Origin of the sequence: Mesorhizobium sp., assembly GCF_024509055.1 — a bacterium.
Lineage (GTDB): Bacteria > Pseudomonadota > Alphaproteobacteria > Rhizobiales > Rhizobiaceae > Mesorhizobium.
The window spans coordinates 1-56727 of the sequence record NZ_JANINM010000022.1; the positions used below are offsets into that span (position 1 = coordinate 1).

51 protein-coding genes (1 of these 51 only partly in view) are annotated in these 56727 nt (G+C 63.2%); 27 read left to right on the forward strand and 24 right to left on the reverse strand.

The window, feature by feature from the left end:
* Nucleotides 1-221 precede the first annotated feature (221 nt).
* Nucleotides 222-920, reverse strand: a complete 699-nt coding sequence (locus tag Q0L57_RS01255; protein ID WP_296736651.1) for a type 1 glutamine amidotransferase — start codon at nucleotides 918-920, stop codon at nucleotides 222-224.
* Nucleotides 921-1006: 86 nt separating this feature from the next.
* On the opposite strand from Q0L57_RS01255, the gene Q0L57_RS01260 reads away from it, so the two are divergent.
* From Q0L57_RS01260 to Q0L57_RS01275, 4 genes are all read left to right on the forward strand, one after another.
* The gene (locus Q0L57_RS01260; RefSeq protein ID WP_296736653.1) at nucleotides 1007-1654 is read left to right on the forward strand and encodes a hypothetical protein; all 648 of its coding nucleotides are present in this window, start codon (nucleotides 1007-1009) and stop codon (nucleotides 1652-1654) included.
* Nucleotides 1655-1685: 31 nt separating this feature from the next.
* A complete protein-coding gene (locus Q0L57_RS01265) occupies nucleotides 1686-2420 on the forward strand; it encodes a 16S rRNA (uracil(1498)-N(3))-methyltransferase (RefSeq protein ID WP_296736656.1) in 735 nt (244 codons plus the stop codon).
* Between the two features lie 101 nt (nucleotides 2421-2521).
* Nucleotides 2522-3895, forward strand: coding sequence for a glutamate--cysteine ligase (locus Q0L57_RS01270; RefSeq protein ID WP_296736657.1), 1374 nt, complete (start codon nucleotides 2522-2524; stop codon nucleotides 3893-3895).
* A 100-nt stretch (nucleotides 3896-3995) separates the two neighbouring features.
* Nucleotides 3996-4958, forward strand: a complete 963-nt coding sequence (locus Q0L57_RS01275) for a DUF937 domain-containing protein (protein WP_296736658.1) — start codon at nucleotides 3996-3998, stop codon at nucleotides 4956-4958.
* Between the two features lie 173 nt (nucleotides 4959-5131).
* On the opposite strand, the gene Q0L57_RS01280 is transcribed toward Q0L57_RS01275, so the two are convergent.
* A complete protein-coding gene (locus tag Q0L57_RS01280) occupies nucleotides 5132-5422 on the reverse strand; it encodes a DUF1127 domain-containing protein (RefSeq protein ID WP_296736661.1) in 291 nt (96 codons plus the stop codon).
* Nucleotides 5423-5602: 180 nt separating this feature from the next.
* On the opposite strand from Q0L57_RS01280, the gene Q0L57_RS01285 reads away from it, so the two are divergent.
* Nucleotides 5603-6559, forward strand: coding sequence for a LysR substrate-binding domain-containing protein (locus Q0L57_RS01285; RefSeq protein ID WP_296736664.1), 957 nt, complete (start codon nucleotides 5603-5605; stop codon nucleotides 6557-6559).
* A gap of 2 nt (nucleotides 6560-6561) precedes the next feature.
* Here the strand turns inward: Q0L57_RS01285 and Q0L57_RS01290 are convergent, their stop codons facing one another.
* Nucleotides 6562-8772, reverse strand: a complete 2211-nt coding sequence (locus Q0L57_RS01290) for an EAL domain-containing protein (protein WP_296736665.1) — start codon at nucleotides 8770-8772, stop codon at nucleotides 6562-6564.
* 122 nt (nucleotides 8773-8894) lie between these two features.
* Between Q0L57_RS01290 and xseA the strand changes: the two genes are divergently transcribed.
* Together xseA and Q0L57_RS01300 are read left to right on the forward strand one after the other, a co-directional pair.
* Complete coding sequence (xseA, locus tag Q0L57_RS01295; RefSeq protein WP_296736668.1) at nucleotides 8895-10460, forward strand: exodeoxyribonuclease VII large subunit; 1566 nt, start codon at nucleotides 8895-8897, stop codon at nucleotides 10458-10460.
* 7 nt (nucleotides 10461-10467) lie between these two features.
* The gene (locus Q0L57_RS01300) at nucleotides 10468-11586 is read left to right on the forward strand and encodes a P1 family peptidase (RefSeq protein WP_296736671.1); all 1119 of its coding nucleotides are present in this window, start codon (nucleotides 10468-10470) and stop codon (nucleotides 11584-11586) included.
* A gap of 39 nt (nucleotides 11587-11625) precedes the next feature.
* Here Q0L57_RS01300 and Q0L57_RS01305 read toward each other — a convergent pair whose 3' ends face one another.
* A complete protein-coding gene (locus tag Q0L57_RS01305) occupies nucleotides 11626-11880 on the reverse strand; it encodes a hypothetical protein (protein WP_296736675.1) in 255 nt (84 codons plus the stop codon).
* 575 nt (nucleotides 11881-12455) lie between these two features.
* On the opposite strand from Q0L57_RS01305, the gene Q0L57_RS01310 reads away from it, so the two are divergent.
* The 5 genes from Q0L57_RS01310 (at nucleotide 12456) to Q0L57_RS01330 (ending at nucleotide 19793) form a co-directional block, all read left to right on the forward strand.
* A complete protein-coding gene (locus Q0L57_RS01310; protein ID WP_296736676.1) occupies nucleotides 12456-13247 on the forward strand; it encodes an enoyl-CoA hydratase-related protein in 792 nt (263 codons plus the stop codon).
* Nucleotides 13248-13266: 19 nt separating this feature from the next.
* On the forward strand, nucleotides 13267-14781 hold the full coding sequence (locus tag Q0L57_RS01315) for a 3-hydroxyacyl-CoA dehydrogenase (protein WP_296736678.1): 1515 nt from the start codon (nucleotides 13267-13269) through the stop codon (nucleotides 14779-14781).
* 20 nt (nucleotides 14782-14801) lie between these two features.
* The gene (locus tag Q0L57_RS01320; RefSeq protein ID WP_296736680.1) at nucleotides 14802-16979 is read left to right on the forward strand and encodes a thiamine pyrophosphate-dependent enzyme; all 2178 of its coding nucleotides are present in this window, start codon (nucleotides 14802-14804) and stop codon (nucleotides 16977-16979) included.
* Between the two features lie 76 nt (nucleotides 16980-17055).
* Nucleotides 17056-18606 (forward strand): ABC transporter substrate-binding protein, encoded by a 1551-nt coding sequence (locus Q0L57_RS01325; protein ID WP_296736770.1) that lies wholly within the window; start codon nucleotides 17056-17058, stop codon nucleotides 18604-18606.
* A gap of 227 nt (nucleotides 18607-18833) precedes the next feature.
* Nucleotides 18834-19793 carry an aminotransferase class IV gene (locus Q0L57_RS01330; protein ID WP_296736682.1) on the forward strand — a complete coding sequence of 320 codons (960 nt, stop codon included), beginning with the start codon at nucleotides 18834-18836 and terminating at the stop codon, nucleotides 19791-19793.
* A 113-nt stretch (nucleotides 19794-19906) separates the two neighbouring features.
* Here Q0L57_RS01330 and Q0L57_RS01335 read toward each other — a convergent pair whose 3' ends face one another.
* Both Q0L57_RS01335 and Q0L57_RS01340 read right to left on the reverse strand, forming a co-directional pair.
* On the reverse strand, nucleotides 19907-20500 hold the full coding sequence (locus Q0L57_RS01335) for a malonic semialdehyde reductase (protein ID WP_296736684.1): 594 nt from the start codon (nucleotides 20498-20500) through the stop codon (nucleotides 19907-19909).
* Nucleotides 20501-20604: 104 nt separating this feature from the next.
* Complete coding sequence (locus tag Q0L57_RS01340) at nucleotides 20605-21888, reverse strand: aminotransferase class III-fold pyridoxal phosphate-dependent enzyme (RefSeq protein WP_296736686.1); 1284 nt, start codon at nucleotides 21886-21888, stop codon at nucleotides 20605-20607.
* 289 nt (nucleotides 21889-22177) lie between these two features.
* On the opposite strand from Q0L57_RS01340, the gene Q0L57_RS01345 reads away from it, so the two are divergent.
* The 4 genes from Q0L57_RS01345 to Q0L57_RS01360 all read left to right on the forward strand — a co-directional run bounded on the left by Q0L57_RS01345 (nucleotide 22178) and on the right by Q0L57_RS01360 (nucleotide 26162).
* The gene (locus Q0L57_RS01345) at nucleotides 22178-23233 is read left to right on the forward strand and encodes an ABC transporter substrate-binding protein (protein ID WP_296736689.1); all 1056 of its coding nucleotides are present in this window, start codon (nucleotides 22178-22180) and stop codon (nucleotides 23231-23233) included.
* A gap of 157 nt (nucleotides 23234-23390) precedes the next feature.
* Nucleotides 23391-24230, forward strand: a complete 840-nt coding sequence (locus tag Q0L57_RS01350) for an ABC transporter permease (protein WP_296736691.1) — start codon at nucleotides 23391-23393, stop codon at nucleotides 24228-24230.
* Entirely contained in the window at nucleotides 24227-25033 is an 807-nt protein-coding gene (locus Q0L57_RS01355; protein ID WP_296736694.1) for an ABC transporter permease, read from the forward strand. Before Q0L57_RS01350 ends, Q0L57_RS01355 begins: the two co-directional genes overlap by 4 nt.
* A gap of 10 nt (nucleotides 25034-25043) precedes the next feature.
* On the forward strand, nucleotides 25044-26162 hold the full coding sequence (locus tag Q0L57_RS01360; protein WP_296736697.1) for an ABC transporter ATP-binding protein: 1119 nt from the start codon (nucleotides 25044-25046) through the stop codon (nucleotides 26160-26162).
* A 64-nt stretch (nucleotides 26163-26226) separates the two neighbouring features.
* Here the strand turns inward: Q0L57_RS01360 and Q0L57_RS01365 are convergent, their stop codons facing one another.
* From Q0L57_RS01365 to Q0L57_RS01375, 3 genes are all read right to left on the reverse strand, one after another.
* Complete coding sequence (locus Q0L57_RS01365; RefSeq protein WP_296736699.1) at nucleotides 26227-26880, reverse strand: class II aldolase/adducin family protein; 654 nt, start codon at nucleotides 26878-26880, stop codon at nucleotides 26227-26229.
* The gene (gene otnK / locus Q0L57_RS01370; protein WP_296736702.1) at nucleotides 26877-28214 is read right to left on the reverse strand and encodes a 3-oxo-tetronate kinase; all 1338 of its coding nucleotides are present in this window, start codon (nucleotides 28212-28214) and stop codon (nucleotides 26877-26879) included. The genes Q0L57_RS01365 and otnK overlap by 4 nt, the downstream gene beginning before the upstream one ends.
* A gap of 62 nt (nucleotides 28215-28276) precedes the next feature.
* Nucleotides 28277-29077 carry a shikimate dehydrogenase gene (locus tag Q0L57_RS01375; protein ID WP_296736705.1) on the reverse strand — a complete coding sequence of 267 codons (801 nt, stop codon included), beginning with the start codon at nucleotides 29075-29077 and terminating at the stop codon, nucleotides 28277-28279.
* 272 nt (nucleotides 29078-29349) lie between these two features.
* Between Q0L57_RS01375 and Q0L57_RS01380 the strand changes: the two genes are divergently transcribed.
* Nucleotides 29350-30666, forward strand: a complete 1317-nt coding sequence (locus tag Q0L57_RS01380; RefSeq protein ID WP_296736707.1) for an LLM class flavin-dependent oxidoreductase — start codon at nucleotides 29350-29352, stop codon at nucleotides 30664-30666.
* Between the two features lie 82 nt (nucleotides 30667-30748).
* Here the strand turns inward: Q0L57_RS01380 and Q0L57_RS01385 are convergent, their stop codons facing one another.
* Together Q0L57_RS01385 and Q0L57_RS01390 are read right to left on the reverse strand one after the other, a co-directional pair.
* A complete protein-coding gene (locus Q0L57_RS01385) occupies nucleotides 30749-31459 on the reverse strand; it encodes a TetR/AcrR family transcriptional regulator (protein WP_296736710.1) in 711 nt (236 codons plus the stop codon).
* 161 nt (nucleotides 31460-31620) lie between these two features.
* Complete coding sequence (locus Q0L57_RS01390; protein ID WP_296736712.1) at nucleotides 31621-32589, reverse strand: LysR substrate-binding domain-containing protein; 969 nt, start codon at nucleotides 32587-32589, stop codon at nucleotides 31621-31623.
* A gap of 281 nt (nucleotides 32590-32870) precedes the next feature.
* Between Q0L57_RS01390 and Q0L57_RS01395 the strand changes: the two genes are divergently transcribed.
* The 3 genes from Q0L57_RS01395 (at nucleotide 32871) to Q0L57_RS01405 (ending at nucleotide 34643) form a co-directional block, all read left to right on the forward strand.
* The gene (locus tag Q0L57_RS01395; protein WP_296736715.1) at nucleotides 32871-33383 is read left to right on the forward strand and encodes a flavin reductase family protein; all 513 of its coding nucleotides are present in this window, start codon (nucleotides 32871-32873) and stop codon (nucleotides 33381-33383) included.
* 176 nt (nucleotides 33384-33559) lie between these two features.
* Nucleotides 33560-33904: a hypothetical protein gene (locus Q0L57_RS01400; RefSeq protein ID WP_296736717.1), complete on the forward strand. Its 345-nt coding sequence runs from the start codon at nucleotides 33560-33562 to the stop codon at nucleotides 33902-33904.
* Nucleotides 33905-33986: 82 nt separating this feature from the next.
* A complete protein-coding gene (locus Q0L57_RS01405; protein ID WP_296736718.1) occupies nucleotides 33987-34643 on the forward strand; it encodes a DsbA family protein in 657 nt (218 codons plus the stop codon).
* Between the two features lie 59 nt (nucleotides 34644-34702).
* Here Q0L57_RS01405 and Q0L57_RS01410 read toward each other — a convergent pair whose 3' ends face one another.
* The 8 genes from Q0L57_RS01410 to Q0L57_RS01445 all read right to left on the reverse strand — a co-directional run bounded on the left by Q0L57_RS01410 (nucleotide 34703) and on the right by Q0L57_RS01445 (nucleotide 43429).
* Nucleotides 34703-35680: a transketolase C-terminal domain-containing protein gene (locus tag Q0L57_RS01410; RefSeq protein WP_296736720.1), complete on the reverse strand. Its 978-nt coding sequence runs from the start codon at nucleotides 35678-35680 to the stop codon at nucleotides 34703-34705.
* Nucleotide 35681: 1 nt separating this feature from the next.
* A complete protein-coding gene (locus tag Q0L57_RS01415) occupies nucleotides 35682-36566 on the reverse strand; it encodes a transketolase (RefSeq protein WP_296736722.1) in 885 nt (294 codons plus the stop codon).
* 62 nt (nucleotides 36567-36628) lie between these two features.
* Nucleotides 36629-37936 carry an LLM class flavin-dependent oxidoreductase gene (locus Q0L57_RS01420; RefSeq protein ID WP_296736723.1) on the reverse strand — a complete coding sequence of 436 codons (1308 nt, stop codon included), beginning with the start codon at nucleotides 37934-37936 and terminating at the stop codon, nucleotides 36629-36631.
* Nucleotides 37937-38192: 256 nt separating this feature from the next.
* The gene (locus tag Q0L57_RS01425; protein WP_296736724.1) at nucleotides 38193-39446 is read right to left on the reverse strand and encodes a CaiB/BaiF CoA-transferase family protein; all 1254 of its coding nucleotides are present in this window, start codon (nucleotides 39444-39446) and stop codon (nucleotides 38193-38195) included.
* A 30-nt stretch (nucleotides 39447-39476) separates the two neighbouring features.
* Nucleotides 39477-40511, reverse strand: a complete 1035-nt coding sequence (locus Q0L57_RS01430; RefSeq protein ID WP_366940849.1) for an oligopeptide/dipeptide ABC transporter ATP-binding protein — start codon at nucleotides 40509-40511, stop codon at nucleotides 39477-39479.
* Complete coding sequence (locus Q0L57_RS01435; protein WP_296736725.1) at nucleotides 40504-41559, reverse strand: ABC transporter ATP-binding protein; 1056 nt, start codon at nucleotides 41557-41559, stop codon at nucleotides 40504-40506. The genes Q0L57_RS01430 and Q0L57_RS01435 overlap by 8 nt, the downstream gene beginning before the upstream one ends.
* Complete coding sequence (locus Q0L57_RS01440) at nucleotides 41556-42404, reverse strand: ABC transporter permease (RefSeq protein ID WP_296736726.1); 849 nt, start codon at nucleotides 42402-42404, stop codon at nucleotides 41556-41558. Before Q0L57_RS01440 ends, Q0L57_RS01435 begins: the two co-directional genes overlap by 4 nt.
* An 11-nt stretch (nucleotides 42405-42415) precedes the next feature.
* Nucleotides 42416-43429: an ABC transporter permease gene (locus Q0L57_RS01445; RefSeq protein ID WP_296736727.1), complete on the reverse strand. Its 1014-nt coding sequence runs from the start codon at nucleotides 43427-43429 to the stop codon at nucleotides 42416-42418.
* A 209-nt stretch (nucleotides 43430-43638) separates the two neighbouring features.
* On the opposite strand from Q0L57_RS01445, the gene Q0L57_RS01450 reads away from it, so the two are divergent.
* The 5 genes from Q0L57_RS01450 (at nucleotide 43639) to Q0L57_RS01470 (ending at nucleotide 49552) form a co-directional block, all read left to right on the forward strand.
* Entirely contained in the window at nucleotides 43639-44496 is an 858-nt protein-coding gene (locus Q0L57_RS01450) for an IclR family transcriptional regulator (RefSeq protein ID WP_296736728.1), read from the forward strand.
* A gap of 4 nt (nucleotides 44497-44500) precedes the next feature.
* Nucleotides 44501-45769: an acetoin dehydrogenase dihydrolipoyllysine-residue acetyltransferase subunit gene (locus Q0L57_RS01455; protein ID WP_296736729.1), complete on the forward strand. Its 1269-nt coding sequence runs from the start codon at nucleotides 44501-44503 to the stop codon at nucleotides 45767-45769.
* A 104-nt stretch (nucleotides 45770-45873) separates the two neighbouring features.
* Nucleotides 45874-47034, forward strand: a complete 1161-nt coding sequence (locus tag Q0L57_RS01460) for an acyl-CoA dehydrogenase family protein (RefSeq protein ID WP_296736730.1) — start codon at nucleotides 45874-45876, stop codon at nucleotides 47032-47034.
* A gap of 149 nt (nucleotides 47035-47183) precedes the next feature.
* Nucleotides 47184-48563, forward strand: a complete 1380-nt coding sequence (locus Q0L57_RS01465) for an aminotransferase (protein WP_296736731.1) — start codon at nucleotides 47184-47186, stop codon at nucleotides 48561-48563.
* Between the two features lie 86 nt (nucleotides 48564-48649).
* A complete protein-coding gene (locus tag Q0L57_RS01470; RefSeq protein ID WP_296736733.1) occupies nucleotides 48650-49552 on the forward strand; it encodes a DMT family transporter in 903 nt (300 codons plus the stop codon).
* A gap of 3 nt (nucleotides 49553-49555) precedes the next feature.
* On the opposite strand, the gene Q0L57_RS01475 is transcribed toward Q0L57_RS01470, so the two are convergent.
* The 5 genes from Q0L57_RS01475 to Q0L57_RS01495 form a co-directional block, all read right to left on the reverse strand.
* Nucleotides 49556-50824 carry a four-carbon acid sugar kinase family protein gene (locus Q0L57_RS01475; RefSeq protein WP_296736734.1) on the reverse strand — a complete coding sequence of 423 codons (1269 nt, stop codon included), beginning with the start codon at nucleotides 50822-50824 and terminating at the stop codon, nucleotides 49556-49558.
* A 118-nt stretch (nucleotides 50825-50942) separates the two neighbouring features.
* Nucleotides 50943-52391 (reverse strand): NAD-dependent succinate-semialdehyde dehydrogenase, encoded by a 1449-nt coding sequence (locus Q0L57_RS01480; RefSeq protein ID WP_296736737.1) that lies wholly within the window; start codon nucleotides 52389-52391, stop codon nucleotides 50943-50945.
* 282 nt (nucleotides 52392-52673) lie between these two features.
* Entirely contained in the window at nucleotides 52674-53759 is a 1086-nt protein-coding gene (locus Q0L57_RS01485; protein ID WP_296736776.1) for a PDR/VanB family oxidoreductase, read from the reverse strand.
* Complete coding sequence (locus Q0L57_RS01490; protein ID WP_296736739.1) at nucleotides 53642-54232, reverse strand: dimethylamine monooxygenase subunit DmmA family protein; 591 nt, start codon at nucleotides 54230-54232, stop codon at nucleotides 53642-53644. The genes Q0L57_RS01485 and Q0L57_RS01490 overlap by 118 nt, the downstream gene beginning before the upstream one ends.
* Nucleotides 54229-55311 (reverse strand): DUF3445 domain-containing protein, encoded by a 1083-nt coding sequence (locus Q0L57_RS01495; RefSeq protein ID WP_296736741.1) that lies wholly within the window; start codon nucleotides 55309-55311, stop codon nucleotides 54229-54231. Before Q0L57_RS01495 ends, Q0L57_RS01490 begins: the two co-directional genes overlap by 4 nt.
* A 238-nt stretch (nucleotides 55312-55549) precedes the next feature.
* Here Q0L57_RS01495 and Q0L57_RS01500 point away from each other — a divergent pair, with 238 nt between their 5' ends.
* Both Q0L57_RS01500 and Q0L57_RS01505 read left to right on the forward strand, forming a co-directional pair.
* Entirely contained in the window at nucleotides 55550-56260 is a 711-nt protein-coding gene (locus Q0L57_RS01500) for a LuxR C-terminal-related transcriptional regulator (RefSeq protein ID WP_296736743.1), read from the forward strand.
* Between the two features lie 150 nt (nucleotides 56261-56410).
* Nucleotides 56411-56727: the beginning of an amino acid deaminase gene (locus Q0L57_RS01505; protein ID WP_296736745.1), read on the forward strand. Its footprint extends 988 nt past the window's final position; 317 of the gene's 1305 nt are visible here — the first part of the coding sequence; its start codon is at nucleotides 56411-56413; the stop codon falls past the right edge of the window.

Here is a 56727-nt window from a genome sequence, read left to right on the forward strand (position 1 = left end):
TCAATGTTTCGACGATTTCGCGTAGCTAAGCAGATTCTGTATCGCCGGTGTGTCGCGCAGATCACACAAGAGGTTCATGGCGGTTGCACAAGCGATACGGAGCGCGCGCCTTCTAGGATGGCGCGCGGACACAAGCCAAGGATGAAGCGGGTTTTCCCCAAGCGTAACTGGCGGCCCGTGCCAATTATGCCACGCTTTCCAGCCGGCAGGACTCCGGGATTCTAGATCGTCGCCACCCAGGCGCGGGCAATGGCCAGGCCGGCGGCGTCGGCATCCGGCCCGTTGCGCGCTATCTCGTCATCGAGCTTGCCGGCCCAGTCTGGATGACGCTGCGCGATGAGCGACGCGAAGCAAGTGCTCCAATCGCGCGCCATGGGGCTGTCCACCTCGAAATGGAACTGGAAGCCATATGCGGCGCGGCCGAGCCGGAAGGCCTGGTTTTCGGCCACCGCGCTGCCGGCCAGCCGCACGGCGTTTTCCGGCAAGCCGAATGTGTCGTCATGCCATTCGAAGATCGGGAAGCTTTCGGGCAGCGCCGCCAATACCGGGTCCGACTTCGCGGCCGGCGTCAGCGACACCTGGTGCCAGCCGAATTCGGTTGCACCGCCGATCTGGTTCCTGCCGCCGAAGGCGCGCGCCAGAAGCTGGCTGCCGAGGCAGATGCCGAGGACGGAGCGATCCTTGTCGGCGAAATCGCGCGTCAGGTCGATCAACGCAGGAAAATAAGGGCAGATCTCGTCGTCGAGCGCATTCTGGGCGCCGCCAAGCACCACGATAGCATCGTGCTCGTTGCTGTCTTCGGGCAACGCTTCACCGCGATAGGGCTTGCGCAGGTCGATATCGGCGCCGGCTTCCGCCAGGGCCGCGCCGATCTGGCCCAGGCCCTCATTGTCGAAATTCTGGACGACCAAGACCCGCATCGAAAACCTGCTGACATGAAAACGTTGGGGTGAGCGATATCATGCGGCGCGTATTTCAGCCAAGATGCGCAGCCGGAGAGAGAACTATGCCACTGCAGAACCGGGTCGATCCGTTCGGCGCCATCCACGCGGTGCCGGATCGCGGCCTGTTCACCGGCAATCGCGGCATCATCCACGACCCTGAAACGAAGACGCTGTTGAAGAAGCGCTGGGCCTTGCCGGCCTGGATCATCTGCGCGTGCCAGTTCCGCGGCGTGCGCCGCGAGCCGATGGGCCGCAACCGTCCAGGTGGAAAGGCCGGTTGGACCGAGCTCTTCTTCCTCGACGAGGTGACGGCGCTGGCCGCCGGCCATCGCCCCTGCTTCTTCTGCCGACGGGAACGGGCAAGCGATTTCGTCAGCCGCTTCGGCGAAGCCTTCGGCATCGCCGAGCCGCGCGCACCGATGGTCGACAGACGGCTGCACAAGGAACGCCTCGCTTCGGGCGGGACGCCGCCGGCGGTCGCCGCGGACGAACTGGCATCCCTGCCGGATGGCGCCATGGTCGCCGATGGCGATGCCGCCTACGCGCTTCGAGGCAGGAAGGCCATGCGCTGGTCATTTGCGGGTTATGGCGATCGAACGGCGTTCGATAAGCTTGCCGGGCGTCCGATGCGGGTGCTCACGCCCGCCACCAGTATTTCGGTGCTGAGGCAAGGCTACGCGCCCGCCTGGCATCCCTCCGCCGATACTTGACGGCAACGCTGCCCTCGCCCATTGCTCGGCCATGCGCGCCAACTACAAAATGCAGCGGCTTTTCGTACCGGACGATCTCGGGCCAGGCCTCGAATTCGATGCCGGACAACAGCAAAGTCATTATCTGACGCATGTGCTGCGGCTCGGCGAAGGCGCCGAGGTTCTTCTCTTCAACGGCCGCGACGGCGAATGGTCGGCATCGATCGCCGCCAGGAGCAAGAAGGCGGTGCGCCTGAAGGTGCTTGCGCAGCAGCGACCGCAGCCGCCGTTGCCCGACCTCGTCTATTGCTTCGCTCCGCTCAAGCAGGGCCGGCTCGACTACCTGGTGCAGAAGGCGGTGGAGATGGGCGCCGGCACGCTTCAGCCGGTCATCACGCAACATACGCAGGTGGCCAAACCCGGCATCGAGAGGCTGCGCGCCAATGTCGTCGAAGCTGCCGAGCAGTGCGGCATCCTGGCGGTGCCCGAGGTTCGGGAGGCCGAAAAGCTCGAGCGGCTGCTTGGTGGCTGGGACAAGGAGCGACGGTTGATCTTCTGTGACGAGGATGCCTCGACCAACAACCCGCTACCGGCCTTGCAGGCGGTTAAGGAGAAAAAGCTCGCGCTGCTGGTCGGGCCGGAAGGCGGCTTTTCCGACGACGAGCGCAGGATGCTGAGAGCCCTGCCCTTCGTCACCGCCATCCCGCTTGGACCGCGCATCCTGCGTGCCGACACGGCCGCCGTCGCGGCGCTTGCAATGATGCAGGCATCGATCGGCGACTGGTGATCAAATCCTGTTGAGGCGTGGCTCAGGATTTTTTGCTTGATCGGCTCCTGACATTTCGTCCATCTAGCGCCGGCGGTCGTCTGGCCGCTGCGGAGGGCTACATGGCGCGCGACACAACCGATTTCCGGCCGATCGAAGGCGTCGACGAGCTTGTCGACTATCTGGCCGCCGGCAACAAGCCGCGCGACAAGTGGCGCATCGGCACCGAGCACGAAAAATTCCCCTTCTATGTCGACGGCAATGCGCCGGTGCCCTATGGCGGCGAGCGCGGCATCCGCGCGATCCTGGAAGGCATGCAGGAGAAGCTCGGCTGGGATCCGATCATGGATGCCGGCCGCATCATCGGCCTTGTCGAGCCGACCGGCCAGGGAGCGATCTCGCTGGAACCCGGCGGGCAATTCGAGCTTTCCGGCGCGCCGCTGGAGAGCATCCATCAGACCTGCCGCGAGGGCAACGCGCATCTGGCGCAGGTGCGCGAGATCGCCGAGCCGATGGGCATCCGCTTCCTCGGCCTCGGCGGCAGCCCGAAATGGTCGCTGGCCGAGACGCCTAAAATGCCGAAGTCGCGCTACGAGATCATGACGCGCTACATGCCGAAGGTCGGTACCAAGGGCCTCGACATGATGTACCGCACCTGTACGATCCAGGTGAATCTCGACTTCGAGAGCGAAGCCGACATGCGCCGCAAGATGCAGGTTTCGCTGAAGCTGCAGCCGCTGTCGACGGCGCTGTTCGCCAACTCGCCCTTCACCGAGAGCCGGCCGAACGGGCTGCAAAGCTGGCGCGGCGACATCTGGCGCGACACCGACAACCAGCGCTCCGGCATGCTCGAATTCTGCTTCTCGCCCGATTTCGGCTTTGCCGACTATGTCGAATGGGCGCTGGACGTGCCGATGTATTTCGTCATCCGCGACGGCCATTATCACGACATGACGCGTTATACGTTCCGCCAGTTCATGGCGGGAGCCGCGCGCAACGATGTGCCCGATGGCCTGCCGACAATGGGCGACTGGGCGAACCACCTGTCGACGCTGTTCCCCGACGTGCGGCTCAAGCGCTTCCTCGAAATGCGCGGCGCCGACGGTGGACCGTGGCGCCGAATCTGCGCGTTGCCGGCATTCTGGGTCGGGCTGCTCTATGACGAGCAGGCACTGGACGCGGCGGAGACGCTGACCTCGAGCTGGACCTACGAAGAAGCGCTGGCACAACGCAACGCAGTGCCGGAACAAGGCATTGCGGCGCCCTTCCGCAACACCACGCTGCGCGAGGTCGCCCGCGACGTGCTTGCCATCTCGCGCATGGGACTGAGGAACCGCGCCCGCAAGAACCGCGACGGCTATGACGAGACGTCGTTCCTCAACACGCTCGACGAGGTCGTGGCGCGCGGCACCACCAGCGCCGAGGAGATGCTTTCGGCCTACCACACGCGCTGGGGCGGCTCGATCGAGCCGGTATTCATGGAATATGCCTATTAACCGTTCAACCGCCGCCTGACAGTGGCGCCGGCAAATGGCGCTTCAATCGGTGATGGAAACGAACTAGATTCCTTCGCGAGGATATAGCGGAGGAGACCCCATGCCTTCCCTGTTCGACATGTTCGCGCAAGCCCAGAACGGCGCCGCCATGCAGGCGCTGGCCCAGCAATTCGGGCTTTCGATGCAACAGACACAAGCAGCAGTACAGGCGCTGCTGCCGGCGTTCTCGCAAGGGCTTCAGCGCAACACCGCCGATCCTTACGGGATGGGCGCCTTCATGACGGCTATGGCGAGCGGCCAGCACGCCAAATATTTCGAGGATACGACCCGGGCGTTCTCGCCCCAGGGCATCGACGAAGGCAATGGCATCCTCGGCTATCTGTTCGGCTCGAAGGATCTGTCGCGCGCCGTGGCTGCCCAAGCCGCGCAGGCGACGGGTCTCAGCCAGCAGATGTTGCAGCAGATGCTGCCGGCGATGGCTTCGATGATGATGGGCGGGCTGGCTCAACAGACCAACAATCAGATGCAGGCGGCCGGCGGTTTCGGCGGCGGCAATCCGCTCGGTCAGATCATCGAGCAGATGATGCGGCAGGCGGGCGGCGGGCAGGCGCAGCAACCGGCACCCAATCCCTATGGCGACAACCCGTTCGGCAAGATGTTGCAGGACATGTTCGGCGGTAGCGCACAACAGCCGCAACCCGCGCCCAACCCTTACGGAGACAACCCCCTCGGCAAGGTGCTGCAGGACATGTTTGGCGGCGGCGCGGCGCAGCAACCACAGAGTCAGCCGAGCCAGACGCGGAATCCTTATGGCGACAATCCTCTCGGCAAGATGTTCGAGGAGATGCTGCGCTTCGGCGGTGGCGGTTTCGGCATGCCGGGCGGCCAAGCGCCGCAGCAGCCTCAGGCGCCGCAGCCGCAGACCAATCCGAGCGGCCGGCCGAGAAATCCTTTCGACGACATCTTCGGCAAGATGTTCGAGACAGGCGCACAGCAGCGCGACGACTATCAGAAAGGCGTGGAGACGATCTTCGACCAGTTCAAGCGTGGCATGGACCGGTGATAGGTCGCCAACTGATATCCTGGATAGAAAAATGCCCGGTCCGCAAAGGGAACCGGGCAATGTGCAGGCTGGCCGGCGGGGAACCGGCAGGGAGTGGGAAGCCTGCATGAAGCTTGGTCGCGCCGAGCCCTGAAAAGGTTCACCGCGACCCGAAAGGCTAAAGCCCAGCCCGTTCAGGCCACCTTGCGGGCGATATCCTCGATCGTGTCGACACGGTCGCTGGCGATCGAGCGCAGCTTCGCCGTGGGGTCGCTGCCGAACGGCACGTCGATGGCGACGTGGAGGTCGGCGCGGGTCAGCCCGATATCGGCGAGCTCGGCGTCCGACATCTCGCCGAGGCGATAGAAGGCGCGTCGATTTTTCCAGGCGCGATAGCTGTTGGCGAGGACGTTGACCACACGCGTCGCGACGGCCGGACGCGTGGTGATGCGCGAGGTCTCGGAGGCGAATTCGATCGCGGTCATGTCAGTCTCTCCTTCGGAGTCGAGCGGACGAAACCGGACAACCGGCGCCTTGGGAGAAGCGTCGTTGCGGTCTCGATACACATGCCTTCATGTGGACAATGCCAATTTGCCATCACGTGATTGATTAATCCAACGAATGTTTCTAATCTTTAGCATCAACATCAATGATGGGTTGGACCGATGAAAGCGCCGCTCGATCTCGATCAGTTGCAGACCTTCATCTCGATCGCCGATACCGGCAGCTTCACCCGCGCGGCCGAGGAAGTGCACCGCACGCAGTCGGCGGTGTCGATGCAGATGCGCCGGCTGGAGGAGCGGATCGGCAAGCCGCTGTTCGAGAAGGACGGCCGCACCAACAAGCTGACCGAGGAAGGCGACAGGCTGCTTTCCTACGCAAGGCGGCTCATCTACCTCAACCGCGAGACTCTAGCCGCCTTCGATGACCAGCGGCTCGAAGGCACCATCCGCATCGGCACGCCGGACGACTACGCCGACCGCTTCCTGCCCGAGATCATGGCGCGCTTCTCGCGCTCCAACCCTCGGGTCGAACTGACCGTGGTGTGCGAGCCGACGCCGGGGCTGGTTGAGCACATCAAACGCGGCAATCTCGACCTCGCGCTGGTGACGCATAACGACACGCGCGGCCAGTCGGAGGTGGTGAGGCGTGAACCGCTGTTGTGGGTCACCTCGGCAAACCATGCCACGCATGAGCAGCAAATCCTGCCGATGGCATTCGGGCGGCCGAACTGCATCTGGCGGCGTGCCGCGGTCGAGGTGCTCGACCAGCAGAACCGCGAGTACCGCATCCTATTCTCCAGCTTCTCGGCGACCGTGATCACCGCCGCCGTGCTTTCGGGCCTCGCCATCTCGGTGCTGCCGGAATGCGCGCTGCGGCCAGGCATGCGCGTGCTCGGCGAGGCCGACGGTTTCGGCGCCCTGCCCGATTGCCGTATCGGCATCATGCGCGGCCAGACCTCGCAGCCGGAGATCGTCGACGCGCTGGCCCGCCATATCGCGGAAAGTCTCGACAATATTTCGGTGCCCGTCAGCGAAGAGGCTGGGAGCTTCGATTTCGCGGCTCTTGCCTTTGCCCGGATGAAGCGGACCAGGCCAAGCCAGATCCTGCCTGGCTGGTGAGATCAGGCGCGGGCGTTGGTCAGCTCCTGAGGGCCGGCCGACAACCCGGGCAATGACAGGAACTGTCCGGGCTCCAGCGGCGGCGAGAAAAGATAGCCCTGAAGCTGGTTGCAGCCCATGGCAAGCAGCAGGACTCTCTGCTCCTCGGTCTCGACGCCTTCGGCGGTCACCTCGACATCCAGCGCCCGCGCGAGGTCGATCAGTGCCTTGACGATCGCCGAAGCGCTCGGGTCTTCATCAAGCAGGCGGACGAAGGAGCGGTCGATCTTCAGCTTGTCGATAGCCTGGCGGCGCAGGTAGCTGAGAGAGGAATAGCCGGTGCCGAAATCGTCGAGCACCATGCGGATGCCGGACTTGCGTAGGGCGGCGATGACCGAACCGATCGCGTCGTTGTGCTCGAGCAGCACGCTTTCGGTGGTCTCGAGCTGCAGGCGGGCCGGATCGAGCCCGGTTTCCTGAAGGATCGAAGCGACCTCCTCGGCAAAATTGACGTCGCGCAACTGCATCGGCGAGATGTTGACGGCGATCCAGGGCAATTCGGTGGCGGCTGCAAAACGGCAGGCCTCCGTCAGCGCCCATTTGCCGAGCTCGCCGATCAGGCCGCGCTCTTCCGCAATGGCGATGAACTGCGCCGCAGGAAGCGCGCCATGCACCTCGTGGCCCCAGCGGATCAATGCCTCGGCGCCCAGGATCCTGCGGCCTTCGCCGGCATAAACGGGCTGATAGGCGAGCTTTATGCCGCCGGCGCCGGTCAGTGCCTTGCGCAACTCGGCCTCGACCTTGCGCTTGCGCAGCAACAGGTCGTCCATGTCGCCGGCAAAGACCTGATAACGGCCTCGACCGTTCTTCTTGGCTTCGTAGAGCGCGATATCGGCCTTGCGCAGCAGGTCGTCTGCGTCTGTTTCCGGTCCCGCCGACAGCGCGATGCCGATGCTGGCGCCGACGAATATCTGGTCGTCGATCAGCCTGAACGGCTCGCACAGCTTCTGCAGCAGCCTTTCGGCGATATCCTCGGCGCTCCTGACGTCGCGGACATCGAGCAGGATGATGGCGAATTCATCGCCGCCGATGCGCGCCACCGTGTCGACCTCGCGGATCGTGTGCCTGAGCCTGGCGGCCGTCTGCCGGACAAGCTCGTCGCCCGCCGGGTGGCCGAGCGTGTCGTTGACATGCTTGAAACGATCGAGGTCGAGGTAAAGCAGCGCAACCCTCGCGGCGTCATAGCCGGCGAAAAGCAGCATGCGCCGCAGGCGATCCTCGAACAGCGCCCGGTTGGGCAGACCGGTGAGCGTGTCGTGAAAGGCAAGATATTGCGCCTGATCCTGGCTGGACTGCAGCGCGAACGACGCGCGGCGCAGCCGCCGCAGCAGGAAGGCCAGGACGCCTCCGGCGACCAGCAACGCCACCCCCAGGGCCGGCCCCATCTTGTGCAGAAGGTCGAGTCCGGGCCTTTCCTGATCCCAGCCGATATAGCCAAGGATGACGCCATGGGAATCGACCAGCGGCACGGCGGCCGCGCCGACCGTTTGCGACAGCGGCGCCAGCCGGGCGCCGTCGAGCAGGTACTTTCCCGCGATCCTGCCAACCACCGCGTCGTTGATGAACTCGACCGAGACGTGGAGATATTCGGTGCCCGGCGCCTGGGTAACGCGGCTCGAGTTCGGCACCAGCGGCATGACGCTCAGGATCGCCGGCTTTCCGCCAAGCGAGATCAAATCTTCCGCCACCATCCTGGCAGGCTGGCCGGAGGCATCGGCTTTCGGCGGCCGGGCCAGCATGGCGCGCAACTTCCCGATGGTGGGCAGCAGAGCAGACGCGTCCTCGCCGAAGGCGGACGTATCGACCACCTTGCCTTCCCGCATGGCGTGGACAGGGTGATCGGCGGCGTCGAGTATGTAGACCTGGTTATGACCGTAATAGGTGTACATCCAGACGCTGAGATTTTCGGCCATCCACTCCTGATTGCCGGTCTTGGCGTTGGTCACGGAATCGTCCCAGATGGAAACGCTTTCCTGTTCGCGCTCGACAGCGGCGATCTGGTCCTTGAGACCATCGGCGATGAACATCTTCTGCCGTTCGAGCGAGGCATGGTCGGCCTGGAAGGCGGCGTAGAAGCCGAAACCAACGAGAATGGCCAGCGCGAAGGCGGCAAGCGTCAGCACGGTCAGGGTGACCTGATGCGTCAATGGGCTGCTATTTTGGCGTTGGCTCATGCGTCCCCGGCCGACTCTCGTCACCGCCAGTCAAAGCAAATCGGGCTTAAAATCGCGTTATAATATTTGCGAGGATTGCTCGTTGCCTTGACGCCGCCCGATAAGCGTTCCCCAATCACGCGATGAGCGAAGCAGCAACCGAATCACGCAGCAACGCCACCGAATATACGGTGAGCGAGATTTCCGGCGCCCTGAAGCGCACGGTCGAGGACGCCTTCGGCAATGTGCGGGTGCGTGGCGAGATTTCTGGTTATCGCGGACCGCATTCCTCGGGCCATGCCTATTTCGCGCTGAAGGACGACCGCGCGCGGATCGACGCGGTGGTGTGGAAGACCACCATGGGCCGCCTGAAATTCCGCCCCGAGGAAGGGATGGAAGTGATCGCCAGCGGCAAGCTGACGACCTATCCCGGCAAATCCAACTACCAGATCGTTATCGACAACCTCGAGCCGGCGGGCGCCGGCGCGCTGATGGCGCTGCTGGAGGAGCGCAAGCGCCGACTGCAGGCGGAGGGCCTGTTCGATGCAGGCCGCAAGCGCAGGCTACCCTTCATGCCTTTGGTCATCGGCGTGGTCACCTCGCCGACCGGCTCGGTGATCCGCGACATCATCCATCGCATAAAGGACCGGTTCCCGCTCAATGTGCTGGTCTGGCCGGTGAGGGTGCAGGGCGAGACGACGGCCAGGGAAGTGACGGCCGCCGTCAACGGCTTCAACGCGCTGACCTGGGATGGCCCGATAAAACAGCCGGACGTCCTGATCGTGGCGCGCGGCGGCGGTAGCCTTGAGGATCTCTGGGGATTCAACGACGAGGGGCTGGCGCGCGCCGTTGCCAACTCGCGCATCCCGGTGATCTCGGCGGTGGGGCACGAGACGGACTGGACCTTGATCGACTTCGTCGCCGACATGCGCGCGCCGACGCCGACCGGCGCGGCCGAAATCGCGGTGCCGGTGAAGGCCGACCTCGAGGCGACGCTGGCGAGCCTCGGCGCCCGGCTCAGCGCCTGTGTTTCCCGCAACCTGGAACGAAAGCGGCAGGCCGTGCGCGGCGCCGCACGGGCGCTGCCCTCGCCCGACCAACTGCTGGCATTGCCGCGCCGCCGGTTCGACGAAGCGACCAGCAGGCTCGGCCGCGGGCTCACCGTGAACATCGAGCGCAAGAGGGCGACGCTAGAGCGGCAAAGGCTGACGCCGGCGACCTTGTCGCGCCGTCTCAACGAGGCTCGCACGTTGACGGGCCGCGACATCGCCCGCGCGCGGGCGGCCTTCTTCGCCATCGTGCGCGAGCGCAGGGCGCGGTACAAGCGCACCGCGGCAAGACTGTCGCCGGCGCCGATCGTCAGGCGGCAGAAGCTGCAGGCAGACGCGCTGGCCGGGCTGACGCGAAGGCAGGACCAGGCCATGGCGCGGCGGCTGGACCGACTGCGGGCCGCCCTTACCCAGGCGGACCGGCTGCTCGCCACGCTCTCGCACAAGGCCGTGCTGGCGCGCGGCTTCGCGCTGGTCAAGGATGCCGAAGGCGGCGTCATCAAACGAGTCGAGGACCTTGCGCCTGGAGCAGCATTGCAGCTCGAATTTGCCGACGGTACCGCAGAGGCTATCGCCACCAGCGGCGGCGCGCGGCCGAAACTGACCGCCAAACCGTCCGCCAAGGCCAAGGAGCCCGGCAATCAGGGCTCGTTGTTCTGAGGACGGCATGAGCACTCACGACCCGCATCTCCGCACCCCGTCGGGCAAGCCGCGCCTGCGCTCGTTCGGCATCGCGCTCGATGGCATGCCTGGCCGCTTCAACGCGATCACCGACGTGCCGGGTGTATCGGTCGGCTACGCGACGCTGATCTCCGGCGACGGCCCGTTGCAGGTCGGTACCGGCCCGGTGCGGACCGGCGTCACCGCGATCCTGCCAAGGCCGGTCGGCGAGCTTGCAACGCCGGTGTTTGCCGGTGTGTTCAGCCAGAACGGCAATGGCGAGTTGACCGGCACGCACATCATCGAGGAGACCGGCGCCTTCAACTTCCCGATCACCATCACCAACACACATTCCTGCGGCGTCACCCGCGACGGCACACTGCGCTGGATGAACAAGGTGTTGCCCACCGCGCTCGACAGCGCCTGGGGCCTGCCGGTGGCAGCGGAGACCTATGACGGGTTCCTCAACGACATCAACGGTCATCACATCGGTTTCGATCACGTCGCCGAAGCACTCGACGGAGCAATGGGCGGAGCCATCGAGGAAGGCAGCGTCGGCGGCGGTACCGGCATGATAACCTTCGGCTTCAAGTCAGGATCCGGCACCGCCTCGCGCATCGTAGAATGGCAGGACAGGCGCTATACGCTTGGCGTGTTCGTACAGTCGAATTTCGGCAAGCGGCGCAACTTCACGATCCGCGGACAACACGTCGGATCGGAGCTGGTCGAACCGGCGATCCGCGAAGGCACGCCGCGCGCCGAAAAAGGCTCTATCATCGCCATCGTCGCCACCGACGCACCATTCCTGCCGCACCAGATGAAGCGGCTAGCGCGGCGCGTGCCGCTCGGCATCGCGATGACCGGCGGCTACGGCTATCACAGCTCGGGCGACATTTTTCTCGCCTTTTCCACAGCTAATCCGGAAGCGGCGCTGGCAGCCTCAGGGCGAATCGGACGTGTCGAGTTCATCCCCGACGTGGACATCGATCCGTTCTTCGACGCTGTGGTGCAAGGGGTCGAGGAAGCGATCCTCAATGCGCTCACCGCCAATGAGGATATGACCGGACGCGACGGCAATTTCGTGCCGGCACTGCCCAAGGCGTGGCTGAAAAGGAAATTCAGCTAGCCGAAAATTTGCGTCCCGGCTGCCGCAGGGACTACGGCCTTATTCAGACGGCTTGTCCGTCGCGGTGCCGTGCTCGCTCTCCTCGGCGGCTTCCTCGAGGCGCGACGCGATCAGCTCCTGGATATCGCCGACCTCTTCCTGGATATCTTCCAGAAGAATACCTGCCTCAGCAGCCCTGGCGCAGCACTCCTTGGCAAGCGTTTCGGCCTGCTCGTCGATCTTGATCGGCAAATGCTGGCAATGGACCTTTTCGCCAATCCATCCGCGCAAGAACTCGATCGCGTGTTCACTCATAATGCTTTTTCCCTAGCGGCAAAGCCGGTTGGTAGTGATGAACGCCCACACCCCGTCGAAGGATGCATGCCCCATTCGAGCCGAGTCGGCCTCGACCGGCAAGACGCCTTGCCCAAACTCGGCGCGGCCGGAGGCAGGGAACGGTTCAACGGCACGTTCAGATCATTGAGAACCATGGTTGCTTGGGCTGGGCCTATCCCTGATGCTACAATATTGTTTTTATTCGCTTTTTATCTGGTCTCAGACCCGATATTTCATCACGATTTGTGTCACAATGCGTAGCACGCTTTCCAGCCACTTCACGGCGCGCCATCCAGGCGCGCTGCTCGAAGCCGCCGGTATATAGTGACATCCTCATTGAATGTCGACTCTCTCTCCTCATCCCTTAGGAGCATAAGGCGCCGACCGGTGGATATCCGGGGCGGTTCCTTGCCAGGGCCCAGCGCCTTTCACTCCACAAATCCGCTCTCAGGATCGCACCGGAGGCATCGAACAATGCCCTTGCGGCCCTCACGGCTGCTGACTATAGTCGCGGATATGAAATTAAATTCCACTCTCTGGATTTCGCAGTAAAAATGAGTTCCGCGAGCGATCAATCTCTCGTCGTAGTCGAGAGTCGCCCTGTCGAAAACGTAGGGCTGGTAGAAATCAATCGTCCCGAAGTGCGCAACGCGCTGAACCTGGAGGTGCGGGAGAAGCTGGCTGCCGCGGTGGCCGGTTTTTCGGAAGACCCGGAAATCCGGGCGATCGTCATCACGGGGCGCGGCGGCAATTTCGCGGGAGGCGCCGACATAAAGGCGTTCGAGAAGCTCGGCTCGGCCGATATGCTTCTGCAACGCACCCACCGCTACTGGGATGTGATCGCCAAATGTCCGAAACCGGTCATTGCCGCGGTCGAGGGGTTCGCGCTCGGCGGCGGCTGCGAGCTTGCCATGCATGCCGACATCATCGTTGCGGCACGCACAGCCACTTTCGGCCAGCCGGAGGTCAAGCTGGGGCTGATGCCGGGCGCCGGCGGCACCCAGCGCCTGCTCAGGGCAATCGGAAAGTACAAGACGCTGATGCTGGTTCTGACAGGCGACATGTTTCCGGCGGAAGATGCCGAGCGCGCCGGCCTTGTCAGCACCCTCACGGATGAGGGCCAGGCCCTGCAGCAGGCGCTGCAGATCGCCCAGAAGATCAGCCGTCTCCCGCCGCTGGCCGTCGAGCAGATCAAGGAAGCCGTCATCCATGGCGAGGACGCTCCGCTGGAAACGGCGCTGAGGCTGGAACGAAAGGCGTTCCAGCTGCTCTTCGATACGGCCGACAAGCGGGAAGGCATTGCCGCCTTCATCGAGAAGCGCAAGCCCTCGTTCAAGGGGCGCTGACTTGGAGGGCGCGGGAGGGGTGTCCAGAGATCGGATCGAGAAGGCCGGCGTCGTCGGCGCCGGGGTAATGGGCTCCGGCATAGCCGAAGTCCTTGCCGCGGCAGGCATCGACGTGATGATCGTCGATGAAGCGCCGGGAAAGGCGGCGGCCGCCGTAGAGCAGATCGCATCGCGGCAGCGCGGCCGGGTAACTGCGGGCAAAATCAGCGCGGATACGGTCGAAAAGCTGCTGGCCCGCATCGAGCCCGTCGAAGCCCTCGACCGCCTGGCAGGCGTCGATCTGGTCGTGGAAGCCATCATCGAGCGCATCGAGCCGAAGCGCCAGCTCATCGAGGCCTTGGAAAAGATCGTTGGGCCGGATGCAATCATCGCGACCAATACCTCGTCGCTGTCGGTGACGGCGATCGCGGCCGCGGCGAAACGGCCGCAGCGGGTCGCCGGCTACCACTTCTTCAATCCCGTGCCGGTGATGAAGCTGGTCGAGGTCATCCCCGGCGCCCACACGGCGCCCGAAGTGGAGCGCGTGCTGGTCGATCTCGCGACCCGCTTCGGCCACCGCCCGGTTGTCGCCGCCGACACACCCGGTTTCATCGTCAACCACGCTGGCCGCGCCTTTGGCACCGAAGCCCTGGCGATGCTGCGCGAAGGTGTCGCCTCGATCGGCGAGATCGACGCGATCCTGCGCGATGCCGCCGGTTTCAAGATGGGTCCGTTCGAGCTGATGGATCTGACCGGCCTCGACGTCTCGCACCCGGTGATGGAAAGCGTCTACACCCAGTTCTACCAAGACCCGCGCTACCGCCCTTCCGTCATCGCCGCGCAGCGCGTGGCGGCGGGCCTGCTCGGCCGCAAGGCGGGGCGCGGCTTCTACAGCTACGACGGCAACCGACAGGTCGCGCCGCCGGAAACGGCACAGCCGGCCGAGGCTGGAATTCCAAGACAAGTTACCGTTGTCGCCGACAATGACGCGGGCGACATGCAAATGCTGGTCGCTTCGACCGGCGCCAGCGTTTCCGGCCTCGAGGGGCCGGCACCCGAGAAGGACGGTCTCATCCTGGTGGGGTTGGAGGGACACGATGTCGCCGGCGCGGCGCTCCGCCTCGGCCTGCCGCCTTCACTGTGCGTCGGGTTCGATCCCTATTTCGGCCTGGACCGTCATATCACGCTGGTCGCATCGGCCGCGACATCCGATCACGCCAAAGGCGCGGCCCTCGCGCTCGTCAGAAGCACCGGCCGCAAAGCGACGCTCGTGAACGACAGCTGCGGCGCGGTCTGCCAGCGCGTCGTTGCGATGATCGTCAACATCGGCAGCGAGATCGTCGAACAGAAGATCGCGTCGGCGGTGGATGTCGACGCCGCCGTGCGGCTGGGGCTCGGCTACCCGCACGGACCGCTGGAATGGGGCAACAAGCTCGGCCCTGCCCGCATTCTGCGCATCCTGGACACGATCCATGACCGCACCCGGGATCCCCGCTACCGGGCAAGCCTGTGGCTGCGCCGGCGCGCGGAACTGGGGCTGGCGCTGGAAGAATAAGTTGGCCGGGAGGAGTTGATTTGGCCCAAAAGCATGAGTTGAAGCCCTCGGCGCCGTGGTACCGGATCGAGGTGGACGAGTCCGACTGGTCGAACGTTCCCGCGCCGGACCTCGTTCGCCTTTACACCCAGATGAAGCTGATCCGGCGGTTCGAGGAAAAGATCCTTGACCTGGAGAAGGCCGGCCTCATCCATGGGCCGGCCCATGCCAGCATCGGCCAGGAGGCGGCGGCCGTCGGCGCCGTTTCGATGCTGCGCGCCAACGATCAGATCAATGGCACGCATCGCGCGCACCATCAGGTGCTGACCAAGCTGGTCAATGCGCAGACCGAGCCGGGCTTCGATATCCTGAACCAGGATTTCACGCAGCGTATGGACGACGCCGTCTACCGCTTCATGGCGGAGATCATGGGCCTTTCGCCAGGCTATTGCGAGGGACGCGGCGGCTCGATGCACATGCGCCACGCCGAGTCCGGCGTCGCCGGCACCAGCGCTATCGTCGGCGGCAACATTCCGCATGCCGTCGGCTATGCGCTTGCCGACAACGTCCTCGGCCGGGATGGTATCTCGGTTGCATTCTTCGGCGATGGCGCCTCGCTGCAGGGCGCTGCTTATGAATCGATGAACATCGCGGCGGCCTACAAGCTGCCCGTCATCTTCTTCGTCGAGAACAATCTCTACGCCGTCTCCACGCATATCGACGACGTGACGGCCGAACCCAGGATCGCCTCGCGCGGTCCGATGCTCGGCTTCACCGGCATCGAGTGCGACGGCATGGACGTGGTCGCGGTCCACCGCGCGATGTCCGATGCGATCGAGACGATCCGCGCCGGACGCGGCCCGGTCGTTATCGAAGCGAAATGCTACCGCCACTTCCACCAGAGCGGCAGCAAGACCGGGAGCGAGTTTGGCTATCGCAGCCGCGAGGAAGAGCAGGAATGGCTGAAGCGCGACCCGGTGCGCCTCGCGGAGACGCGGCTTGCCAAGCTGGGGATTCTCGACAGCGCTAGCCTGGCCTTGATCGACGAGCGCCTGAGCGCGGTCGTCCAGTCGGCGGCCAACCGCTTGACGGAAACGGCGCCGGGCAGCAACCAGCTTCGCATACCGGAAGCCCTATGGCCGTCCGCGCTGTCGGTGGATACAGGCATCCTGGCGCCGCCTTCCGAAGCCGACGGGCTCAACCATCGCGAGATGGAGGACTTCGCGCCCGACCAGCTCGTCAAAGCCCGTTTCGTCACGGCCGCCGGCGAGGCGCTCGGCGCGGCAATGGCGGCCGACCCGACCATTGTCGTGCTTGGCGAGGACGTCCACCGGCTGCGCGGCGGCGTGAGCGGCTTTACCCGTTCCGCCCTCGAGCAGTTCCCCGGTCGCGTGCTGGCCATGCCGATCGCCGAGAACGGCTTCACCGGCGTGGCACTGGGGGCGGCGCTGCGCGGGCTTCGGCCCATCGTCGAAATCATGTTCGGCGATTTCTGTTTCGTCGCGGCCGACCAGATCGCCAACGGCATCGCCAAGGTAAGGCATATGTTCGGCGACGGGTTTCCGGTGCCGCTCATCATGCGCGTGCGCGTATCGCCGCATACCGGCTACGGCTCGCAGCATTCGGGCGACCCGGCGGCGCTGTTCAGGATGTTCCCGGGCTGGCACGTGGTCTCGCCGACGACGGCCTTCGACTATGTCGGGCTGCTGAACACGGCGCTCAGGACCAACGACCCTGTCGCGATTATCGAGCATGTCGAGTTCTACCAGCGCGAGAGCATGGTGCCGCGCGACGAGCGCGACTACTGCATCCCGTTCGGCAAGGCCAAGATCGTACGGCCCGGTTCGGCCTGCACCGTTCTCGCAACGTCCGTCATGGTCCCCGCCGCCATGAAGGTCGCGGAAGAAACCGGCATCGATGCCGAGATCATCGACATGCGCAGCATCGGCCAGCTCACGACCGACTGGCCGCTTGTGCTGTCATCCATCGCCAAGACAAACCGGGTCGTCATCGTCGAGCAGGTCGCGAGCGGCCTTTCGCTTGGCCGGCACTGGATCGCCGAGATCCAGGCACGCGCCTTCGACGACCTCGACCACGAAATACTCCACGTCACCGGCAGCCTTTCGGCGCCCGTCGTTTCGGCCGTTCTGAACAAGGCCGCGCTGGGTTCCACCGAGAAGCTACGGCAGGCGATGGAGTTGATCACCGAAAGTGCGTGAACCGAAAAGTGCCAGAAGGAGCATGGTAATGAGACTGGGGAACTCGAAATACTGGAAGACGCTCGCAGCGGCGACGATGCTTGGCGGCCTCGTCGCCACGGCGATGCCGGCGGCGGCCAAGACACTGGTCATCGCCCGCGACATGGATGTCAACTCGCTCGATATCCACAAGAGCTGGTGCGACACCTGCATGATCTACAATGCCGCGGTCTATGACGGCCTGCTCGCGCTGGACAAGAACAACAAGCTGGTGCCGGTGATCGCCGAGAGCTGGACGGTCAATGACGACCAGACCGTCTTCACCTTCAAGCTCAACCCAAAGGCCGTGTTCTCGGACGGCTCCAAGGTCGAGTCAAAGGACGTGAAGTGGTCGTGGGAGCGGCTGAAGAACATCAAGGGCAGCCCGTCCGACCTCGCCTCGGCGATTGCATCGGTGGAAACGCCTGACGCCGAAACCGTCATCGTGAAGACCACAGAGCCCGATTCCGAGTTGTTGAACGTCCTGGCGGCAAGCTATTTCGGCATCGTCAACAGCAAGGTGGCGCAGGCTGAAGGCAAGGCCATGGCAGGTGCCGACGCGGCGCAGTCCGACCCGGCCGAACCGTGGTTCCTGGCGCATTCGGCGGGCGCCGGTCCGTTCGTGCTCGAATCCTACCAGCCGGGGGCGGAACTCAGGCTGAAGCGCAACGAAAAATACTGGCGCGAACCGGCCAAGGTCGACGAGATCGTCATCCGCCAGGTCGGCGATGCTGTTGCCCAGGCCCAGTTGCTGCAGAGCGGCCAGGCCGACGTCGCCATGAACATCGATCCGGAGACGGCCAAGACGCTGACTGGCCCGAACGTCAAAACGGAATCGGCTCCGTCCAACAACTTCGTCTACATTGCCATCAGCCCCGGCGCCGTCGCCAACCCCTTCCCGATGACCGCCGACATCCGCGAAGCGGTCTCGCTCGCCGTCGATCGCAAGTCGCTTGTCGACTTCACTTTGGGCGAAGGCAATGGCCGGCTGATTTCCGTGCCCTTCCCGCTGGATTTTCCCGGCGGCTCCGGACATTCGATCCCGGAATACAGCCCGGACAAGGCCAAGGAGCTGCTGTCCAAGGCAGGCCACGCCGACGGCTTCACGCTTGAAGCGATCTATCCGAAGCTGAACGTCTACGGCGTCGACTTCACGCTCGCCATGCAGAAGATCCAGCAGGACCTGGCGGCGGTCAACATCAAGCTGGAACTCAAGCCGGTCGAATTCCCGAACTGGCGCGAGGCGGCGAACAAGGATCACATCCCGTTCACCTTCGTCTTCTTCGCTCCCGACTTCTACGGCACGTCGCAATATGTGAACTATTTCGGACTGGCGCCGGATTCGACCTGGGCCAAGCGCGCGGGCGCCGCCACCGACCCGTCCTTCGTCCTCAAGGACACCAAAGAGATGCTGGCCGAGGCATTGAAATCTTCGCCCGAAAAGGCCGAGAAAATCTATTTCGATATCGGCGAGAAGATCAAAGCGCAGAACGTGATCATTCCGATGATCAGCCCGAACACCATCCTGGCTTACGGCAGCAAGGTCCATGGCGTTCGCAGTTCGCCGAGCTCAAACGTTCCGCTCTACGAGATTTCGCTCGACGACTGAGGTCGCAATCCATGTATCCGCGAGGCCCTTGGATGGGCTCGCGGGTACTATTCCAGTCAACGGTGTCTTCTAGATTGCCGCGGTGGTCGGGATGGTTATCCTGGCCACCGCAAATTCTTTCCTGGCACAACCACAGCGGCGAATTCCCCCTCCAATATCATTGACAAATCAATGCCTTGATTGCACGATTCAATAATCGATAAAAATCGACTAGTGTGGAGAGAGCCGTGGCATACACCGACTTTATTTTCGACGGTTACCGCAAGCGCGTTGCCGAACTCGAGGCCAGCGACAATCCGTTCGCAAAGGGGGTCGCCTATGTCGAAGGCGAGCTTTATCCCATCCACGAAGCCCGCATTCCCATCCTCGACCAGGGGTTCCTGCATTCCGACCTGACCTATGACGTGCCCTCGATCTGGGACGGACGCTTCTTCCGCCTCGACGACCATCTGGACCGCTTCGAGCGCAGCCTGAAGCAGCTGCGGCTGCGCAGCCCGCTCGACCGCCACGGCATCCGCCAGAAGCTGATCGAGATGGCGGCCAAGAGCGGCATCCGGGACGCCTATGTCTGCATGATCGTGACGCGCGGCCTGAAATTCATCCGCCAATACAGCCCCGATGAAATCGAGAACAATCTTTACCTCATGGTGCAGCCTTTCGTCTGGGTGATGGGAGAGGAACTTCAGAAAACCGGCGGCTCCGCCATCATCGCCCGCGACGTCCGCCGCGTCCCCCCTGGCGCCATCGACCCGACCGTGAAGAACCTGCAGTGGGGCGATTTCGTGCGCGGCATGTTCGAAGCGCGCGATCGCGGCGCCAACTACCCGATCCTGACGGACGGCGACGGAAACCTGACTGAAGGTTCTGGCTTCAATGTCTGCATCATCAAGGACGGCGTGCTGCGGACGCCGAAGCGCGGCGTGCTGGAAGGCGTCACGCGCAAGACGGTGCTGGAAGTCGCCAAGACGCACGGCGTCGAATGCCATGTCGAGGACGTTCCGGTAAGCGCGGCCTATGATTGCGACGAACTGCTCTTCGTCACCACGGCCGGCGGCGTCATGCCGATCACCAAGCTGGACGGAGCGCCGATCGGCAACGGAGAAGTCGGCCCGATCAGCAAGACGATCTGGAAGGCTTACTGGGAAGCCCATTACGACCCGATGCGCAGCTTCGCCATCAACTATTGAGCGACGATCCGGCGTACAGCCGGCTCGGCTTCAACTACGGATTTCGTGCCGCGATATGAAAAGGCTGCGACCCACTTAAGGGTCGCAGCCTTCTTCATTTCGGGAAGGGTCGTTCAGGCGATCCGGCAGGCGGTTTCGAAGGCAAGCCGCGGCAGCCTCGCAAACAGGCCGGCGGGATCGCCATAGCCGAGATTGACCAGGAAATTGCTCTTCCAGCTCGTGCCGGCGAAGAAGGCTTCGTCGACGAGATGGTTCTTGAACCCGGACATCGGTCCGGCGTCGAGCCCCAGCATGCGGGCGGCGAGGATAAGATATCCGCCCTGCAGCGTGCCGTTGCGAAAGGCGGTCTCGTGCGCGACGTCAGGGCTCGAGGTGAACCAGGAACGCGCGTCGGTGTGCGGAAAGAGTTCCGGCAACCGGTCGTAGAATGCCTCGTCATACGCGACGATCGCGGTCACCGGCGCCGCCATGGTCTTGGCGGAATTGCCGCTGCTCAACGCTGGCCTGAGCTTCTCCTTGGCTTCGAGCGACTTGACGAACACGAACCGGCCAGGCGAGCAGTTCGCCGAGGTCGGCGCCATCTTCAGCAAATCGTAGAGCTGCCGTAGCGTCTCGTCGGACACCGGTTTGTCCGTCCACTTGTTGTGGGTGCGGGCTTCGGTGAAAATGCTGTAGTCGTTCATCGCGATCCGCGCATCCCTGGGCATGAATTCTGACGCCCGCCCCCATGAGCAGGCGCCCTGATGGTTCGTACTATATCCCCCGGAAATGCGGCGATCCGTATCTCGTCGGATCGCCGCATGGCCCGCCTTCAGCGAGCGACTTTGAGCCTCGCGAGGACCAGCGGATTCTCGTTCGCGGGAATTCGCGTGCGCTCGGCCTTCAGTTCTGCGAAGGCTTGCTCACTCGCCTTCAGCGTCTGGTCGATGTCGGCCGCCGTCATGGCCGCGTTGAGGAACATGTTGTGATAGGGGTGGAAATAGACCCCGTGCTTGAGGGCATTCGTCACCCAGGCGTAGCCGAGGCGCATGTCCGGATCGTCATGGAACAGTATTTGCGGCATCTGCGAGGGACCGGTCTGGCGCAGCGAGAAGCCGAAGTCGGCGGCCTGCTCGTCGAGCCCGGCCCGCAATTTGTCAGCCAGCTCCACGGTGTGTTCCAGATATTTGGTTTCGCGGATCAGGCGCAGCGTCTTGATGCCGGCCGCCATCGGAACGGCGGAGAACCAGAAGGAGCCAGTGGCGAAGATGGAGCGGGCCGCCGCGTAGAACCGCTGCGAGCCCATCATCGCCGAGATCGGATGTCCGTTGGCGATCGCCTTGCCCCAGCAGCTGATGTCCGGCTCGACGCCCAGAATTGACCAGGAGCAATCCCGCGCCAGCCTGAAGCCGGCCCGTACGTCATCGACGATCAGCGGCGCATCCACGGCGTCGCAAATCTTGCGGGCTGCCTTGGCGAAAGCCTCGGACGGAATGAGCTGATCGGCGAAAACCTCGTGCTTGAACGGTGTCGCGAAAATGCCGGCGACGTCGCCGTCCGCCGATCGCACCGCCGCCTCCAGGCTTTCGATGTTGTTATATTCATAGGCGATGATCTGGCGCCGCTCGTCGTCGACGATGCCGGTGAGGTTCGGCGTGCACCAGGGCTGCGACCCGTGATAGGCGCCCGTCGCCACCATTATCTTGCGGCGCTTCGAGTAAGCGCGCGCCGTCGTCATCGCCATCGTAGTGGCGTCGCTGCCGTTCTTGCAGAACATCGCCCAATCGGCATGGGACACCATCGAGACCATCGCTTCAGCGAGGTCCACCATCAGGTGCGACGGTCCGGTCATGGTGTCGCCTAGCTCAGCCTGCCGACGCGCGGCGGCCTCGATGTCGACATTTCCATAGCCAAATAGATTAGGGCCATAGGCGCTCAAATAGTCGATATATTCATTACCATCGACATCCCACAGCCTGGCGCCGCTGGCGCGGCTGAAGAACTGCGGGAAATCGGAAGGCAAAAGTGCTGTAGATTCATGACCATACATACCCCCAGGTATGACGCGGCGGGCGCGCTCCAGCAGCTCAGAATTCCGACGATTCGACCAAGTCATTGATGTGATACCCCTATTTACGTCGCAGGCTATAGCAAGAAAAATATCTGCTATCAACGATGAATCCGATGGATTGTCCGTTCCTTTTCGGTTACAAAACTCCGCGCCGGGCAATGCGCGGGCATTAGCCGCCACCGCAGACCGGTTCGCAGTGTCGCGCGTCAGGAGACATGCCAATGGTAGGATTGATCGTTGGAGAAGCCAACCTTGCCTGAGGCACGTTCAATTCGATCAGCGGGTTAGAGACGCGGCGGCACCAAGCGTGAAATCAAAATCCAAAGGGGAATCCATGAACATCATCAAGAATGGCCTGAACAGACGCAGCGTGTTGAAGCTTGGGGCTGGTACGGCAGCGGCTTCATTTCTCGCCATGCCGGCAATCGGCCGGGCAGCTCCGACGTCGTTGTCTGTCGCCAATGGCGGCGGCGCGCTGGGCGATGCCTTCAAGGCCGCGTGTTTCGATACCTTCGAGAAAAAGACCGGCATCAAGATCATCAGCGCTCCTTACATGGAAGGCGCTCGGCTGAAGGCGATGGTCGAGGCCGGCGCGGTCGATATCGACGTGACCGACACGGATTCGTCCGAAGCCGCGCCGCTGGCCGTTGCCGGGCTTCTCGACGAGATCGACTACAGCGTCGTGCCGAAGGCGGGGCTGATCGATGGCGCCGCCAGCAAATACTGGACGTCGTGCTACATTGCCGGCTGCGTGCTCAGCTGGAACACCGACTCCAAGGACGGCCGCCCGAAGAACTGGCAGGAATTCTTCGATCCCAAGATCAAGGGTCGCAGGACGCTCTGGAAGAACGCGGCGCAGACCATGGAAGTGGCGGCGCTGGGCGCCGGCCAGACGCTAGACAAGCTCTATCCGCTGGATATCGACCGCGCCTTCGCTATGCTCGACGGCATTCGCTCGTCCATCACCTGGTGGACGTCCGGCGCCCAGAGCGCCCAGCTTCTTGCCAATGGCGACGCCGATTTCGGCATGTGCTGGAACGGCCGTGTCGACCCGGTCAAGCAACAGGGCGGTCCGATCGACTACACGTTCGACTATTCGCTGCATACCCCCGGCATCTGGAGCCTGCCCAAGGGCGGCCGCAACCGCGACACCGCGATGAAGTTTATCGCGCATTGCATGGACCCGGAGGTCCAGGCGGCCTTTTCCAAGTTGATCCCCTATGGGCCGACGAACGACAAAGCGTTCGACATCCTGTCGTCGGAGGAGCGTGCGCGCATGCCGAGCGCTCCGGAGAACCGGAAGCTTTCGGTCGCGATCAATGGTGACTACTGGCTCGAGAACGGCACGAAGATCTACGACCGCTTCAACACCTGGGTCGTGACGAAATAGGCGAACCTTTCAAGGCGGAGCTGCGCGGGTAACCTGTTACTCGCGCAGTTCCTTCTTTCGTTTCGATTCGACATCGGTTGTGCGAAAGCCTGGCAATCTGCTGAAGTGGTCGCGCCCGTCCAGAGCACCCGGATCCGCGTTAGGATATTTTGACGCCATGAAGCATCGCAGCTTCCTGCTTTACATCCCCGTCGCGCTGCTGCTGGCACCCTTCTTCCTTGCGCCGATGGCGATGATCGGGACGGAGAGTTTCAGCGGCCAGCAAGGTTTCGGGGCGGAATACGCAAAGGTCGTGACCGACCAGGGCATCCGAACAGTCCTCTACAACACATTCTACGTCGCCGCGATGGTGACGATCTTCTCGCTGGTGATCGGCTATCCGGTCGCCTATGTGCTGGCGCGGCTCCGAGGACGATGGGCCACCATCGGCATATTCCTGATCTTCCTGCCCTTCTGGGCAAGCACGGTGATCCGTTCATTCGCCTGGATGATCCTTCTCGGCCGCAAGGGGCCGGTCAACTCCATGCTGCTCGGCCTCGGCTTCATCACGGACCCGATCCGCTTCATCGACAACGGGCTCGGATTGATGATCGCCATGACCTACATCATGGTGCCGTTCATCGTGGTGCCCATCCTCAACGGCCTGCGCGGCATCGACCCGAACCTTCCGCGGGCCGCCGCGGTGCTCGGCGCCAATCCATGGCGCCAGTTCCTGGCCGTCACACTGCCGCTTTCCCTGCCCAATGTAGCGGTCGGCTGCACGATCGTCTTCGTCACCTCACTAGGCTTCTTCGTCACGCCTTCACTTCTCGGCGGCGACCTGACCGTGGTTTCGATGCTGATCAGCGAGCAGGCCAACAGGCTGCTGGACTGGCCGCTCGCCTCGGCGCTGGCGATCATCGTCCTTCTACTCACCATCGTCATCTTCGCTCTGCTGCGGCTCAGCCAGCTGGCTTCGCGGCGCAGAGGGAAGGCGCAGGCGGGAGTGTTCGCATGAGCATCTCCGAAAAGAAGCTGTGGGCCGCCTGGAGCCGTTTCCTGACCGGCATGGTCGGGGCCATCCTCATCGGTTTCCTGGTGCCTATCCTGGTCGTCGTGGCGGTGTCCTTCCAGAGCAAGTCCTATCTATCGTTCCCGCCGACGGATTTTTCGCTGCGCTGGTACCAGCAATTCATCGGCAATGACGACTACCGCTCCGCGATCCTCAACAGCATGATGATCGGGGCGACCGCCGCGGCGCTGGCGACGATCGCCGGAATTTCCACGGCATTGGCCGCCGTTCGCGCCGGTGCACCAGGTTCGACGATCGTCAGCGCCCTGTCCGTCGCGCCCGCGATACTGCCGCAGATCGTTCTGGCGATCGGGCTCTTCCCGATCAGCGTGTGGCTGGGGCTGCAGGGAACGCTATGGGCGGTGATCCTGGCGCATGCGGTGATCGGTTTGCCGTTTCCGTTCATCACGGTCTGCGGCGCGCTGGCATCGTACTCCAACCGCATCGAGATCGCCTCGATGACGCTCGGCGCCAATCCCTTCCAGACCTTCCGGCTGATCACCTTCCCGATGATCAGGCCGGCGGTGATCGCGGGTTTCATCTTCGCCTTCGCGGCGTCGCTCGACGAACTGGTGCTGGCGCTCTTCCTCAGCAGCCCGTCGACGCGGACACTGCCTCTCCTGCTCTGGGAGCAGCTCAACTTCCAGGTCACGCCTGAAATCGCTGCCGCGGCCAGCGTCATTCTCGCCGTAACAAGCCTACTCATTCTCGCGGCAACTTTGTTGCCCCGTCTCGGCACGGACAATTAGGATGCTGCAGATGCCCGATCGATCGGCGACAGGTCAGAACCGTGCCGCAGGGGGCGCCGCGGTTTCCATTCGCAATCTTTGCAAGCGCTACAACAGTTTTGAGGCCGTCGTACCCACGTCGGTCGAGATCGATTCTGGCGACTTCTTTGCCATCATCGGACCGAGTGGCTCCGGCAAGTCGACGCTGCTCGGCATGATCGCGGGCTATATCGATCCGACGGAAGGGCAGATCGTGGTCGACGGGCGCGACATCGTTCCCGAGCCGATCTACCGCCGCAACATCGGCATGGTGTTTCAGAATTATGCGCTGTTCCCGCATCTTTCCGTCGCCCAGAATGTCGCCTACCCGCTGAAAATCCGCGGCGTGGCGAAGGACGAGATTGCCAAGCGCGTGCGCGAGAGCCTCGCCATGGTGCGGCTTGAAGCCTTTGCGTCGCGCAAGCCCTCGGAACTCTCCGGCGGGCAGCAGCAGCGCATCGCGCTGGCGCGGGCGTCGATCTATCATCCGTCGATCCTCTTGATGGACGAACCGCTCGGCGCGCTCGACAAGAACCTCCGCGACGAGATGCAGGAAGAGATCAAGCGCTTCCAGCAGGAGCTCGGGGCAACGGTCATCTACGTCACCCACGACCAGCAGGAAGCCGCGTTCCTGGCCGACCGCATCGCCATCATGCGCGACGGCGCCATGACGCAGATCGGCAGCCCGCGCGCGCTCTACGAGCAGCCCAACAGCCGCTTCGTCGCCGAGTTCCTCGGCGAGGCCTCGATTTTCCCGGTCAAATCGGCGTCGGGAAAGCAGGACGGCCAGCCTCGCCAGATCGTGCTGGAGGATGGCACGCAGGCCGCGATCCGCACGGATGAGGATGCGGGTCCGGGCCGTTTCGCCTGCATCCGGCCGGAGCGGGTCACCGTCGGTCCGAAGGCCCGGAGCATGGACAATACCTATACAGGCACCGTGCGCGAGAGCCTCTATACGCCGGGCAGCATACGTTACCGGGTCGAGCTCAACGGCACCGGCTGCGCGCTGAAGGTGCGTGTGCTGCCGCAGGGCAATACCGAGGTTTTCGAAACTGGAAGCGCCGTCGATATCGGCTGGTCGGCCGACGACATGACCATCCTTCAGGAATAGTCGCGATCGATCTTCGGCGAGACCACGCTTACAGCCGGTCGCAGTTCGCGGCCTGCTCCGCTTTCTATTTCGGCTTCTGCTGGCCGTAGGTCTTGTACCGGTTCTTGACCACGCTCAATTCATCGTCGGTCAGCATGACCGGACGGCCGACCGTGCTGGCAAGCATGTACTGCCTGGCCAGCGTTTCCAGCTTCTCGGTTCGAGCGACCGCGGTGGCGAGATCCGGCCCGTGGGCGATCATGCCATGGTTCGCGATGAGGCAGGTGTTTCGTTCCGCCAGGGCGCGGACGACGACCTGTGCGAGTTCCGCAGTGCCGAAGGGCGCATAGTCGGAACATGGGACATCGTCGCCTCCAAACGAGGCAATCATGTAGTGGAACGGCGGCAGGTCCTGCCGTAGGCATGAGAGCGCGACGCAGTGGTCCGGATGGGCGTGCACGACGGCCTGCGCCTGAGGGAAGGCCCTGTAGATCGCCGCATGCATGTTCCATTCGCTGGACGGGCGAAACTCACCATTCCAGTCGCCGTCGAGCGTCATTTCCACCATGGCGGCCTGATCGAGTTTTTCAGGCGAGATGCCGGTCGGCGTTATCAGCATGCCGTCGCTCTCGAGCCGCAGGCTGATGTTCCCAGAGGTTCCGCTGTTCAAACCCTTCGAGGCGATGACGCGCACCGCGTCGACAAGGGATTGACGCATGGTTGTCGTTTGAGCAGTCATTGGTTCCTCGCCTGTGGCGGCCATTGTTCGAGATAAGGTTCGGTCCGTACCGGCCGGCGCATCTCGTCGAGCACGGTGGAAAAGACGTCCAGTCCACCAAGCTTGCCGGACTTCAGCATCAGCGCGACGGGAAACGGCATTTCGGCAACCATGCGCCCGGTGCCCAGGCCCTGGTAAGGGCCAACGATGAAATGGGCAATCGGCAGTTTGGGCACAATGGCTCCGGCGGTCTCGCCGCCGGCGACGACAAGCCGGCGAACGCCGCTGTCGAAGATCAGGCGTTGCGCGAGATCGGTGAGAAAGTCCTCGGCGGCGCGCGCCACCACGTCACGGCCATATCTGCCCTGGAGGCGTTCGACTTCGTCCTGTGGCGCCATCGTGGCGATGGCAATCGCCCTGCCCGCGCCGATCGCCACATTGGCCGACGCCAATGTCGAAGCAAGCACATCCGCGCCATCCATGACGCGGGAGAGATCGACCGTGACGACCTCGTTCTGCTGGCCAAAATGCGCCAGTTGCTCGGCGGTGCGCGGCGCTACGCTGCCGGCAAGCACGACAGCGGGGCCATCGACGCCGGGGAGTTCGGCCACCTGGGGATTGGCAAGCTTGCCGCTGCGCCGCCATGACGTGGGCAGATGCGCCGCGACAGACGCGTTCCCGGTCAACAGAGGCATCGGCGCCGCAGCCCCCGCGATCGAAGCAAGGTCCCGCTCATAGATCGTGTCGGTCACGGCAAAGCGAATGCCCTCCCCGGTCAGCGCCTCGCAATGTTTGACGATGGCGTCAGGACCGCGATCGACCACTGGATGCGCGACGAGCCCGACGCGGCTGCGGCTCTGCGCGGCAAGAACGCGAACGATGTTGGAATCCGTCATCGGCGTGAGCGGGTCGAAGCGCTTCGGCGATTCCGCCAGTATCTGTGAGCCGCCGAACATATAGCCCTGGAACACCGTTCGCTGTGTCTCGCAAAGAGCCGGACAGAAGAGGACGAGCTTCGCATCGAGGAGATCGGCGAGCGCCTCGGCGCAGGGGCCGATGTTTCCAGCCGGCGTGGAATCGAAGGTCGCGCAATATTTGAAGAATATCTGATCGCAGCCTGTTGATATCAGCCGCCGCGCGGCGCGCAGGACGAGATCGACCGCCTGCGTGGCCGGTATCACGCGCGTCTTCAACGCGATCACATGCGCGAGCGAGCCAGCGGGAATGACCGCCTCGATGCCGGTCGCGAAACTTGTCGGCACGCCCCGCGCCACCAGCATGGCCGCCAGTTCGGATCCGCCGGTCAAGTCGTCGGCGATCGCGCCGAACAGCAGCGGACGCTCTCGTTCTGCCATTGATCTATTCTCCTGAACCCCGGTTCGGCCTTGAACCACGGACCGGTCCGGCCGCCATCGTGTCAAAGACCCAGAAATGCCCGAGCCAGGGCCAGTTGGCCGTCCATCATCTGGCGACCGAACAGCAGGCGGCAGCCTCTGGCTTCAGCGGCTTGCAGGAGCCGGGTCTTCTCGGGCTTCATGACGATGTCGGCAACGACCATGCCGGCGGACAGCGTGGCTATATCTATCGGGTCGCCATCCTCCCCGCCGACCATCCCTAGCGAAGTCGCATTGACGACCATATCGAAGCCAGTCGCGTCAGCCACGCCAGTCCGCACCAACACTTGCGGAAAGGCTGAAGAAGCCGCGTCGACAAGCCCAAGGGCCTTGGCATGGTCGCGGTTCGAGATGACCAGTTCCGCCACGCCCGCCTCGGCGAACGCAAATGCCAGGCTGCGCCCGGCGCCGCCAGCACCCAGCAGAAGCACACGAAGCCCGTTGAGCTGGACGCCGGCCTCGGTGGCGCCGCGCACGAAGCCGGCGCCGTCGACATTGTCGCCGGTCAGCTTTCCGTCCTGATCACGCCGAATGTAGTTGACGCTGCCGATCGTCCGGGCGCGAGCCGTGAGTTCGTCGAGCAACGGCAGAACCGGGATCTTGTGCGGGATGGTGACGCCCGACCCGACACAGTTTCGAAATCCCCGCAGCGCCTGGATCGCGGCGGTCAGATCCTGCGCTCCGACGTGAACCGGGACGCAAACGAAGTCATGCCCAACCGCCCGTATGAAAGCCGTAATCGCCTCCGAACCGACCACATGCGAGACGGGATCCGCCATCAGCAGCATGATCTTCGTCTGCCCGGTTATGCGGCGCTCGTCCATTTGTCCCTCCCGCAGATGCATGGTTCCCGTAATATGATAAATATCGACTATTAATCCTGGGCTCGCCAATCCGAGCGAGGATTCGAATTACAGGGATTTGCGCCCATTTTACGTGAAATTCAAGCATTTTGAGCAAGAGGTCGTGGGTTGCGCCCTTCCGCATCAGGGGCGACAATTCACTCAGAATGCCAGTTGATAATAAATAAGTTTCTCTGTAATCCTAGCGGCCTCTCATACCATGACTGTCCCGGCCACGCGGAGGATTCCCACTCATGTCGAAGCGGCAAATGCATTTGATAGGCTATGTGCTGGCGGGACCGACATGGCATCATTACGGGAGCTGGCGGCACCCCGAGAGCGACGGCCTCGATATGCTCGACCCCGCCCGCTACGAGGAGATTGCCCGCGTCCTGGAACAGGGCAAGTTCGACGGGCTTTTCTTCGTCGACTTCCTGATGCTGTTCGATTCCTACGCCGGCGGCTACCGCACCAACCTGAAGGAAGGCGGCCAGCAATGCATGATGGACCCGATGCAGCTGCTGGCGGCGATGGCGCGCGTCACCTCGCGCATCGGCCTCGCATCGACCATGTCGACTACCTTCTACCACCCTTTCCACATCGCGCGCGCCTTCGCCTCGCTCGACCACATCAGCAAGGGCCGGTCCGGCTGGAACGTCGTCACCTCGGCGATGGAGCGCGAGGCCAAGAACTTCGGCATGGACGGGCTGATGGACAAGAACAAGCGCTACGACATGGCGGATGAAGTGCTGGAGGCTTGCAACAAGCTCTGGCAGAGCTGGGAACCGGGAGCGGTCGTCGGCGATCGCGAAAACAACCTCTTCGCCGATGCCGACAAGGTCCACTACGCTGACTACGAAGGCAAATACGTGCGCACCAGCGGCCCCCTGACTGTGCCAAGCTCGCCGCAGGTCAAGCCGGTGATCATGCAGGCCGGTTCGTCGCCGCGCGGCCGCGAGTTTGCCGGTCGCTGGGCCGAGATCATCTTCACGCTGCAGAACTCGAAGGAGCACATGCAGGCGTTCTATCGCGACATCAAGGATCGGGTCGTCGCCAGCGGGAGAAGGCCGAACGAATGCGCCATCGTGCCCGCCGTCGACGTCATCCTCGGCGATACGGAGTCGATCGCGAGGGAACGCGCCGAGGCCATCAACGAATATGCGAGCCCGACGCTCGGCGTCGCCGAAATCTCCAACGCGCTCGGCGTCGACATGTCGAAGGAACCCCTCGACAAGCCGCTGGAGGATTTGGAACTGACCCAGGGCTGCCGCGGCATTCTCGACGTGATGCTGCAAGGAACCAAGAAGGATGGGCTGACGCTAGGCCAGGCCGGCAAGGCCTGGGCGACCAGCCAGATGACGCCACAGCTGATCGGCACGCCGAAGCAGATTGCCGATCACCTGCAGGACTTCTTCGAGGCCGAATGCTGCGACGGCTTCATGATCTGCCCGTCCATCAGTCCGGGAACCTACGTGCAGTTCGTCAAGACGGTGGTTCCGGAGCTGCAGCGCCGCGGGGTGTTCCGCAAGGAGTACCAGTACGCGACCTTCCGAGAAAACCTGCAGAACTGATTACCACGACAATCCGGGGGTACCGAGCGGCCCAGCGATCAAGATCGCTGGGCCGTCTTTTTGATCAGGACGGATAGGCCGCTCAGGCCGCGCCTGGCCGGTCCGGAAAAGCGCGCTGTTCGGTCTGCTCCCGGGGCACGAGGATCTCTGGAAGATAGCAGCGCAGATAGGCGATGCCCGCTAGATGCGCCTCCGCGATATAGTCGTCGCGGATGTATCCGTGCTCGCTGTAGGCCAGCGAGAAGACGCCATCGATCATGGAAAAATAGGTGGCGAGCCGACGCTCCCAATCCGGGACGGAAGGCACGTGGAAATAATGGGCCAGAAGCTGCGACCTGCCGTCAACGAGGCGATGCAGTTGCGATATGTCGGCCGTCTTGACCTCAAGGCTGATGTTGGCGCCCAGGAACAACCGCAACGCCGCCGGATGGTTGTTGTGATAGTGGGCCGCGCTCGTCACCTTCAGCCGGAACAGGTCCTGCCAACGCGCCGGCCGAACCTCCAGCGGCAGCATGGAGAGCTCGAGCAAGGCGTTATGATGCACTTCGGCCAGCGCCAGCAGCGCGGCCTCGGTGCTCGGAAAGAAATGGTAGACCGAGGCATTCGGCACCTTCGCCTTGGCGGCGATCTGATAAAGGCCGATGTCCTGGACGTTGCTGGTCACAAGCAACTCGTCCAAAGCCTCAAGCAGCTTGCGAAAGCGAAGCTGCCCGGGTTTTCGCTGGGGCCGACGGGCCACAATGCGCTTCGGCTGCCGATCGGCGGCGGCCTTCTCCTCGACATCGTTGCTCATCGTCACCTCGGATTGCGGGGAGTCTTGAATTTGACACAAGAAGAAACGCGCCCCGAGGTCAAGACACCAAAGATTTCAAGCAATCAAGCCAATCTTCTCCTCCACAGCATGGTTGGCTGTGGCAGCACTTTCGGTGAACGAGACCAACTGTAGAGACAGGATCACGTGCTTTGCGAATGAGTTTCGACCAGCAGATGTTCATTGTTGGTCATAGCCGCGTCCCTGCGCATCCTGTCATAAAGCCAGGCGTAGAACATTTCGCAGCTCTGCTTGCGCAGCTGGCCGGCCGGTTCGACGACATAGTAATCCGAACCCCGCACCCTGTAAGGCGCGACGTCCAGCGCCGGCACCAGAACCCCACTGGCGAAGAGATCGTCCACCAAAGGGCTGCCTCCGAGGGCAATCCCCTGGCCGCTCAACGCCGCCTGCATGAGCACCGAGAAGTTGTTCACCGTGATCTGGTGCTTGCCCCTCGTGGCCTCGACGCCATGCGCTTGGAACCAGTCTCTCCAGCCGCCGCCCTGCACCGAGCGGCCTTCGATGTCGAGCAACTTCTCGCCCAGGAGGTCGGCCGGGCGGGCCGGGCGCTTGCGGCCATCCCAATAGGACGGATGGCAGACAGGCGTCACTTCGCAGCCGATCAGGAATCTGGCGGACATGGACGGCCATGAGCCGCCGCCGAAACGAACCGTCATGTCGATGCGCTGCTTGGAAATGTCGACGAGTTCATCGTTGACCGCGAGGCGCAAATCCACATCCGGGTGGAGACTGCTGAATTCGACCAGCCGCGGCGCCAGCCAGTAGGTGCCGAAAGCGTGCGTCGTGCCGACGACGATCGCCTGCGGGTCGCGCAACTCCCTGACACGGTCGGCAAGCGACGCTATCGCGGTCAAATGCACTGGCAGCGACGCATTGAGCATGGCGCCGGCAGGGGTGAGCTCGATCGACCTGTGTCCCCGCTCGAAAAGAGCGATCTGAAGGAAGTTTTCCAGCTCGCGAATCTGCCGGCTGATGGCCGCTTGCGTGATGTTCAGTTCGTCGGCCGCCTTGGTGAAGCTCATCAGCCGCGCGGCCGCCTCGAACGAGATCAGCGACACCAGGGAAGGGATGCTTTTGCGCAGCAATGACATAACAAACTTTAATGCCAAGAGAACACGATCCGCAAGCCAATGATGGACCCGCTATCTCGCAGACACCGTGCATTTCCCACATCGCAGAGCATATCCACAAAAAAGCGGCGCTCCAACCTTAGTCCAATAATTTCATATAGTTATCTCTGGCCTGAGTTTTCCGCTCAACGGCATGGGCACAAGGATTTGTTATGGGTCGCCAAGAATTTTGCGCGTTTACGCAATCAACGCCATTGGGCATGCTCGCAATACCAAAGCGCGATCATAGGACGCACCGACAAATGAATGCTCCCGTCGTCATCCCGCCTGCTCCCCTGCCGATCGGCCGCGATCTGTTCAAGACCGTATCCAGCCATTGGCCATCCGGCGTGGCGGTCATCACGACGGCCGCCAGCGACGGCACCTTGCATGGCTTGACCATGAGCGCCGTCATCGCGCTTTCGTTGGAGCCGATGCAGTTCCTGATCTCCGTCGACAAGACTTCCAACACGCTGCCGGTGCTGAAAGAGACACGGCGCTTCTGCATCAATTTCCTGAGCAGGGAGCAGCAGGACATCTGCATGCTGTTCGCCAGCAAGGCCGCCGACAAGTTCGCTTCCGTCAACCACCGCCTTTCCGACATGGGCGTGCCCATCATTGAGGGCGCTGTCTCCTGTATCAGCTGCGACGTGAACTCCATCATCGCGAGCGGCGACCATGAGATCATGATCGGCGACGTGCGAGACATGGAGCATTTCGGCGGCGAGCCACTCATCCATTTCAAGCGGTCGTTCCATACCGTGCAGGCCGGTTGAGCTGCCTCAGCTCCCCGCCGGCCGGAACCGCTCGGCCCTGGCATGCCGGGCCTGCGTTATGACCAAGTCTTGACCGGCCGGACGAACTCTAGCCTTTCAAGCTCGCACGGAAGGCTCTACAGCATCTTCCCGAGACTTGGTTCCCACTTTCGGGAGACGCGTCCGGGATAATGCCAATGCGGCTCTGTGTTTCTTTGACGGCGTTGGGGTTCCTGCTGGTGGCGATCGCCGCCGGCATGTGGCCATCCTGGGCGCTGGCCTCGTCGCTGTCGCGGCCGGCCACCATCGTCACGGTCGAGCCGTCGGCCGCCACCGCGGAGCGTTCGACCTTCAAGCCCTGCTACCACACGGTGCGGACGGCGGGCATATCCTGCTTTCCCCAGATCGGCCTGCCGGAAGGCGCAACCCACGGCGAGGCGCGCACCTCCAGGCATTGCGTTCCCATGATGGCCCTACCTGCAACGAAGCCCGTCTTCCGTAAAGCAGAACCGAGACCGCCCCGATCCTCCTTCATCGTCTGAATTCGATGCGCACGGGCGGATGGCCGCCCGCGCGCTGCTGTTCATCCATGAAGAGCGGCGATGCCGCTCAAGAGGTCATTTAATGCTCAACCAAAATCCGATCGGACGCCGGCGCTTCCTGCTTGGCGCCTCCACGCTGGTGGCAACCGCGACGCTGCTGCCGGTCCTGCCCGCTCGCGCCCAGGAGGGCCTGACGCGCGAACAGGTCCTTACCGATCCCGACATGCCGTTCGTCGGGGCCAAGACTCCCGACATCACGATCGCGGAATTCATGGACTACAACTGTCCTTACTGCCGGAAGAGCCATCCGGAGCTGAAGAAGCTCCTCGAGAGCGACCCCAAGGTGCGCGTCGTCTATAAGGACTGGCCGGTTTTCGGTCCGGTTTCCGAATATGCGGCCCGCATGGCGATCGCCACCAAATGGCAGGGGAAGTACGAAGCAGCGCACGACGCTCTGATGTCGTCGCCGAAGCGCTTCCAGCAGGAGAGGGAGGTCACCGCCGTATTGACCAAAGCCGGCATCGACATGGCGAGGCTGGACAAGGACGCGGCGGCGCACAAGGCCGACATCGATAAGCTCATCGCGCGAAACGCCCTGCAGGCCGACACGATCGGCTTGCAGGGTACGCCGTCATGGCTGGTGCAGTCCTTCGTCGTCTTCGGCGGCCTCAGCCTCGATCAGTTGCAGGCGGCCGTGGCGGAAGCGCGCCGCAGAAAGAAGGCGGCGGGCAGCAAGTAGGATACTGGTCCCGTCATTGGAGGTTGCCGGTCGTGGCAACCTCCGCCCTGTTTATAGCCTCAGGCGATGAAGGCCTCGGCGACGCTGCGAATGCCTGCGCCATCGAGCTTGTAGTGGGCATAGAGATGGGTGGGCGGCGCGATCAGGCTGTATTCGTCGTAGATGCCGTGACGCTTGAGCTTCACGCCAAGCCCCTCGTCGGAGAGAACTTCGGCGACCGCGCTGCCAAGTCCGCCCAGAACATTGTGCTCCTCCACCGTCATGATCTTCTTCGAGCGGGAAGCCGCATCGAGAATGGCGTCGCGGTCGAGCGGCTTGATGCTCGCCATGTCGATCACGCCGACGGAGCGCCCTTCCGCATTCATCGCCCTCGCCGCATCGAGCGCGCCATGCACGGCCATGCCGCATGCGATGATGGTCAGTTCCTCGCCCTTCAGATGTTCATGCGCTTTGGCGAAGGCGAATGTCGGGGTGCCGGAATAGACGACCGGATCGCGGCCGCGGCCGATGCGGAAATAGATCGGCTTGTCATAGTCCGCGGAAGCGCGGATGGCCGCTTCCAGCTGCGGACCGTCGGCCGGCGACACGACAGCAAGATCGGCGATCGAACGCATGATGGCGATGTCTTCGGTGGCGTGATGCGAGGTGCCGTAGAAGCCCAGCGATATGCCGGTGTGATGACCAATGAGACGGACCGGCTGCGCGGAATAGGCGACGTCCATGCGGATCTGCTCGCAGGCAAGCAACGCCAGGAAGGAAGCGAAGGTTGCCACGAAGGGGACCACTCCACAGGTCGCAATGCCGGCGGCGGTGCTGACCATGTTCTGTTCCGAGATGCCGAAGGAGACGTAGCGGTCGGGGTAGGCCGCCGCGAAGCGGTTCAGGCCGTTCGAGTATTGAAGGTCGGCCGATCCGGCCATGACGTTATGGCCTGCCTTCACAAGATCGATCAGCCCGTTTGACAGATGATCGAGGCCCGGATTGACGGCGTTGAGGCCGCGATATTGCCAGGAATTGGGGGAGAGAGGACCGTTCATTTCAAGCATCCAGCGCGTTGATTTCGGCGATGGCCTTTTCGGCATCGGATGGGTCGAGGTAGCCCAGGTGCCAGCCGGGCTCGGTCTCCATGTACGAGACACCCCTGCCCTTGCTGGTCCTGGCTATGATCACGCAAGGCTTGGTGCGCTCGTCATCGGCCCTCACCCGGCGCAGCAATTCGGTCACCTTCGCGACGTCGTGGCCATCGACTTCATGGACTTCCCAGCCGAAGGCACGCCATTTGTCGCCAAGCGGCTCGATGTTCATCAGATCGTCGACGCGGCCGTCCAGCTGGTAACCGTTGCGGTCGATGATGGCGATGAGATTGCGCGCGCGATGCTGGGCGGCGTTGATCGCGGCCTCCCACACCTGTCCTTCCTGCATCTCGCCATCGCCCATCATGCAGAAGACCCGGTAGTCCTTCTCGCCGGTCCAGCGCTGCGCCAGCACCATGCCCAGCGCATTCGAGAGAGCATGGCCGATCGAGCCCGATGAGAAATCGACGCCGGGCACCTTCCTCATGTCGGGGTGATCGCCAAGCGGGCTGCCCAGGCGCGTGTACTGATCGAGCCATTCCTTCGGGAAGAAGCCTAGATCGGCATAAATCGGAAACAGGCCGACCGCGGCGTGTCCCTTGCCAATGGTGAAGCGATCGCGACCTGCCCATTTCGGGTCGCCGCGGCGAAGCCGCATGACGTCGAAGTAGAGCGCGGCGAATATCTCGGCGGCCGAGAACACCGACGTGTAATGCCCGGTCTTGGCGATCTCGATCAGCCGGATCGTCTCCAGCCGAACGAAGCGGGCGCGCTCCTTCAGCATCGCCACCACCTCCGGCGTCGGCTCGAAACTGTTGCCGCGCGCCGCGCCTTTTGAAGAACCGCTCATGTCATCCCTCGATCAAAGTTCATGGCTTTGCGGCGCGGCCGAAGCCGTGCCGCGACTGCGCGTCACGAGCGCAGATTTTCCCGGAACGTCCTGCCGGTGTAGTCCCGACGGTAGATGCCGCGACGCTGCAGTTCGGGCACCACCGACTTCACGAACTGGTAGAACGATCCGGGGGTGATGGACGGGCAGATAACGAAGCCGTCGCAGGCCTCGGCCTCGAACAACTCGTGGATGTGATCGGCGATCATCATCGGCGTGCCGACAAGCTGCGGCGACATCTGCGTGGTCCCGTACTGGTGGCCGGCGTCGCGCAGCGTCTTGCCCTTGCCGCCGCTCATGATGATATCGAAGACGCCGCGCGCGCCCTGCGTGATCTCCATCTCGCTCAGCGGCTGGTCCATCGGGAAGCCGGACAGGTCGATGCCGATATGGTTCGACATCTCGGAAAGGCCAAGCTCGGCATTGGCGAGGGAGTCGATGTACTCAGCCCGCTCGCGTGCGATCGATTCCGTTTCGCCGATGACGATGTCGGTCGCCGGCAGGATCGCGCAGTGCGAAGGATCGCGCCCGGTATTGGCAACGCGATCTTTCACATCGCGATAGAAGGCCTGCATGTCGGGCTTGTTGTTCTGGAGCGTGAAGACGATCTCGGCCCAGCGCGCGGCGAACTGGCGCCCGCGCTCCGAAGACCCCGCCTGCATCAGCACAGGGCTGCCCTGCGGAGAATGCGGCGTCATCAGCGGGCCGCGCGTCTTCACATATTTGCCGGCGTAGTTGGCGTACTGGACCTTCGAAGGATCGCCGAAAATACCTGCCTGCCGGTCGAGCACCAGCGCGTCCGGTCCCCAGCTGTTCCAGAGCGCCGTGCAGGCCTCGACGACCTCGTCGGCGTGGTCATAGCGCTGCGCCTTGTCCAGCAGCCGGTCCATGCCGTAATTCTGCGCCTCGCGATCGGTCGCGGAAGTCACGATGTTCCAGGCCGCCCTGCCGCCGCTGATATGGTCGAGTGAGGCAAAAGCGCGGGCGATGTGGAACGGGTGATAGAGCGAGGTCGACATCGTCGCCGACAGGCCGATGTGATTGGTCACCCGCGCCATCGCCGTCAGCATCTGCATCGGATCGAGCATGCACATATGCCCGCCATATTTGATGCAGGGGTCGAATACGCTGCCATAGGTGTCGTAGAGCGTCTGGACATCGACGAAGAAGAGACCGTCGAACTTTCCGTCCTCGAGGATGCGCGCGATATTCTCGTAGCGGGTCGGGTTCAGGAAGTCCATCCCGTCGCTTTCGTCATGACGCCAGCTTCCATTGTTGTGCCACGACGGCCCGATCGTGCAATAACCTACGAAGTGTAGCTGACGTCCCATTGAACTCACCCAAAATCCACCCGTGCCGGGCCTGAAGGAAGTGCCTGACGCACCGCGGCGGCCTGCTCGCTGCGAAAGAAACTTTTATGCGTGACAGCATCACGCCGCTTGCACAGCTGTTTCGTCGAAGCGCTACAAATCCGTAGGCCTACGTCTGCTTCTTGCACTCTGACGCCATGCCGTACACTGGCAAAAACCTTTGGATTGAATAACCTTTCGTTATGCTACGAAGAGCAAGGAGGCTTGCGCCGCGCCGTCAGGCGACGGAAGGCGAATATTGGCGCACGATGCCCTGGCTTATGAGCCTTTCGACCTCCTCGGGGGCATAGCCAAGCACCTCCGAGAGCACGGCGGCCGTATCCTCGCCGAGCATGGGCGGGGCCTTGTATGCGGCGCCGCGCTGCGCGCCGAGCCCCTGTGCCGGCCTGACCAGCGAGACCGGTCCGAGATGCTGGCTGTGCAAAGTCTGCACCACGTCACGGGCCTTGACCGTAGGGCTTTCGAAGGCCTCCGGCACCGACTTGACCTCACCCGCCGGAACGCTGTGGCGCAGGCAGGCCTCCATCCAATGGTGCCTTGTATCGGAGCGGAACGCCTGGCTGAGCCTGGCGAGCAGGCTTTCGCGATTGAGCGCACGCGCCGCCGCCGTCTTGTAGAGAGGGTCGTTGGCAAGCTCGGGCATGCTGACGACCTTTTCGCACAGGGCGGTGAACTGCTTATCGTTGCCCACGGCCAGCGCGAAGCTGCCATCCGAGCACTCACAGATCTGGTAGGGCACGACCGTCGGATGGGCATTGCCATAACGGCGCGGAATGACACCCGCGTTCAGGTAGCCGCTGCCGACATTGATCAAGGTGTTCAGCGCGCATTCCAGCAGCGATACGTCGATATACTGCCCCTGGCCGGTTTCCCGGCGCTGATAGAGCGCGGCCAGCACCGACTGCACGGAAACCATGCCGGCGATGATGTCCGTCATCGCAACGCCAATGCGCTGCGGCTCGCCGTCGACGGGACCGGTGATCGACATCAGGCCACTCTCGGCCTGGACGACGAAATCGTATCCGGGCCGATCCCATTCGGGGCCGGTCTGCCCGTAGCCGGAGATCGAGCAGTAGATGATACCCGGGTTGAAGGCCTTCAGCGTCTCATAGTCGATCTTCAGCCGCTGAACCGTGCCGGCGCGGAAGTTCTCGATGACCACGTCGGCCTTGGCAGCCAGACGATGGATGATCTCATGTCCCTTGGGATGCTTGATGTCGACAGCGATGCTGGATTTGCCGCGATTTGCGCAAAGGTAGTAGGTGCTGACGCCCTTGTAGCTCGGCACCGACCACGCGCGCGTGTCGTCGCCGCCGTCGATGTTCTCGATCTTCCAGACCTCGGCGCCGAGATCCGCCAGGGACATGGTGGCCCAAGGACCGGCCAGCACACGGGAAAGGTCCAGCACCTTGATGCCTGCCAGCGGCAAGCCCGCTGAGGCTTCGCCCGCAGGCCTAACGGATTCCGACATAGGTTCTTGCTTCCTTGCTCTAGCTTGTACTCAGGCCGTCAATCCGACGCCCGTCGGGCCTGGGAAATGGCATGCCGCATAGTGGCCGGGTTCGACCTCCACGAGCGGAGTCGTCGCTTCGGCGCATTTGTCCTGCGCCTTGAAACACCGGGTCCGGAACGGACAGCCCGATGGCGGGTTGATGGGGCTTGGCACATCCCCCTTCAACAGTATCTGCTTGCGTCCGCGTTCGAGATCCGGGTCGGCGACCGGCACCGCCGACATCAGCGCCTGCGAATAGGGATGCAGCGGCCGCTCATAGAGCTTTTCCGCCGGCGCCACCTCGACAAAGCGGCCGAGATACATCACCGCGACCTTGTGCGAGATGTGGCGCACGACGGACAGGTCATGCGCGATGAAGACGTAAGCGGTCCGCATCCTTTCCTGTATTTCCTGGAGCAGATTGAGCACGCCGGCCTGCACCGACACGTCGAGCGCCGAGACCGGTTCGTCCAGGACGAGCACTTCCGGCTTCAATGCCAAAGCGCGGGCAATGACCACGCGTTGACGCTGGCCGCCCGACAATTGATGCGGATAGCGCCGGCCATGCGCGGCGCTGAGGCTGACGAGATCGAGCATCTCCAGCACGCGCTCGCGCCTTTGCGCGCTGCTCATCGTGGTTATGCGCAACGGCTCGGCGATGCTGTCCTCGACGCGCATACGCGGATGCAGCGAGCCATACGGATCCTGGAAGACCAGTTGAAGGTGTCGGCGCATGTCGCGCATCTGCTGGGGGCCGAGCGAGACGACATCTACGCCGTTCACGCTCACGCTACCGGATGTCGGCTCGATCAAACGCAGCAGGCATCGGCCAAGGGTCGACTTGCCGCAACCGGATTCCCCAACCAGCCCCAGCGTCTCGCCAGGCTTCAGGTCGAAGGAGATGTCCGTGACGGCCTTCAACTGGGCGACTTCCCGGCGGACAAGGGTGCCGCCCATGATCGGAAAAGTCTTCGACAAATTGCGAACCGATAGGGCGACGCCCTCGCCGGACACGGCCTGCTTGTTGATCAATGTATCAGCCATTGCTGTGCTCTTTCGCAAGCGCCGCACGGTCGGCGCCGCCCCATGACGGCAGGCTCTCGGCGAAGTGACAGGCCGCCCGGTGGCGGCCGAGCTCGACGACCGGAGGGGCGGCCTTGCGACAGATGTCCTGGGCGAAGCTGCAACGCGGATGGAAGGCGCAGCCCTCCGGCAGCGCGCCAAGCATCGGCGGCGCGCCGGGGATCGAATAGAGTTTCTCCTTCGAGGCCGTCAGCTTCGGGATCGAGTCGATCAGGCCCCGCGTATAAGGATGGCGGGGATTGGCGAAGAGCTCGCGCACTTCGGCCTCCTCGACCACCAGCCCCGCATAGATGACCGCGACCCGATCCGCATGCCCGGCGACGACGCCGAGGTCATGCGTGATCAGGATGAGCGCCAGCCCGAGCTTTTCCTTGAGCTCGCGCAACATGCGCATGATCTGGGCCTGCACGGTGACGTCGAGCGCCGTCGTCGGCTCGTCCGCTACCAGCAGTTCGGGATTGTTGGCGACCGCCATGGCGATCATGACGCGCTGGCGCATGCCGCCGGAAAACTCGTGCGGATACTGGTTGATCCGGCGATCCGGTTGCGGAATGGCGACAAGCTGCAGGAGCTCGAGCACCCGCTCGGTCGCCTTCGCCTTGCCCATGCCCCTGTTGTGGAGGAGAAGCGCCTCACGGATCTGGTCGCCAACCGTCATCACCGGATTGAGCGATGACAGCGGATCCTGGAAGATCATGCTGATCTCGGCGCCTCGCAGCGCGCGCATGTCCCGACGCGGACGGCCCACGAGCTCCTGGCCCTTGAACACGACGGAACCTGTGACGATCGCGTTGCGTGCCTGCAACCCGAGCGACGCAAGCATGCCGAGGGATTTGCCCGACCCGGACTCGCCGACAATGCCCAGGACCTCGCCCTTGGAGAGTTCGATGTCGAGGCCGCGCACCGCCGGCAACACGCGGTCCCGCGACGCGAAGCCGACTTTGAGGTCGCGAATGCGCAGCAACGGTTCACCGGCGGCCTTTTGGCTGGTAACTTCGGCCGCGCTCATTTGGACGACCTCGGGTCAAAGTAATCGCGCAGGCCGTCACCTATGAAGTTGAAGCCGAGGACGACGGTCAGGATGGCCATGCCCGGCCCGAACGCGATCCACCAGCTGTAGAAGAACGTCGCGCCGTCGGAGATCATCGCGCCCCATTCGGGCGTCGGCGGCGTGGCGCCGAGGCCGATGAAGGAAAGCGACGCGGCGAGCAGGATCACCTGGCCGAGATCCATCGTCGCACTGACGAGAATGGGCGTCCAGCACAGCGGCAGGATGTGCTTGGTGAGAATACGGAAATGGCCGGCGCCGGCTGCGACCGCGGCCTCGACATGCTCGCGCTCACGCACTTCGAGCACCTGGGCGCGCATCAGGCGGGCATAGACCGGCCACCAGACGACCACCATGGCGATCGCTGCGTTGCCCAGGCCCGGCCCGAGGGAAGCCGCGACGGCCATTGCCAGCAGGATCGGAGGAAAGGAAAGGGTGATGTCGACCAGCCGCATGATGGCGGCACCGATGAAACCGCCCTTGTAGCCGGAAATGGCGCCCGCGGCCGATCCGATCACCACGGCGCTGACCACGACCAGAAGCGCTATCGGCAGCGAATGCTGCGCGCCATGGATGGTGCGCGAAAGCACGTCACGACCAAGCGCGTCCGTCCCCAGCAGGTAGGTCGAGTTCGGCGCCTGCAACCGCCGGCCCGCGAGTGTGAGTGGGTCATAAGGCGCAAGCCATGTCGGAAACAGGGTGGCGACGAGCCAGAAGAGCACGACGACGCCACCGACCACGAAAGCGGGCGAGGCCCATTCAGGAAGGCGAAAGCGTGCCGATGGCGAGGCTTGAACCGAAGACATCTGCATCACCCTCAGTTCAGGCGCACGCGCGGATTGGCCAGCACATAGGCGATATCCGTGAGCAGATTGGTGATGAGGAACATCACGCCGCCGACGATCGTGACGCCGATGATCGCCGGGAAATCCAGCGAACGCGCCGCGGTCACGGCGTAGCTTCCCATTCCTGGCCAGGCGAAGACCGCCTCGGTGAGCACCGCGCCGGTGATGAGATAGGCGAACGAATAGCTGATCACCGTCAGCACCGGGACCAAGATGTTGCGGAAGGCGTGGCGCAGCACGACACGCAACTCACCGGCCCCCTTGGCCCTGGCGGTGAGGATGAACTCGCGCTCCATCACCTCCAGCATGTTGGCGCGGACAAGGCGCGAAATCGTCCCTGCCACCGTCCAGCCGAGGACGAGCGACGGCAGCACGAGGTGAGCGAGCGCGTCCTTGAAGGCGGCGAAGTTTCCGGCGAGCAGGGTATCGATGGTCATGAAACCGGTCACGACCGGTGGCGGCGACATCCTGGGGTCGATGCGGCCCGGCCCGGGCAATATCTGAAATTTGACCGACAGGAGGAAGAGAAGCGCAAGGCCCAGCCAGAAGATCGGGACGGAGGAGCCGAAAAGGGAGAATATGCGCGCGCCTTGATCGATGGCGGTGTCGCGGTAATAGGCCGCGAGAAGACCGAACACGATGCCTATGACGCTGCCGATGATCATTGCCGCAATCACCAGCTCGAAGGTCGCCGGCAGCCGCGCAACGAGATCGGCCGAGACCGGGCGGCGCGTGACGAAGGACGTCCCCATGTCGCCCTTCAGAAGGTTGCCTACATAGATCAGGTAACGCTCCGGCAAGGGACGATCGAGTCCCCAGCGCTGCCGGGCAGCCGCGACGATCTCGGGATTGTTCATCTGCTGCTCGCTGACGACGGCCGTGAGCGGATCGCCCTTGGTTACCGCCGAAAGCAGGAACGCCATGGTGACGATGCCCAGCAATATGAAGGGCATCGCGATGCTGCGCCTCAGAATGTAGTTCAGCATCGGCCGTCTCTTGGCATTGCGCTCCGCACCTACCCCTGGAGTGAAAGTGCGGCGATATTGACAAGGCTGAAAACACCAGTCAATAGAAATGAAATTAAGTTCCAAATTTCGTACACAGCCTTTCGGGCGCTCTCCGCTCCTGACATAGTGGGGTTCCCGACGGCCCCGAACGGGCCGGCAAAGGTCCCACCAAGCTGTTGGGAGGCAGCATGAGAAAACGAAACAAACCCATCGTAGCGCCGTCGGACGAAGAGCTGGGCCAGCATGCCTCCGCCCTGGTGCGCGGGTTGCAGATCTTGCGCGCCTTCACGCCAGCGGACGTCACGCTCGGCAACCAGGAACTGATCGAGCGGACGGGCCTGCCCAAGGCCACCATATCGCGCCTGACCTACACGCTGGTCGGCCTCGGCTACCTGATCTACGACCCACTGCTCGGTCGGTACAGCATCGGCCCCGCCACCGTTTCGCTCGGCTATTCGGGCCTGAGCAGCAGCGCGGTGATCTACATGGCCAAGCCGCTCATGCAGGCGCTTGCATTCGAGACCGGCGTCGCGGTGGCCATGGGCATGCGAGATGGGCTGGAAATGGTCTATGTCGCCAATTGCCGGCCGGAAACGCCTGTGACGCTCCGGCTGAATGTCGGCTCGCGCCTGCCGATATGGCAGACATCGATGGGGCTCGCCTATCTGGCGGCCATGGAGGAATCGCTGCGCGAGCGGGTTATCCGCCAGCTGGTCGAGACCAATCCCAACGCAAAGGACAAGATCCTGCACGCCATCGACAGCGGGCTTGAAAGCTACACCAAGCATGGCTTCGTCGGCTCGTTCGGGGATTGGTACAGCTACATCAACGCCGTCGGCGTGCCTTTCAGACCCACCGACGGGTCGCAACTGGTGGCCATCACCTGCGGCGGTATCAAGGACCTCGCGCCGGTGGAGGCCTGCCTCTCCGTTTACGTCCCCAAGCTCAAATCGCTGCTCGCGGAACTTCAGAGCCGTCTGATCGGCGCCGTTCCGCCGCCAATGGGCGAACCAACCGCGGCGACGCGGTCCGGCAACGAAGGATAATTTCATGGCGACTGCCGTTGTCTTCCCGAAAGTCAGCCTCGAGACCGACGCCGGAACGATTTCGCGTTGGCTCAAGGAGGACGGGGCGGCGGTCAGCCAAGGCGAAGCCCTGTTCGAGATCGACAACGACAAGGCGGCGGTCGAGGTGGAGGCGCCGGCATCGGGCGTTATCTCTTATGTGCGCGGCGCGGGCGAAGAAGTGCAGGTCGGCGATGTCGTCGCCCATATCCTGCAAGCCAACGAGCAAGTGCCGGCGACCGCCGGCAAGCCGGCTGCAAAAGCGGCGCCGGTGGCAAATCATGCTAACGGCAAGGCCGAAGCGGTACAGCGCAACCCATCTTCCGATCGCATCGTCGCAACGCCGCTGGCGAGGCGCATTGCGGAGCAGCAGCAGATTGACCTACGGGGCATTCGCGGCTCCGGGCCTAGAGGGCGCATCCAGAAGCGCGACGTCATCGATCTGCCGGTCGCGGCACCAAGACCGCTCGCACCAGTGGGCGACTCGTCGCTCAACGCGGTTTGGCTGCAGAAGGACGGCCCCGGCACGCTTGTCGCCCTGCATGGCTTTGCCTCCGACCATAACGCCTGGCGCGGCCTGCTCGCCGCCGGCCGGCCGAGAGCGCGGATGCTGGCCGTCGACCTGCCAGGACATGGACGATCGTTGAAGACAATCCCGAAAGACCTCGACACGATCTGCGCTATGGTCGAGCAGCGTTTGGCCGCCGAAAGTATAGACGAAGCCACCTTCGTCGCCCATTCCTTTGGCGCCGCCGTGGCAGCAAGGCTTGCCAACCGCGGCCTGGTCCGGATCAATTCGCTGTTGCTGATATCGCCGGCAGGGCTAGGCCCGGAAATCCGCCATCAGTTCATCAAGGGCTTCGTCGCCGCCAAGCAGCCGGCCAGCATCCTGCCCTGGCTGCACGAATTGGTGTTCGATCACAGCCTCATCTCCGAGGCATTCGTCCGCAGCGTGGTCGAGCAACGCAAGGACGAAGCCATGTCCAACGCCCTGGCCAGCCTGGCGGAACGCTATTTCTGCGACGGCACGCAGACCTTTTCGATCCGCCCAGACCTCGAGCGGCTTCGCATTCCGGTCCGCATCGCCTTCGGCATGCAAGACCGCATTATTCCGTTCGCCCATTGTCATTCGCTGCCAGGGCGGGTCGGCCTTCACGCTTTCCAGCAATGCGGTCACATGCCTTATCTGGAGCAGCCGGAACTCACGCTCTCCATCGTCAACGAGATGTTGGCGCTCGGACGCGCCGATCACTGAGCTGCCTCCCTCGCGGCGGCGCACGGCGATCGCAGACCCGGTTCCCATGGACCGGCGGACATAGCGCGCCGCAGAGCGCTGAAACGATAATTGTGAGACACCCGATGGCCCTTGAAGCAGACCTCTTCGAACAGCTTCGCGACACGGTGCGGCGCTTTGTGAGAGAACGCCTTGTTCCGCGGGAGGCCGACGTCGCCCGCATGGACAGGATGCCCGCCGAGATCAAGCAGGAGATGCGCGAGCTCGGGCTGTTCGGGCTGTCGATACCACAGGAATATGGCGGCCTCGGCCTCGACATGGAGGAAGAGGTTCACATCACCTTCGAGCTTGGACGCACATCTCCCGCGTTCCGGTCGGTGTTCGGCACCAATAACGGCATCGGCTCGCAGGGCCTGGTGATGGACGGCACCGACATCCAGAAGTCATCGTACCTGCCGAGACTGGCGACGGGAGAATTGATCAGCTCGTTTGCGCTTACCGAGCCGGAGGCGGGCTCCGACGCGGGCTCGTTGCGCACGACCGCTCGCCGGGATGGCGAGGAATATGTGCTCAGCGGCACCAAGCGCTTCATCACCAATGCGCCCTATGCGGATCTATTCACCGTCTTCGCCAGGACCGAGACCGCTCAAAAACCCGGTGGCGCGGTGACGGCCTTCCTGGTCGAGCGGGGAGCGCCCGGACTGTCGCTCGGCAAGATCGACAAGAAGATGGGACAGGCCGGCTCCCACACCTGCGACGTCATTTTCGAGGACTGCCGCGTGCCCGCCGCAGCCGTCCTGGGCGGCGAGGTGGGCCAGGGCTTCCGGACCGCGATGAAGGTTCTGGACCGGGGACGGCTGCATATCTCAGCCTTCTGCGTGGGTATGGCCGAACGACTGATCGAGGACAGCCTGGCCTATGCCATGCAGCGCAAGCAGTTCGGGCAGCCGATCGCCGAATTCCAGCTGATCCAGGCGATGCTCGCGGACAGCAAGGCGGAGGCCTACGCCGCCCGCTGCATGGTGCTCGAAACCGCGCGGTCGAAGGATCGCGGCGAAAACGTCTCCACCGAGGCCGCCTGCTGCAAGATGTTTGCCAGCGAAATGGTCGGCCGCGTCGCGGACCGGGCAGTGCAGATTCACGGCGGCGCCGGTTACATGGAGGAATACGGTATCGAACGCGCCTATCGCGATGTGCGCCTGTTCCGCATCTATGAGGGAACGACGCAGATCCAGCAGATCCTGATCGCCAGGAACATGATCAAGGAAGCCGCGGCCGCGGCTTAGCCGATCTTCAAAAATGCGCGGCGGTCAAAGCTCGATCCATCGCCGCACTGGCTCCAAAGAATAAAGCCCCTGCACCTAATCCGCGCGTTGATAATCGAATTTTTTTCATTATCATCGCTGACATTTCACAACCAAACGACGAGATTGCCGTGAACGCGCATTCCGAAATCAACGCGACCGACCTCGCTTACCACCTGCATTCCCAGACCAATCCGCAGGCCCTTTCGCGGGAGGGCGCCTATATTGTCGTCAAGGGCGACGGCGCGCATGTCATCGACGAAAACGGCAAGCGCTATATCGACGCGATGGCGGGCCTCTGGTGCGCGTCGCTGGGGTTCAACAACGAGCGCCTAGGGCGGGCAGCGGCCAAGCAATATGAAGAGCTCGGCTACTATCACAGCTTCTATGGACGGACGAATCCGAAGGCAGCCGCGCTGAGCAAGAAGCTGGTCGAACTGACCGGCATGTCGGGCGGCAAGACCTTCTTCGTCACCTCGGGCTCCGAGGCCAACGAAACCATGGTTAAGCTCGCCTGGCTCTACCACGCCTCGCGCGGCAAGCCGACCAAGCGAAAGGTGATCGCGCGCGACCGCGCTTTCCACGGATCGACCATCGTGGCGGGATCGATGTGCGGACTGGAGATGATGCACCGGGAGTTCGGGCTGCCGCTGCCTGGCTTCATCCACACCCTTTGCCCCAACAGCTATCGCGTCCAGCTGCCGGGCGAGAGCGAGGCGGAGTTCGTCGCCCGCCTGGCTAGCGAATTCGAACGCATGATCCTCCGTGAGGGGCCTGACACGATCGCGGCCTTCATCGCCGAGCCGGTGATTGCCGGCGGCGGCATCATTCCGCCGCCCAAGGGCTATTTCGAAGCCGTCCAGAATATCCTGACGAAATACGATATCCTGTGCCTCGACGACGAGGTGGTCTGCGGTTTTGGCCGCACCGGCAACTGGTTCGGGCGTGACACGGTGCAGATGGCGCCGGACATGATGTCGCTCGCCAAGGGCATCACCTCGTCCTACTTCCCGCTTGCCGCCGTGGTGGTTTCGCCGAAGATCCTCGACGCGGTCGAGCGCTACAATGAAGGGGGCACCTCTTTCGGCCACGGCTTCACCAACGCGGCGCACCCGGTCGGCGCGGCGGTCGCGGCCGAGACCATCGCCATCTATGAGGAGCTCGATATCGTCTCCCATGTCCGCAAGATCGGCGCGCGCCTGCACCAGGTGCTGACGGACGTGACGAAGGACTCGCCCATTGTCGGCAACCTTCGCGGCGTCGGACTGATGTATGGAGTGGAACTCGTCGAGGACCCGTCGACCGGCTCGCCTTTCGCGCCAGCGCGCCAGGTCGGCGCCCGCCTTGCCGCGAGCGCTTATGAGAACGGCCTTGTCGTTCGCGCCATGCGCGACACGGTCGGCTTTTGCCCGCCCCTCATTATCGACGAGGGCGACGTCGAGGAGATCGGCTCCAAGATGAAGAAAGCGCTGCAGGAAACCGAGAAGGCCATCCAGGCAAAATCGATCTGACAAACAGGGAGCGAGGTGCGCCGACAGCTCCCGAACTCCGGCCGCCGAGTGGCGGCCGGCAAACAACAGACAAGCAGGCGCAGCCGATGCCAGCCCGGCAATCTCCCTTCACCAACGTCTATATCTGCGCCTTCGCGGCCTACGCGTGTTTCTCGATCTCCGACGCTTTCACCAAGGCCCTGCATGGGCCTTTGAGCGTTTTCGAGATAGGCTTCTTCGAGAATGCCTTCGCTTCGGTGGTCCTCCTAGCCATACGCCATGAGAACGAGCGCTGGGTCGAGTTCTGGAAAATGAGCCGCCCCTGGCCCATCCATTTGCGCGCGCTATGCGGCGTGCTGTCCAGCCTTTGCGCCATCTACGCCTTCACGACAATACCGCTGGTCGACGCCTATTCGCTCATCTTCCTGGCGCCGTTCTTCGTGACCGTCATGTCGGTCCTAATCCTGAAGGAACAGGTTGGGCTGTGGCGCTGGTTCGCGGTGCTGCTCGGCTTTGGCGGCGTCCTGCTGGCGGTCAAGCCCGTGTTCCAAGTGTTCCAGCTCGGACATTTCAGTGCGGTTGTAGCCGGGCTCTCAACCGGCACGTCGATCATCATCATGCGAAGCCTGGGCTCTTCCGCCAAGAAGACGAGCATTCTTGGAACGCTGTTCCTCTACCTCGTCTCCATCAACGGCCTTGGCATGGCGGTCCACGGCTTCACAAAGCCCGCCTTGCACGATCTGGTGCTGATGGCGCTGTCAGGCCTCTGCGTCGGTCTTGGCCAATGGGCTTTCGTCAGCGCCGCGCGCTATGGAAGCGCAACCCAGATCGCGCCGGTCGCCTACTCGCAGCTTGGTTGGGCCATGCTGTTCGGCATCATCGTCTTTCGCGAATACCCTGATCTGCCGGCGGTTATCGGCGTAGGCATCATCGCCAGCGCCGGGCTGCTGACGGTCCTTCGCGAGCGCATCCGCCGGATCAAACCGGCAAATCCGCCCGGCATCCGCTAAGGCTTACGTCCTCATCTTCTCGAGCGCGGCGGAAAAGACATCGTCCGTGCCGATCTTTCCAGGCTTGAGGAACAGCGAAATGCGACGGTCGTCATGCGAGACGCAGGAGCCGGCGCCGAGTTCGTCGAAGGGAAGCACCTGCATGCTGCGGATGCCGAGCGCCTGGACGATGGCGCCGGAGGATTCACCTCCCGATACGACGAACTTGCGAACGCCCCTCTCCGCAAGCCCCTTGGCAATGCCGGCCAACACCCCTTCGGCCTTCTTCGCTGCCCCCATCACGCCGAACATCGACTGCGCCCGCGTGACGGCGGCCGGATCGCCGGCGACCGAAAATCCGATTGCCCGCCCGGCATTGAGCTGCGTCTGCGCCCAGTCCAGGGAGCCTTCCGTCAGGACATCGCCCTCTGCCCCGCAGATATCGATGTCAAGAACCGGGTTCGACAGCGCGAAATGGTCGCGCTGCCTCAGCGTAACTTCGCTGCAGCTTCCCACCAGAACGGCTTCTCCACCCTGCCCGCGAACCGGCCGAGGCCGGTCTTGTGCAGCGTGCCTCGCATCTTCGTTCCTCCATTGCGACGCCAGTTCGATTGCCAAGGCGTCGGCGCCTGTTGTGACGCGGTCGCGGCGGAAGATGGCCGCGCCGAGCGCCACATCGTCATTGTCGACGCAGTCCATGAGGAAATAGCGCACGCCCTTGTCCTGCTGTTCACGCACATAATCGTGAGCGAATGCCGAGCCGCGATGCAGGACACGATGCGGCAGCAAGCCAACCTTCTCCGCGGTCTGGCGTTGCAGCACGCGGGCCATGTCGGGGTCGTTCATCGGCGTGATCGGGTCGAAGCGCTTGATCGATTCCGAGATGATGCGATCCTTGTAGAACATGTAGCCTTCATGCACGTAGGTGCGAAGGTCCGGATAGCCGGGACTGAAAATCAGTCGCGGCTGCCGATATTTGCCGATCAGGAAGTCGGCGCAGGGCCCGATATTGCCTTCATCGGTGGAATCGAAAGTGGAGCAGTATTTGTAGAAGATATGCTCGGCGGCGATGGCATCGAGCGCTGTGGTCAGGCGATCCAGCGTGGCGACCGCTTCGGCGGCCGGCATGAAGCGCAGGCGGGTGGCGACAACCAGAACCTCCTGGTCACTGACGGCCGGCAAGATATCCGGATCGCAAACGTAAAGAGCCGGGATGCCTAGCTTTTCGAGGTTGCTGGCAACGAACAGGCCGCCGGTGAAATCGTCGGCAATGACGGCGAACCTGACACTCATGCGAACGATGCACCTCCCCAAGCCCCGTCAATGACTACCCCGCGCTGCCCGGATGCTCCGGCTCAGGCGCAAAGGACCAACTCGGGTTGGTCCCGTCGGCTCATAGGCCGCGATGCCGTCACTCCACCTGCAGATGGGTGACGAACTTGGTGTTCAGGTAAGGCTCCAGCGCATCGGCGCCGCCCTCGGTGCCATAGCCGGAATCGTTGATCCCACCGAAGGGAACCTCCGGCAGCGCCAGGCCGAGATGGTTGATCGAGAGCATGCCCGAGCGAACGCGGCTGCTCATCCTTGCGGCGTTATCGGCCGAGCGCGTGAAGGCATAAGCCGCCAAGCCGTAGTTGAGCCGGTTGGCTTCCTCGATCGCCTCGTCGATGCCATCGACGGGAACCATCAGGGCGACAGGGCCGAACGGCTCTTCATTCATGATGCGCGCGGTCTTCGGCACCCGCGAAAGAACCGTCGGCTCGAAGAAGTAGCCGGCATTGCCCATGCGCTTGCCGCCGGTCATCACCTCGGCGCCGGCCTGCACCGCCTCTTGCACGAGGGCGCCAACGGCCTCGACGCGCCGCTCGCTGACCAGCGGGCCCATCGTCGTGCCATCGGCGAGACCGTCGCCGACCCTGATCGCCTTGGCCGTCGAGGTGAAGACTTCGACGAATTCATCAAAGACGCCCTGGTCGACAAGGAAGCGCGTCGGCGACACGCAAACCTGGCCGGCATTGCGGAACTTGGAACCTGCCATCACCTTGGCGGCGCGCTGGATATCGGCATCCGGCAGGACGATGACCGGGGAATGGCCGCCAAGCTCCATGGTCGAGCGCTTCATGTGCTGCCCCGCCAGCGAAGCCAACTGCTTGCCGACGGCGGTGGAGCCGGTGAACGAGATCTTCTTAATGACCGGATGCGGGATGAGGTAAGAGGAAATGTCGGCCGGCACGCCATAGACGAGATTGACGACACCCGCTGGCACGCCGGCGTCGACGAACGCCCTGACGAGCTCGGCCGGTGAAGCCGGCGTTTCCTCCGGTCCCTTGATGATGATGGAACATCCGGTGGCGAGCGCCGCCGACAGCTTCCTCACGACCTGGTTGAGTGGGAAATTCCATGGCGTGAAGGCCGCGACGACACCGACCGGTTCCTTGACCTCGATCTGGCTGACGCCGCCGGCGCGTGCTGGAATGACCCGGCCGTAGGCGCGGCGTCCTTCCTCGGCGAACCAGTCAATCAGGTCGGCGGCGGCGAGCGTTTCCATCTTGGCCTCGGCCAGCGGCTTGCCCTGCTCTGCGGTCATGACGCGCGCGATCTTCTCGGCGCGTTCGCGCACAAGAACGGCAGCCGCGCGCATCAGCTTGTAGCGCTCGAACGCGGACGTCCTGCTCCAGAGCTGGAAGCCCTTTTCCGCAGCGGCAAGCGCCTCGTCGAGATCCGCGATCTCGGCGTGGGCGAGCCTGCCCAGAAGCGTCTCGTTGGCAGGGTTGATGATCGGCAGGGTCTTGCCCGACGCGGCCGGCTTCCACTCGCCGTCGATATGCAGCAGCACATGTTCGGGGTATGACATTTCCACCAATCTCCTTGTATTTCGATGCGCCTTGCGCGGCTATCGACCGCCCGCCGCCCACCAGGGTCGGCCAGACTCCGCCAGTGCCGCGCAGCCAGTGAGCCGGCCCTCTCGACCGGCGTCCGAATTGCAGGCTTCTGATAGGATATATCGCCCCCGTTTGCTACGGCGCCGGGTGACTTTAGCCGATTTTTTTCGCATTTGTGCGTGCTGCCGGAACGCCGCGCGCAAGCCGTCTGTACGTTCCTCATGATAGGGCCGTGACAGCCGGCGCATGCACCGGTCAGGTCACGTCTCCACCTCAACTTCACCGCCGAACACCCTTGAGACGCAGGGCATCATGGCGGTTCCTTCGGCTCGCTCCGCGGCATCCAGAACATGATCGTTGTGGACGATCCTACCGCTGCAGCGACGCACCTTCAGGCGGCATTTGCCACAGGCGCCGACCCGGCACATGGAATCGATCTCGACGCCCGCATCCTCCAGCGCATCGAGCATCGACTGGTCGGACGAAACCGCGATGACGCGCGTTTCCTTTCCCGGCAGCACGACCGAGAATGGGATACCTCCAACCGTCGTCGCCTTAAACAGTTCGAAGTGCAGGCATGACGGCGGCCAGCCCAAGGCCTCGGCTGTTTCGATCACCGCATCCATCATCTTCGGCGACCCGCAGACATAGACATGGGTGCCGATCCATTGGCCGCGCAGCAGGGCGGAAATATCGAGTCGGGTGCCTGCCGTGCTGTCGTGAATGCGCACTCTTGAGCCGTAGAGGGCCCGAAGCTGCGCGACGAAGGGCGCGGCCCCGGCTGAGCGGACTGCGTAATGCAGTTCGAAGGCAGTTCCCTCACGGTCCAGTTCGGATGCCATGCTCAGAAACGGCGTAATGCCTATGCCGCCGGCAATCAGTAGATGGCGTCTTGCCATCCGATCGATCGGAAAGAAGTTCAACGGCCAGCGCACGGTCAGTTCGTCACCGACGCGGAGATGTTCGTGCAGGAATTTCGATCCGCCCCGGCCGTCAGGCTGATGAAGAACAGAGATCGTGTAGCGGCGCCGATCATCAGGATCGCCGGTCAGCGAGTAGGCGTTGCGCCGAACCCGTCCGCCAATGTCGAGCAGCAGGACCAGATGCGACCCGGGCGAGAAGGCCGGCAGATCGTGTCCCTGCGGATGCTCGAAAGCAAAGCTCTTCACGCCGTCGGCGACAGTTTCGATGCCGGCTAGCCTCAGCCTCAGAAACGCCTTGGCATCCATCACAAAAGCTCTTGCCGCAAGGCTGGAATGTTGGGATCCGAAGGATGGAGAACGACGGCCTGGTAGGCGCCGATGCGGCGTGAGTAATGGTCGCGCACGATCAAGGTCACGTGACAGCGAGCGCAATCGAAGGCGCGGTAAGCGATGTCGTCACTCACCGTCTTGCAATGCACGCACTGGGCGCGACGCGCGCCGGAGCCAGCGAGTTCCGCAAGCATCGTGTCGGCGGCAAGGCCGCGATCGCTCGCCAACCGGCGAACAAGGGAGAGGAAGGACTCGGAGCCGGCGACATAAAGCCGGCTCGCCGCCGGGGCGGTATCCATGCAAGCCGAAAGCGCGGAAGAAAAACCCGGTCCCTCGGCATGCACTTCAAGGCTTGCGGTCGATGCCCGCAACGGGGAGCCAATCCGATGTTCGCGCCCCAGAACATAAACACGTATCGACTCGTCACCTGTCGCGCATGCGGTAGCCAGGAGGCGCTCGATCGCGACCAGGCCAGCTTCGTCCGAGACCACGATATGCCGCTGCGCGGGCCCCCAGGCCAGTTGGCCATAGGCAGGCTTCGACGAACTCTCGATACCGATGGTCAAGGGCGAGGCTCCAGCCGATCGGTGTCGGGGCCGGCACCCGGCGAAAGCGGGCGCCCATCGTCGAAGCGCGCGAGCCAGTCGACGCATTCCTGCCGGAAGTGGATGTTCGCGAACCGCGCAAGCCCGGGATCGAGATCGCGCAAAACCCGGTGCAGGCGCGCCGCCCATTTCGGCACCCGCGCCACATCGCGCAGCGACAGGAGATAGTTGCGCAGGGCGAAGATGATCGCATTGCTGCGCGGTAGGCGGTAGAGTTGCTGGAACTCGCTGCGCACGAAGATATCGTCGGGCACAGACTTGGCTGTTACGCCGTCAATGTCGTGCTGCCAGACGATCTTGTTCTCGAGCGATTTGTCGAGGCGCGGCCGGGCGGAGTGCACCCAGGTGACGCGCCGTTGAGGCGCCTCCGCCGCGAGCATCATGGTCATGCGCAGGGCCTGGTCGATGACCCGGCTTTCGGCCGCCGCTCCAACCAATGTCCCATGCCAGTCGTGCCAGTTCATTCCCAGGATGAAGTCGAACGACCAGCCATATGAAGCTGTCACCATGCCGCCGTCCAGCCACAGCGTGCCCTGGCGCTGATCCATGAGCACGAAGTCGCCCTGGGCCTGGCGGGTGATGTATTCGAATGCCTCGCAGTGAAGCGTCTCGGCCCTGCCGAAGACGAAGTCCCGCGTTTCCCCGAGCAGACGGTTTTCCCACCGGCAGTTCCGGCCCTCGCACCGGTAGGAGAAGCTCTCGGGAAAATCCTGCGCCAGCGCGCGCATGATATAGTCCGTCGCCTCCCATTGCGCCTGCTGCATGTGCGGAAGCATGGCGTAGCGCGAACGATCGTGATCGAGGACTAAGGCGCGCTCGGCGACCTCTTCCAGATAGTGCTCGTCGATATCGAAGAGCGACCGGTAGGCGGCGGTCGGTCCGTTACGCTCCTGGGGCTCGATCCCCACACCCCTCATCTCGAAGCGGTCGGAGTTGAACGGGAAAGGAAAGCGCAGAATGGCCGCGTCCGAATTGCGGAACGTCATGGCGCCGCGAAAGACGTTAGGCGGCAAGTCTGCGGGCTGCGGCGCGATAGCCAAATTCATCTCTCCCCGCATGACCTCGACGGCGCAGGTTGCTTTCGGGCGGAAGGGTTGGGTTCCCGGCGTGAGCCGTCGTTCGAATGCCGCATCCTGGCACTGAGTGGGGCGGAGGGGTCAATCGGCTGAAAGGATGATTTTCCTCAAGCCCGTCTGCCGACTGTGGCGAAGATGTTGATTTGACTTACGATCGAGCGCACCTTTTCGCGCCGGAAACCGGATGCAGTCGAGACGCAAGATGACCGCGACCCAATTTGCCTCGGGCAGCGAGGAGGCCAGGCCAATCGTCGAACTGCTCCGGTTCGCGATGGAAGCGACGCGCATACCTTCGTCCATCTTCTACTGGATCGATGAGAACTTGCGCATGCAGATCGTGGCGAGCGAAGCCGTCGACCCCGACCGGCTCAACATCTACCAGTCGACCTACTACGAACACGACCCTTGCAGTCCGGCGCGGATGATCAGCCAGCAGGTGCGCACCAAGACCTTGAAGCGCGCCTGCACCGAAAACCAGGCTATCGAACTGTACCGCCCGTACATGGCCCTGAGCGGCATTACGGACGCTTTGGAAATGGTCTTCTGGCAGGACGGTCGCGCGGTGGCCGGGCTAGGCCTTGTGGCCAGGGATGATCAGGATTGCGTTTCACTCGAAACCTGCAGGCTGGCCGAGAGCATGCAGCGCTATGTCGAAGCGAGCCTTGCGCTGCATCCCCGGGTGATGCGCGAGCGGGCAAGAACCAAGCTCGCGAAAGACTTCCTGTTGTCGAGGCGGGAATTCGAGGTCGCCGACCTTGTCGGAAAGGGTCTGACGAACCTGGAGATAGGCGAGGAGTTGGCGATTTCCCTGCCCACTGTGAAGACCCATTTGCAGAACCTGTTCGCCAAGCTCGATGTCGGCAACCGCACCTCACTCATCGCCGAGATGCGCAAAGCCGAAGCGTCACGATAACCGCCGCGATCGATAGTCGCCGGCTATCGGCGAGATCGTCCGCACGTCACGCCTGGCCGAAGCGTCCGTTCGCTCAAGGCTGTGCTTGCACTTGCAACGCTCCGTAGTTTTGCAATATGATATATCAAAATAACCTCCGGATCAGACGACATGACAGTTTCGGCATCAAAGAAGGCCGCCCATCCGCCGCTCAATCCGCTGGACAAAGGCGTGCCGGGAACCATCTCCGAGGTCGCGATCGAAGCGGTGGGCGATCGAGGGTGGAACCTTTTGCGGGAAGACATTCCCCTGCCGGCGGCCGTCATCAAGTGGGACGCAATGCGCCATAACCGCGAATGGATGACGTCCTTCCTCGAGGATCGCGGCGTGGACCTTGCCCCGCACGGCAAGACGACGATGAGCCCGTCGCTGTTCGAGATGCAGCTCGACGACGGCGCCTGGGCGATCACCGTTGCGACGGCGCACCA

What these genes read in the sequence shown, in the direction of transcription:
- Q0L57_RS01360 (WP_296736697.1), top strand. Translation starts at nt 25,044, where the DNA reads ATGCCCGATCGATCGGCGACAGGTCAGAACCGTGCCGCAGGGGGCGCC.
- Q0L57_RS01455 (WP_296736729.1), top strand. Translation starts at nt 44,501, where the DNA reads ATGGCGACTGCCGTTGTCTTCCCGAAAGTCAGCCTCGAGACCGACGCC.
- Q0L57_RS01305 (WP_296736675.1), bottom strand. Translation starts at nt 11,880, where the DNA reads ATGAGTGAACACGCGATCGAGTTCTTGCGCGGATGGATTGGCGAAAAG.
- Q0L57_RS01270 (WP_296736657.1), top strand. Translation starts at nt 2,522, where the DNA reads ATGGCGCGCGACACAACCGATTTCCGGCCGATCGAAGGCGTCGACGAG.
- Q0L57_RS01310 (WP_296736676.1), top strand. Translation starts at nt 12,456, where the DNA reads ATGAGTTCCGCGAGCGATCAATCTCTCGTCGTAGTCGAGAGTCGCCCT.
- Q0L57_RS01475 (WP_296736734.1), bottom strand. Translation starts at nt 50,824, where the DNA reads ATGAGTGTCAGGTTCGCCGTCATTGCCGACGATTTCACCGGCGGCCTG.
- Q0L57_RS01325 (WP_296736770.1), top strand. Translation starts at nt 17,056, where the DNA reads ATGCTTGGCGGCCTCGTCGCCACGGCGATGCCGGCGGCGGCCAAGACA.
- Q0L57_RS01415 (WP_296736722.1), bottom strand. Translation starts at nt 36,566, where the DNA reads ATGAGCGGTTCTTCAAAAGGCGCGGCGCGCGGCAACAGTTTCGAGCCG.
- Q0L57_RS01425 (WP_296736724.1), bottom strand. Translation starts at nt 39,446, where the DNA reads ATGTCGGAATCCGTTAGGCCTGCGGGCGAAGCCTCAGCGGGCTTGCCG.
- Q0L57_RS01405 (WP_296736718.1), top strand. Translation starts at nt 33,987, where the DNA reads ATGCTCAACCAAAATCCGATCGGACGCCGGCGCTTCCTGCTTGGCGCC.
- Q0L57_RS01410 (WP_296736720.1), bottom strand. Translation starts at nt 35,680, where the DNA reads ATGAACGGTCCTCTCTCCCCCAATTCCTGGCAATATCGCGGCCTCAAC.
- Q0L57_RS01350 (WP_296736691.1), top strand. Translation starts at nt 23,391, where the DNA reads ATGAAGCATCGCAGCTTCCTGCTTTACATCCCCGTCGCGCTGCTGCTG.
- Q0L57_RS01335 (WP_296736684.1), bottom strand. Translation starts at nt 20,500, where the DNA reads ATGCCCAGGGATGCGCGGATCGCGATGAACGACTACAGCATTTTCACC.
- Q0L57_RS01440 (WP_296736726.1), bottom strand. Translation starts at nt 42,404, where the DNA reads ATGTCTTCGGTTCAAGCCTCGCCATCGGCACGCTTTCGCCTTCCTGAA.
- Q0L57_RS01355 (WP_296736694.1), top strand. Translation starts at nt 24,227, where the DNA reads ATGAGCATCTCCGAAAAGAAGCTGTGGGCCGCCTGGAGCCGTTTCCTG.
- Q0L57_RS01265 (WP_296736656.1), top strand. Translation starts at nt 1,686, where the DNA reads ATGCGCGCCAACTACAAAATGCAGCGGCTTTTCGTACCGGACGATCTC.
- Q0L57_RS01500 (WP_296736743.1), top strand. Translation starts at nt 55,550, where the DNA reads ATGACCGCGACCCAATTTGCCTCGGGCAGCGAGGAGGCCAGGCCAATC.
- Q0L57_RS01300 (WP_296736671.1), top strand. Translation starts at nt 10,468, where the DNA reads ATGAGCACTCACGACCCGCATCTCCGCACCCCGTCGGGCAAGCCGCGC.
- Q0L57_RS01280 (WP_296736661.1), bottom strand. Translation starts at nt 5,422, where the DNA reads ATGACCGCGATCGAATTCGCCTCCGAGACCTCGCGCATCACCACGCGT.
- Q0L57_RS01430 (WP_366940849.1), bottom strand. Translation starts at nt 40,511, where the DNA reads ATGGCTGATACATTGATCAACAAGCAGGCCGTGTCCGGCGAGGGCGTC.
- Q0L57_RS01395 (WP_296736715.1), top strand. Translation starts at nt 32,871, where the DNA reads ATGAATGCTCCCGTCGTCATCCCGCCTGCTCCCCTGCCGATCGGCCGC.
- Q0L57_RS01385 (WP_296736710.1), bottom strand. Translation starts at nt 31,459, where the DNA reads ATGAGCAACGATGTCGAGGAGAAGGCCGCCGCCGATCGGCAGCCGAAG.
- Q0L57_RS01435 (WP_296736725.1), bottom strand. Translation starts at nt 41,559, where the DNA reads ATGAGCGCGGCCGAAGTTACCAGCCAAAAGGCCGCCGGTGAACCGTTG.
- Q0L57_RS01275 (WP_296736658.1), top strand. Translation starts at nt 3,996, where the DNA reads ATGCCTTCCCTGTTCGACATGTTCGCGCAAGCCCAGAACGGCGCCGCC.
- Q0L57_RS01460 (WP_296736730.1), top strand. Translation starts at nt 45,874, where the DNA reads ATGGCCCTTGAAGCAGACCTCTTCGAACAGCTTCGCGACACGGTGCGG.
- otnK (WP_296736702.1), bottom strand. Translation starts at nt 28,214, where the DNA reads ATGGCAGAACGAGAGCGTCCGCTGCTGTTCGGCGCGATCGCCGACGAC.
- xseA (WP_296736668.1), top strand. Translation starts at nt 8,895, where the DNA reads ATGAGCGAAGCAGCAACCGAATCACGCAGCAACGCCACCGAATATACG.
- Q0L57_RS01285 (WP_296736664.1), top strand. Translation starts at nt 5,603, where the DNA reads ATGAAAGCGCCGCTCGATCTCGATCAGTTGCAGACCTTCATCTCGATC.
- Q0L57_RS01470 (WP_296736733.1), top strand. Translation starts at nt 48,650, where the DNA reads ATGCCAGCCCGGCAATCTCCCTTCACCAACGTCTATATCTGCGCCTTC.
- Q0L57_RS01420 (WP_296736723.1), bottom strand. Translation starts at nt 37,936, where the DNA reads ATGGGACGTCAGCTACACTTCGTAGGTTATTGCACGATCGGGCCGTCG.
- Q0L57_RS01445 (WP_296736727.1), bottom strand. Translation starts at nt 43,429, where the DNA reads ATGCTGAACTACATTCTGAGGCGCAGCATCGCGATGCCCTTCATATTG.
- Q0L57_RS01375 (WP_296736705.1), bottom strand. Translation starts at nt 29,077, where the DNA reads ATGGACGAGCGCCGCATAACCGGGCAGACGAAGATCATGCTGCTGATG.
- Q0L57_RS01255 (WP_296736651.1), bottom strand. Translation starts at nt 920, where the DNA reads ATGCGGGTCTTGGTCGTCCAGAATTTCGACAATGAGGGCCTGGGCCAG.
- Q0L57_RS01450 (WP_296736728.1), top strand. Translation starts at nt 43,639, where the DNA reads ATGAGAAAACGAAACAAACCCATCGTAGCGCCGTCGGACGAAGAGCTG.
- Q0L57_RS01400 (WP_296736717.1), top strand. Translation starts at nt 33,560, where the DNA reads ATGCGGCTCTGTGTTTCTTTGACGGCGTTGGGGTTCCTGCTGGTGGCG.
- Q0L57_RS01390 (WP_296736712.1), bottom strand. Translation starts at nt 32,589, where the DNA reads ATGTCATTGCTGCGCAAAAGCATCCCTTCCCTGGTGTCGCTGATCTCG.
- Q0L57_RS01345 (WP_296736689.1), top strand. Translation starts at nt 22,178, where the DNA reads ATGAACATCATCAAGAATGGCCTGAACAGACGCAGCGTGTTGAAGCTT.
- Q0L57_RS01290 (WP_296736665.1), bottom strand. Translation starts at nt 8,772, where the DNA reads ATGAGCCAACGCCAAAATAGCAGCCCATTGACGCATCAGGTCACCCTG.
- Q0L57_RS01260 (WP_296736653.1), top strand. Translation starts at nt 1,007, where the DNA reads ATGCCACTGCAGAACCGGGTCGATCCGTTCGGCGCCATCCACGCGGTG.
- Q0L57_RS01380 (WP_296736707.1), top strand. Translation starts at nt 29,350, where the DNA reads ATGTCGAAGCGGCAAATGCATTTGATAGGCTATGTGCTGGCGGGACCG.
- Q0L57_RS01340 (WP_296736686.1), bottom strand. Translation starts at nt 21,888, where the DNA reads ATGACTTGGTCGAATCGTCGGAATTCTGAGCTGCTGGAGCGCGCCCGC.
- Q0L57_RS01365 (WP_296736699.1), bottom strand. Translation starts at nt 26,880, where the DNA reads ATGACTGCTCAAACGACAACCATGCGTCAATCCCTTGTCGACGCGGTG.